This is a genomic window from Saccharopolyspora sp. NPDC003752 (genome assembly GCF_053605825.1).
The window spans coordinates 1-54,797 of the sequence record NZ_JBSGJZ010000042.1; the positions used below are offsets into that span (position 1 = coordinate 1).

The window sequence follows — 54,797 nt, forward strand, 5'->3', positions numbered from 1 at the left end:
CTGTGTGGGCCCCCGGGTTTATTGTTTTACTTTGGTTCCCTTCTCCTCTTGGGCGGGGGGGGGGTGGCGATTTCGCGCGAAATCGCCGCCCGCCAGGCGTGCCAGGCGCTGATTTCGCGCGAAATCGCCCACCGGCCTCGGATCCGCACGGCGATGCGGTTCTGGTCACCAGATGTCGAAGATGCCCCGGTGGGCCAGCCACTGGTTGATGTCCCGGTGGCGGGTCACCTCGTCGAGCGTGCGGTGCACCGTGCGCAGCGCGTAGTCGGCTTCGCTGAGCCGGATCAGGCCGTTGCCGACAGCGGCGGCGAACTCGGCCGCGCGCGTGATCCGCGGCCGACCGTGCTCTTCGACCTCCAGGCCCAGCAGCAGGTCGGTGGTGGTCCACGAGCGGGTTTCGCGCTCGATGTGGACCGCGGTGAGCAGGCTCGGCCCGCGGCGGGAGTGCCTGCGGCGCGGGCGGTAGCGGGTCAGCCGCAGCCCGAGGTCGGGCAGCAGCCAGGTGATCTCGGCGGCGTGGTCCGCCGCGTCCGGTGTCGGGCATTCCACCGAGAGTCCCCAGCGCTCGACGTGGCAGACCTCCAGCGGCGCGACGACACCGGACGACTGCCTACGCTGCGAGCTGAAGACGTCGATAACTTCAACCAGTTGGGGTGAAATCGCAGCGCTCACGGCGTCAGACAGTAACGGGAAAACAGCGTTGAAAGATCGACAGCACCAGTTTTTAACGTAACTTTTCAGAGCTCGTCGAATATCGATTCGGTGCGTGGTGGGATCATCACCGGGATGGCGGTAGCGTCCGCTGGTCCGGTACGGGATCTTGGACGGGTTGCCCACGCCACGACAGCTCGATTCCGTTGTCGCGCAACCACTTCGGCAGGTCGTACCCGTGCCTCGCGAGGCCGTCGACGGCGGCGCAGGCGCGTTGCATCGCGCGTTCCGCGGTTTCCGGATCGAGCAGTTCCGCGCGCACCGCGATCACGAATTCATCGATGTCCAGCAGTTCCGCCGCGCGCCCGTCCCGCACCACGATGTCCAGGTAGTGGTCGACGGTCCGCCACTGCCGTTCGCCCGGCTCGACGTCCGCCACGTCGATGTAGAAGTCCACGTCGTCTTCGTGGCCGGGATGCCAGTACCAGCGGGTCACGCGCAGCCCCAGCGAGGGCAGCAGCCAGGATTCGAGGGCGGCGATGCGGGGATGCCCGGGCATCGGACGGGCCAGGTAGAGGCCGAAGGGCTCGCGCGCGTAGTGCGTCACGGGGCGCACGTGGCCCTTGGGGTCGGTGTTGGTGTTCGCCACGAGGTCGAAGACCTCGACCTTCGGCGGGTGAACGGGCAGGCCGAGCTGTTCGGCGATCTCGCGCTGCGTGGTCACCCTGCCACTGTATGCGGGCGGGCGCGGCGTCCGAAGGTCGTCGCGCCCGCTATTCCTTCACCACTTGTGTTCCGTCACCTCCGATCGGTCGGGGTCAGGTCGTCGCGCGGGTGGCGTAGGCCGGAGCCATCGTGCCCAAACCCGCGAGGATCAGGACCGCTCCGCCGATCACGTTGCACAGCACGCTGCTGGTCGTGATGGCGGTGCCGCTCATGATGAATACGGCCACGATCGTCCACACACCCAGCACCGGAACAGTCCAGGCGATGCCGTGCGTGCGGTGGTAGGCGGCCGCGAACGAGAGCCCTAGAACGGTCGCGGTCAGACCGGTGACCAGGTTGTTCAGCGTCAACGACGGCGTCATTGCGTGAAAGCCGGTGATCCACGGCGACAATGCGACGAACAGGCCACCGAGCACGGTGAAGCCGTCCGCCACCTGAGCGGTCGGAGTTTCCGCCGCCCGCTCGTAGCGCAGGCGCATCTCGGTGAGATCCGGATGCCCAGCGATCGGTGCGCTGCTCGACATCACACCACCTCCTGCACTGGGGTGACGCAATCCATTATCTGCCCTGGTGGCCGTTTGAGCACCCCGTGACGCGACACGATGTCGGGGTGGGCTCGTACATTGGTTGTCGTGGCATTCGCGACTGAGTACCCCGTACTGGCCCGCTCCGAGTTCCGGCCGGTCAGCGACATCCCGCGGGCCGACGGCCGGTTCCGCATGGTCAGCGACTACCAGCCCGCCGGTGACCAGCCGCAGGCGATCGCGGACCTGGAGCGCCGGATCAACTCCGGCGAGAAGGACGTCGTGCTGCTCGGGGCCACCGGTACGGGCAAGTCGGCGACCACGGCCTGGCTGATCGAGCGCATCCAGCGGCCCACCCTGGTGCTGGAGCCGAACAAGACGCTGGCCGCCCAGATGGCCAACGAGCTGCGCGGCTTCTTCCCGGACAACGCCGTCGAGTACTTCGTCAGCTACTACGACTACTACCAGCCCGAGGCCTACGTCCCGCAGACCGACACCTACATCGAGAAGGACTCGTCGATCAACGAGGACGTCGAGCGGCTGCGCCACTCCGCCACGTCGAACCTGCTCAGCCGCCGCGACTGCGTGGTGGTCTCGTCGGTGTCCTGCATCTACGGCCTGGGCACCCCGCAGTCGTACCTGGACCGGGCCATCCCGCTGGAGGTCGGCGGCGAGATCGACCGCGACGTGTTCCTGCGCGCGCTGGTGGACGTCCAGTACACCCGCAACGACATCGCGTTCGCCCGCGGCACGTTCCGGGTGCGCGGTGACACCGTGGAGATCATCCCGGCCTACGAGGAGCTCGCGGTGCGCGTGGAGTTCTTCGGCGACGAGATCGACCGGCTGCACTACCTGCACCCGCTGACCGGCGAGGTCGTGCGCGAGGTGCGCGACCTGCGGATCTTCCCGGCGACGCACTACGTGGCCGGCCCGGACCGGATGGACAAGGCCATTCGCGGCATCGAGGCCGAGCTGGAGGAGCAGCTGGGTCTGCTGGAGAAGCAGAACAAGCTGCTGGAGGCCCAGCGGTTGCGGATGCGCACCCAGTACGACATCGAGATGATGCGCCAGGTCGGGTTCTGCTCCGGCATCGAGAACTACTCCCGGCACATCGACGACCGCCCCGCCGGGTCGGCGCCGGCGACGCTGATCGACTACTTCCCGGATGACTTCCTGCTGGTCATCGACGAGTCGCACTACACGGTGCCGCAGATCGGTGGCATGTACGAGGGCGACGCGTCCCGCAAGCGGACCCTGGTCGAGCACGGCTTCCGGCTGCCCAGCGCGCTGGACAACCGGCCGCTGACCTTCGAGGAGTTCTCCGACCGGATCGGCCAGACGATGTACCTGTCGGCGACGCCGGGCCCGTACGAGATGGCGCAGGCGGGCGGCGAGTTCGTGGAGCAGGTGATCCGCCCGACCGGGCTGATCGACCCCGAGGTGATCGTCAAGTCCACCGAGGGCCAGATCGACGACCTGGTGCACGAGATCCGGGAGCGCGCCGAGCGCGACGAGCGGGTGCTGGTCACCACGCTGACCAAGAAGATGGCCGAGGACCTCACCGACTACCTGCTCGAACTGGGCATCCGGGTGCGGTACCTGCACTCCGAGGTGGACACGCTTCGACGGGTCGAGCTGCTGCGGCAGCTGCGCCTGGGCGAGTACGACGTGCTGATCGGCATCAACCTGCTGCGCGAGGGCCTGGACCTGCCGGAGGTCTCGCTGGTGTCGATCCTGGATGCCGACAAGGAGGGCTTCCTGCGCTCCGGCACCAGCCTGGTGCAGACGATCGGTCGCGCGGCCCGGAACGTGTCGGGCCAGGTGCACATGTACGCGGACCGGATCACCGACTCGATGCGGCACGCCATCGACGAGACCAACCGTCGCCGCGCCAAGCAGATGGCCTACAACGAAGAGCACGGCATCGACCCGCAGCCGCTGCGCAAGAAGATCGCCGACATCCTGGACCGGGTGTACTCCGAGTCCGAGGACACCGAGGAGTCGGTGGCCGTCGGCGGTTCCGGCCGCAACGTCTCGCGCGGCAAGAAGCCGACCGGGGAGTCGGTGGCCAGCGCCGGGTTGCTGGAGGACCGCGACATCAAGTCGATGCCGCGCGCGGAGCTGGCGGACCTGGTGCAGCAGCTCAACGACCAGATGATGAACGCGGCCCGCGAGCTGCAGTTCGAGCTTGCGGCGCGGCTGCGCGACGAGATCCACGACCTGAAGAAGGAGATCCGCGGCATGGACGCCGCCGGCATCGAGTGACGGCGCGTCCGGCGGTCGCGGCGACCGTCCCGATCTCGGTGGCGGACGTGCTTGCCGGGGCTCTCGGCCGATCCGCCGGCCCGACGGCGGTCCTGCGAGCCGGACTACGGTGATCGCAAGCGAGCAATCGTCGGGCCGGCAGCTGGGGAGTCGCCATGCACGTGGTCGTCGTCGGGAGCGGGATCGCGGGCACGTCGGCCGCGCTGGCGCTGGCCAAGGCCGGGTTCGGCGTGAGCGTGCACGAGGCGCATCCGGACAGCGGCGCGGACATCGGGGCGTTCCTGACGGTGGCGGCCAACGGGTTGCTGGCGCTGCGCCAGATCGGCGTCGTGCCGGCGGCGGGTTTCCCGCTGACCTCGCTGCGGCTCACCGGCAGCGACGGCACCGAGGCCGCAGTGTCCACATTGGATGGTGAGTTCCGCTGCCTGCGCCGTGCCGACCTGTGCGAGGCGTTGCGGGCGGAGGCCCGCCGCCGAGGTCTGCCCATCGAGCACGGCGCGCGGTTCGTCGGCGCTGAGCAGGACGGCGACCGAGTGGTGGCGCGCTTCGCCGACGGCCGGGAGGTCGCGGGGGATCTGCTCCTCGGCGCCGACGGGCTGAACTCGGCGGTGCGCCCGTTGGTCGACCCCGTGCCGAAGCGGTACGTGGGCCAGCAGGTTTTCTACGGCTACGCAGACCGCGCCGCGCCGCCGCACGAGCCCGCGCGCATCGAGATGATCCGGGGCAGTCGCAGCGCCTTCGGTTACGCGGTCTCGCCGGAAGGGCGGACGTACTGGTTCAGCCGGCTGCCGGCACCGCCGCTGGACGGCGCGGAAAGCGCCGAGGCCATGCGGGACCGGCTGCTCGCAGCACTGCGCCCGGACGCGACTCCGGCGGCGGACATCGTCGCGGCCACCGGCACCGTGCTCGCCACCAACGCCCACGACCTCGTGCCGACGCCGCGCTGGCGCAACGGCCGTGTGCTGCTCATCGGCGACGCGGCGCATGCGGCATCCCCGGCCACCGGCCAGGGTGCGTCGATGGCGGTCGAGGACGCCGTGGTCCTGGCCAAGGCCCTGCGCGACCACGGGAGCCTGGAGGGCTACGAACGGCTCCGAAGGCCGAGGGTCGAGCGCAACACCGCCCGCAGCGCGCAGCTGAGCGCAGCATTCGCCCCCGAGCATGCGGAACGCCCCGAAGAGGTCGAACGGCTGAGCCGGCGCCACGCCGACGTCCCGCCCGACGGAGACCCTGCGGACTGGCTGGACTGGAACACTGAGCTCCCGTGAATGGTGTAAAGGTGCCGTAGTTGGTACCATGGTGTCATGGCGCTCAACATCAAGGATGGGCGGACCGAGGAGCTGGCCGCCAAGGTTGCCGAGCTGGCGGGCGAGACGAAGACGGGTGCGATTCGGCAATCGCTGGAGGAACGCCTCGAACGGCTCCTGCAGCAGGCTCGCCGGGCCGACCGCGAAGCCCGGCTGAAGAGGTTCCTGGAGCACGAGGCCTGGCCGCAGGTGCCGCATTCCGAGCTGGGGCGGCCGGTCACCCGGGCGGAACGCGAGGCGATTCTCGGCTACGGGCCGGAGGGCGTGTGATCCTCGACAGTTCGGCGATCGTGGCCGTCCTCCTCAAGGAGGACGGCCATGAGCACCTGCTCAAGTCGCTCGCGCAGGCGGACGAGGTGGGCGTCGGCGGGCCGACCGCCGCCGAAACCGGGATCGTCCTCGCCGCTCGGCTCGGCGTGGTCGGACGGACCTTGCTCGCGCGCTTCTTCGAGGAGGTGGGCGTCGAGGTCGTCGACTGCGGGGCGCAGCACTGGAAGGTCGCGGTCGAGGCCTACGAGCGATTCGGGAAGGGGCGGCACCCGGCGGGGCTGAACTTCGGCGATTGCCTGACCTACGCGGTCGCTTGCGTGACCGGGCGGCCGCTGCTCTGCGTCGGAGATGATTTCCCGCAGACCGACGTCGTCCTGGCGGCCGTCTGATCTGTCGGTGCCCGACGCTACGGTCCGCGTCGGAGGTGGTCGTGATGGGCCTGGCGTTTCAGGTGACCTTCGATGCCCGCGATCCGGCGCGGCTGGCGGCGTTCTGGGCTGTTGCGCTGGAGTACGAGCTCCAGCCGCCGCCACCGGGATTCGAGTCGTGGGCGCAGTTCGGGCGGCAGATCGGGCTGCCGGAGGAGAAGTGGGACGCCTTCGCCGCGGTGATGGATCCGGCGGGCGACGGGCCGCGGATCTTCTTCCAGCGCGTGCCCGAGGGCAAGACGGCGAAGAACCGGGTGCACCTCGACGTCAACGTCAGCCAACGCGGCTTGGCGCTCGACAAGACCGCCGAGCGCCGCCGGATCATCGCCGAGCACGTCGAGCGCCTCAAGGCAGCGGGGGCCACCTACCTGCGCGAGGTGGGCGAACCCAACGGCTACTGCATCGTCCTGCGTGATCCCGAGGGCAACGAGTTCTGCGTGCAGTGACACAGCTCCGTAGACGATCTTCCCGCCGGATCAAGGGCGATTAGTCGTTCGGCGGCGTCCCAAAGTTCCTGTTCACGCTGCGGGTGGTAGGACTCTTCCGCGGAGCGGGTCGCCTTGTCGCGGTCGATGTAGGAACCGGTCGGGGCTTGCGTGCTGCCCAGGACGACCTCGGCGAGGTAGCGGCCTGCATCGTCGCGGTGGGTGCCGAACGGTGTGAAAGCCAGCAGTGGCAGGACTCTGCGCATCAGGAAGCGGTCGATGGGACCAGCGTTGCGGGCGAGACCGGTGCCGGGGACGAAGCCAGGGTTGTAGGAGATGACGTCGATCCCGGCGGGCAGACGGCGCGCGTACTCGTGTACCAGGTAGATCGCGGCCAGTTTGCTGGTCGAATACGCGGTACGCCCTGCGGCTGCGGTCTCGGGCTTGGGGAATGCACGCGTCCGGGCGAGGACATCGGGTGAGTCCCATGCCGGGCCGGGCACCATGCCCATGTTGTGTTTGAGATCGCCGAAATGCGTGTCGCTGACAGTGACCACGATCCGGCCGCTGCCGGCGAAGCGGTCTTCGAGCGTGCGGACGAACACGTGGTTGGCGAGCACGTTCACCATGAACGTCGACTCGATCCGCTCGGGGCCCTCGGTGAGGTTGTTGGTGTACTGGATGCCTGCGTTGCCCACGAAGTGGCGCAGCGGCGGCAGGTCACCGCGGTCGAGCCGGTCCCGGATCTCGGCAGCGGCCGATCGGACGCTCTTCAGCGAGTTCAGGTCCGCCACGACGTACGAGACGTTGCCGCCGAACTGCGTGCCGGTGGATTCGCGGGCGACGACAACGAGATGGGTGTCCGGCGACTGGCGCAGGATGTGCTCGGCGGCGATCCGGCCGATACCGCGGCTCGCGCCGGTCATCACGATGGTGTGCTGCATGGAAGGCTCCCGTGCTGGTTGGTGCACACCGAATTTCCTCGCACGCGCCGCCGCCGGCCAGTGGCTTGGATGTCCCTAGGACTCGCAGTACCCAGGCTCAACGATCGCTGCGCCGCCAGAATGGACTCATGTCTGCATTCGGCGAGCTCCTCCACGGCTGGCGCGACCGGCTTTCACCCGTCGACGCCGGCTTCACCGCGACGAGCGGCAGGCGTGCGCTCGGACTGCGGCGTGAGGAGCTCGCCCAGCTGGCCGGACTCTCGGTCGACTACGTCCTGCGTCTGGAGCAGGGCCGCGCGAAGAACCCCTCCGCCCAGGTCGTCGGCGCCCTCGCCCGAGCCCTGCAGCTCTCCCGGACCGAACGCGACCAGCTCTACCGCAGCGCCGGACTCCTGCCGCCGCAGGACGGCACGATCAGCGCCCACATTCCCGCGAGCGTCCAGCGGCTCGCCGTGCGCCTCGGCGACGTCCCGATCGGCGTGTTCACGGCGGACTGGACGCTGGTGTGGTGGAACGCCATGTGGTGCGCCCTCAACGGCGATCCCTCCGCGCTCCCGGTCGAGCAACGCAACCTCGCCCGAGCCTTGTTCGGCAATGGCCCCGCCCTGCCGCCCGTTGAGACCGAACGCGGACTCGACGTCTTCGAAGCGTCGATCGTCGCCGACCTCAAAGACGCCGTCTCCCGCTATCCCGCCGACGCCCGGCTCAACCGCCTCGTCCGAGACCTCCGTGCGGAATCGGAAGCCTTCGCGCACCACTGGGTCACGGAGTCCGCTGCCCAGCACAGGAGCGAGCAGAAGACGATCCACCACCCGAACGTCGGCGAGATCCGGCTTGACTGCGACGTTCTCCTGGTCCCGGGCGCAGACCTCCGCATGGTCACCTACACCGCAGCAACCGGCACCACCGACGCCGGAAAACTCGACCTCCTTCGCGTCACCTGCGGCCAGATCGCCTGGTCTGCGCCGGAGGGCAACGAGTTCTGCGTGCAGTGATGGGGTATTTTGCGCGACCCGGTTGAGCGGGTCCACTGCGGTCTCGCGGCGGGCCCGGTTCGGTTCGCGCCGGCGCGGCGCCCCGGCCGATCAGTCGGTCGCGGTGCCGATCGGGGTCAGCATTCGGTGGGGGTTCTGCAGGGCTCGGGCTACGCGGTCGCTGCGGTGCATCGCGTTCGTTCCGGGGCCGAGGCGGACGACGAGGTCGTCGGGGGCCGGGTGCCGGCCGCACGCGGGGCATCGTCCGGACTCGTCGATGTCGGCGTCGCATGCCGCGTGGCTGAAGATCCGGGCGGGGTGCGGCCCGCTGGTGTACCGCTCGCCCCACTTGGCCAGGGCGAAGATCGCCGGCCACAGCGCCCGGCCGGCCTCGGTGAGCAGGTACTCCGGGTGTCCGCCCGCATCTTCCCGGGTCAGCACGCCCGCCTCGACCAGGGTGTCGAGCCGGTCGGTGAGCACGGCTCGGGAGATGTCGAGGTGCTCGCGCAGGTCCGTGAAGCGCCGCACACCGTAGAAGCAGTCGCGCAGGATCAGGAGGGTCCAGCGCTCGCCGACCACTTCCAGTGCGCGGGCTAGGAAGCAACCCTGCTGGTCGTATCCGGTTCCGAGTGCCACGACGCGATTGTACCGCGATGCGGTCTGTTCACCAGACCATCGCCGTGCAACTATGGTCTGGTGAACAGACTAAGTCTTCGCGATGCCACGAACCGGCGCACCGGCGGTGCGAGCGGGTCCTTCGCGGCGGCGCTCGTCCTGACGTCGCTGAGCACGTTCGGGGCGATGCTGGCCTACTCGGGTCCGCTGGGGAATGCGGCGACGCTCACCGGCGCGCTGGCCGCCGGACCGGGAGCCACCACGTGGATCCTGAGCTCGATGAGCACCGGCCTCGCGGTGAGCCTGCTGACCGCGGGCGCGCTGGCCGACCAGTCCGGCCGCCGCCGGGTCTTCGAACTCGGCGCGTACGTGTTCGCGGTCGGCTCCGCGGTGTGCGCCACCTCGGCCACGGTGACGCAATTCGTCATCGGGCGGCTCGTCGAAGGCGTTGGCGCGGCCGGTGTCATCGCTACCGGGTTGGGGCTCGTCGCAGCGGTGAACAGCGACGCCCGGGCCCGCTCGGCGGCGGCCAGCTGGTGGGGCGCGAGCATGGGCCTCGGCATCGCGCTCGGCCCGCTGATGACCGGCCTGTTCGATCTCGCGGGCCTGTGGAGCGAACCGTACTGGCTGCTGGCCGCGGTCGGCGTGGGCATCGCCATCGCCTCGCGGTGGTGCTTCCCCGAGACGGCGGTGATCCCGGGCCGGCGCCTGGACCTGCTCGGCGCCGCGCTGATGACCGGCGGGCTGGGGCTGCTGCTGGTCGCGCTGGTCGAAGTGCGCCAAGGCGGACTCGTGCCGGCGCTGGCCTGCGCCGGCGGTGCGGCGGTCGCGTTGACGGCTTTCGCCATCAGCCAGCTGCGGAGCCGGTCGCCGATGGTGGAGTTCGCGCTGTTCCGCCGAGGTGACTTCGCGGCGGCCACGATGGCGGCCGCGGTCACCGGCGCCGGTGTGATCGCACTGATGTCGTTCGCCTGCACCTTCCTCGTCACCAGCATGGGGATGAGCACCCTGGAGGCCGGTGCCCTGCTCGGGCTGTGGTCCGGCACCAGCGCTGTTTCGGCCGTGCTCAGCCGCCGGCTCGTCGCACGGCTGACCGGTACGGCGCAGTTGGCGATCGGGCTCGCGGTCACGGGCATCGGCCTGCTGATGCTCACCGGGCTCGGCGCGGATTCGACCGCAGGCCAGCTGATCCCCGGCCTTCTCGTGGCAGGCGTCGCCACCGGCGTGCTCAACGCCGGTCTGGGACGGCAGGCCACGGCGACCGTCCCGCCCGACCGGGCCGCGGTGGGGGTCGGGATGAACAACACCACCCGCTACGTCGGCGCCTCGATCGGCGTCACCGTCGTCGGTGTTCTCGCCGCCGCCCCGAACGACGACATCGCCGCCCGGCTGTCCGGCTGGAACCACGTCGCCGTCCTCACCGGCGTCGTCTCCCTCGTCGGTGCCGCCGCCGTGCTGGCGCTGGTCCGGCTCGGGGCGCGAACGAGGATGAGCGCATTCGGCCGGACATAGGAAGTAGGCACCCGTGAGTGCTTTGGGGCGCTATGGCACCCCAAAGCGCTCACGGGACCGGAGCCGCTCAGGCGACGGCGATCAGGCGAAGGCGCTGAGGCCGGTGATGGACTTGCCGACGATCAGGGTGTTCATCTCGCGGGAGCCCTCGAAGGAGTAGACCGCTTCCGCGTCGGAGAAGAACTTCGCGACCTCGTAGTCGAGCACGATTCCGTTGCCGCCGAACAGCTCTCGCGCCCAAGCCACCACCTCGCGCATCTTCGTGGTGGTGAACGCCTTGGCCAGTGCCGCCTGCTCCGCGCCGCCGCGGCCCTGCGCGACCAGCTCGTTGAGGCGCACCACGATGCCGAACATCGCGGTGACGTTGCCGAGCATCTTCACCAGCAGGTCCTGGATCATCTGGAACCCGCCGATCGGCTTGCCGAACTGCACCCGCTGCACCGCGTACTCGCGGGCCAGCTCGTAGGCGCGGACCGCCACGCCCAGCGCCTGCCACGCCACGCCGCCGCGGGTCTTGGCCAGCACCTTGGCGGTGTCCCGGAAGCTGTTGATGTTCTGCAGCCGGTTGGCCTCCGGGATGCGGACGTCTTCGAGCACGATGTCGGCGTTCTGCACGGTGCGCAGCGCGATCTTGCCTTCGATCTTGGTGGCGGTGAAGCCGGGCGTGCCCTTCTCGACGACGAATCCCTTGACCTGGTCATCGGCTTCGTCACGCGCCCACACCACGACGAGGTCGGCGAACGTGCCGTTGCCGATCCAGCGCTTCGCGCCGTTGAGCACCCATTCCCCGTCCTCGCGTCGTGCGGTGGTGCGCATGCCGCCGGCGACGTCGGAGCCGCCCTCCGGCTCGGTCAGCGCGAACGCGCCGATCTTGGTCATGTCGGCCATGTCCGGGATCCAGCGGTCCCGCTGCTCCTGGTCGCCGCCGTTGTAGATGCTGCCCATCGCCAGTCCGGTGTGGACACCCGAGAACACCGCCAGGGACGGGTCGATCCGGTTCAGCTCCAGGCTGAGGAATCCGGTGAACAGCGGGCTGCGCTGCTTCCCGTCGCCGTACTCGGGGTACTGGTAGCCGGCCAGCTGGAGCTTGGCGAACTTCTCGACGACCTCGAACGGGAACTCGGCCTTGTCCCACGCGGCGTTGGCCAGCGGCTTGATCTCGCGCTCCAGGTACGCGCGGATCTCGGCGAGCTCGGCGCGCTCGGACTCGCTCAGCAGGTCGTAGAAGCCGAAGAAGTCAGGATTTGCATTGGCGGGCTTGGGCATTGCGATGATCCTCAAATCAGTTGTGCTCGATGTCGTGCAGTGCGGTGTTGAGCGCGTTCTGCTTGCGGTCGCGCAGTTCGGAGCGCCCCCGGTACGCCTCGGGGCCTGCGCCGTAGGCCGCTTCGGTCTGGTCGGCGATGGCGGCGATCGTCTGCGACGTCAGCTCCGGGTGGCCGAGGTCCTTCCAGCGTTCCGCCATGCCCACGCCGAGGTGGGCCATCATGTGCCGGATCCCGCCGGGGCCCCCGCCGAGGTGGAAGCTCTCGAACGGGCCGACCGCCGCGTAGCGGCCGCCGAGCGACGCCTTCATCACCTCGTCGAGCTCGTCGGCGCGGACGACTCCGTCCTGCACCAGGAAGATCGACTCCTGCATGATCGCGCTCTGCAGCCGGTTGGCGACGAAGCCGGGGATCTCCTTGTGCAGCCGCACCGGGGTCTTGCCCAGCGCTCGGTAGAACTCGATCGCGGCCGCCACGACCGGCTCCGCCGTGCGCTCGCCGGGCACGATCTCGACCAGCGGCACCACCTGCGGCGGGTTGAAGGGGTGGGCGATGAGCAGCCGGGCGGCCACCTCGTCGGGCAGTTCGGCGGCGATCGCCGAGGCGATGATGCCGGAACTGGAGGACGCGAGCGTCGCGTTCTCCGGCGCGAGGCGGGCGATGTCGGCGAACAGCCGTTGCTTGAACTCCAGCCGCTCCGGGCCGTTCTCCTGCACCAGCTCGGCATCCGCGACGGCCTCGGCGAGGTCGCCGGTGAGCCGGATGCGGCCGAGCAGGTCTTCGGCGTCGGCGCCGGGAATGCTCGCGGCCAGCATCGGCATCGCGTCGCGCACCACGTCGGCGAGGTCATCGCGCGGATCGCTGATGCGCACCTCGATGCCGCGCGAGGCGAACAGCGCGGCCCAGGACAGTCCGATGGTCCCGGCCCCGACGACCGCCACCTTCGTCCATTGTGGATTCATGATGTCCTCCCGGTCAGGCCAGGTAGTCGTGGACGGGCTCGATGCCGCCCAGGGTGAGGTCGGTGAGGATGTGGCTCGCCGAGACGATCTCGCGCACCGGCAGGTCCGCCACCGGCGCGAGCACGTGCTCGAACAGCTGCAGCCGGGCCGGGCCGGTGTAGGCCTGCTTCACCACGACGTCGGTGATCTGGCTGCGCACCAGCTCGCACACGCGCGGCCGGTGGTCGTAGCCGGGCACGATCTTGAGCATGTAGCTGGGCGTCGTGATCTGCGCCCTGGCCGCGTCGAGGTCCAGCGGGTGGTGCTTGTAGCCCATCGTCGCGGTCGCGACCCGCAGCGTGCCGCAGTCCAGGGTGCCCACCAGCGCGGCGTTATCGGCGTACAGCGCCGGGCTGCCCATCACCTTCGGGAAGGCGCTGGCCTCGCGACCGGCCGCGGTGGCCGGGAAGTTGTCGAGGTACATGGCGTGCAGGTATTCGCCGTGCTCGTCGCCGAGGCGCACCGGGATCGCCTGCCCGGCCTCGACGTACGGGCCGAACGAGGTGACGTCGCCCATCTTCATGACCTCGAAGCGCACCAGCGGTTCGTCGAACTCCAGCGGCTCCGGGACCACCGCCCGCAGCGCCTCGGGATCGGTGCGGTAGACGATGTTGAGGTACTCGCGGTCGGTGTACCTCGCCACGGCCGGCGCGTAGGCCGGGCTGGTCAGCGGCGTGTTGAGGCTGCGCAGGATCTGTTCGCGGTTCATCGCCCCGTCCACTTCGGAGTTCGCTTCTCGGTGAACGCCCGGACTCCTTCGGCGAAGTCCGCGGACTCCCGGAGGGCGCGGGTTTCGTTGCGCTGCAACGTGAACGCCTCGGCGTCGGAGATGCCGTCGGCGAGCCGGACGACGTTCTTGACCGCGGCCAGCGCCAGCGGCGCGTTCGCGGCGACCTCGGCGGCGAGCTCCAGCGCGGCCGGGACGGTCTCGCCGTCGGCCACCAGCCGGTTGACCAGGCCGAGGTCGCGGGCCCGCGCCGCGTCGATGGCGCGGCCGGTGAGCAGCAGTTCCATCGCCAGGTGGTGCGGGATCCGCTTCGGCAGCCGGATCACGCCGCCGCCACCGGCGATCAGCCCGCGCTTGACCTCGGGCAGCGCGAACCGCGCACCCTCGGCGGCGACCACCAGGTCGCAGGCCAGCGCCAGCTCGAACCCGCCGCCCATGGCGTAGCCCTCGACCGCGGCGATCAGCGGCTTGCCGGTCTCGGCCTCGGTGAGGCCGCCGAAGCCCTTGCCCGGCGCGGTGGGCGACTCGCCGCGCGCGGCGGCCTTGAGGTCCATGCCCGCGCTGAAGGTGCCTGCCGCGCCGGTCAGCACGCCGACGCGCAGGTCGGGGTTGGCGTCGAGCTCGTCGATGGCGGCCGCGATGCCGTGGGCCGCGGCGGCGTCGATGGCGTTGCGCGCCGCCGGGCGGTTGATGGTGATCACGAGCGCGGAGCCGACGGTTTCGGTCTGCACCGCGGTGTTCGGGGCGGTCATGCGAGCCTCCGCGCGTCGAGTTCGGCGAGGACCTCTTCGGTGTCCTGGCCGGGCAGCGGGGCGTGCCTGCGGACCGAGGCCGGCGTCGCGGAGAAGTTCATCGGCACCCCGACGACGCGGTAGCTGCCCTCGCTGGGGTGCTCGGCGACGTCCAGCAGGTGCCCTTCGCGGACGTACGGGTCGTCGGCCGCCTCGTCGAGCCGGAGCACCGGGCCGACCGGGATGCTGTGCTTGGTGCACACCTCGATCCACTCCTCGGTGGTCAGGCTCGGGGTGACCGATTCGACCAGTTCGGAGATCGCCTCGCCGTCGCGGCGGGCGTCGACGAACTCGCCGTTGACCCGCGGGTCCTCGGCCAGGTCCGGCCGGCCGGCGGCGCAGAAGAGGTCGCGGTAGTTCTGCGGGGAGTAGGGGATGATCATGGCCAGGCCGTCCTTGGTGGGGCGCGCACGGTGGCCCTTGTTCATCGACAGCGCGAACCCGGTCGGGCCCATCGGCGGCTCGAAGGTGCGGCCCTGCAGGTGCTCGACGAGGTTGAACGCCAGCAGCGTGTCGGCCATCGGCACCTCGACCAGCTGGCCCCGCCCGGTGGCCCGCTGGTGCACCAGCGCCGCGAGCGCCGAGTAGGCGATGGTCAGCGCCGCGACCTTGTCGGCGAAGATGCTCGGCAGCACCACCGGTTCGCCGATGTCTCCGGCGCGCTGCGCCACGTCCAGCAGCCCGGAGGCCGCCTGCACCGTCTCGTCGTAGGCGGCGAGGTCGGCGCGGTCGGAGTCGGGGCGGAAGCCCTGCGCGTGCGCGTAGATCAGCTGCGGGTTGGCGGCGGCGAGGCTCTCGTAGTCCATGCCCAGGCGGCGCAGGGCGCCGATCCGCATGTTGGTGATCAGGATGTCGGCGCTGCCGATCAGCTCCAGCGCGCGTTCCCGGCCGGCGTCGTCCTTGAGGTTGAGCTTGACGCTGCGCTTGTTGCGGTTGACGTTGAGGGCCAGCGGCGTCATGCCGGGCGTGCGGTGCAGGGTGCCGAAGCGCGCGGTGTCCTTCGGTGACTCGATCTTGATCACGTCGGCGCCGAGGTCGCCGAGGATCTGCGCGGCGTAGGGGCCCATCACCACGGTGGCCATGTCGATCACGCGGACGCCGGCCAGCGGGCCGGACCTGCCTTCGGTGCTCGGTGCGGAATTCATCATCATCGCCGCTCCAGGTGGGAAAGGGGAGCTGTCCCGGCTTTTGTTTGCTTCGCTAACTACATTAGGCCGGGATGGGGCGGCGATTCAATTGATCAGCGGCACCGATGCGCGAACAACGGCATGACCGCAGCGGTCACGCCAAATCGAGTGGTCGTCCCGTGCGGGAGGAGTGCGATTAATTCGATGTGCATCCGGGCGATGGTCAATTAATTTGCGCACCCGGCGGGTGATCAGCGGAGGGCGAGCTTGGCCTCGTCGATCAGCCGTCGGAGATCGGGCTGGCTCTCGGCGCGGTCGCGACGCCAGATCATGCCCGTCGCCAGGCTCGGATCGAAATCCTCGAACGGCAGCACGACCGTGTTCTCGCTGCGGTGCTTGTGCATCCCGCTTTCCGGATCCAGCATCGAGATGGAGAATGCCGATCCGTTCGCCACCAATTCGCTGGTGCTGCCGTAATCGCCGGTGTCGAGCGTGATCCGCCGGTGGATTCCCGCCGCCTCCAACCGAACCAGCAGTTCCCCGTAGTAGGTCGGCAGCATCCGCGGCGCCGGGCTGACGTAGGTGTAGTCGACCAGCTCGGCGAGCGAGACCGAGCTGCGGGAGCCGAACTCGGCCGCCGGCAGCACCGCCCCGAGCGGCTCGCGCATCAGCTCGAACACCTCGATGCCCTCGGCGTGCACCGGCAGGTGCACCAGCGCCACCGCGAGCTCGCCGCGCTGCACCCCGGCGAGCAGGTCGTCGCTGCCGCTGGGCCAGCGCTTGACGTCGCATTCGGCGGCGCACCGGTCCTCGAACGCCCTGAGTCGCTGCCGCATCGACGAGTGCAAGCCAGGCGGGATGCCGATGTAGACGACGGCGCGCTGCGGGCTGATCGCCTCGCGCAGCCGCCACGGGATGTCGTCGAAGCGGCCGAGCACGTCCTTGGCGATCGGCAGCAGCGCCGCACCGGCGTCGGTCAGCTGCACGTGGTGCGAGTCCCGCTCGAACAGCACGGAGCCGAGGTCGCGTTCGAGGTCCCGCACCCGCTGGCTCAGCGGCGAGGTCGCCATGTGCAGCTGCCGGGCGGCCTTGGAGAAGGACAGGTTCTCCGCGACCGCCACGAAGTAGCGCAGGTGGAACATCTCCATCAAGCAGTAGGTTACTCCGCTGCTCGGGCGCGCGAACGCGTCCGCCGGATGGGCAGAGGATGGGAGTGATGATCGTCTCGTTGATGATCACCCCGGGCCGGTCGAGGCGATGCCGCAATCCCGCGAAGAAAAGGGATTATCGCTCTATGTAACAAAGTTCGAGCAGGATGCCGGTTTGGTCACCTTAAAGGTGGTACCCGTAAGAAGTAAGGCGAGCTAGTTTAATCTCACTGTTCGTAGTTGAACAGGTGCAGTGAGCCAAGTCGGATCGGAGATGCGCATGGACGTCGTCCTGCCGCTTCGCGTTCTCGCTCCTGTTGGGAGCAGGCACGCTTCTCCGCCGTCCCGAACGGCACCGCTGCCGGCGGTCGGTGCGCGCGGCGGGCCGACCCCGGTTTCCCCACTCGCCGGCCGGGCCTCGCGGCCCCCGTCGTGCCGCGTCGACCGGCAGCCGGCGTTCGCAGGCCGAGCGGCCAACGGCCGTGGAGCCGCCTTTACGCCGTAAGACGCTTCGCAACTCACCTGCGCGGAACCACGTCCTGCAGGGGATTTTTCGCGCCCTGACGACCCGCACCCGGCACGCCCACACCCCGGAACCGGCCGGATTTCCCGTCATGGCGTCGCAACGATCATTGCTGAGCGGTCCTCATAGGAGGGATGTATGGACTCGACCGGTAGAGGCGCGCCGCACCCGGACGCCGTATCGGGGTTGCTGGACTTCCTGCGCGAGTACGGCAGGGAACGGCTCGACTCGCGGAGGATGGACGAGCGCCGTTCGTTGCCGCTGTCGCTGGTGCCGGACCTGGGCGCCGCCGGCCTGTTCGGCCTGCGAATCCCCCGGGAGCACCAGGGGCTCGGGCTCTCGCATTCGGACATGGCCCGGGTGATGACGCAGCTCGGCGCGATCGACGCGAACGTGTTCGTCCTGGTCGGGGTGCACAACACCCTGGGCGTCCCACCCGTGCAGCACTTCGCTCCGGAGGCCGTGAAGAGTGCCGTCCTGCCGGGACTGGCGCGGGGCAGGCAGCTGATCACGAGCGCGATCAGCGAACCCGGGCAGGGGTCGTACGTGCACGCCATCGCCACGCGCGCGGCCAAGCAGCCGGACGGGTCCTATGTGCTCAACGGGAACAAGCAGTGGATCAGCCTGGGCGCCGATGCCAAGTACGTCAACGTGTTCGCGCGGCTGACCGATGAACTCGGCCAGGACGCGGGGATCACCGGTTTCCTTGTCGATTCCGCGATTCCCGGGTTCCAGCACGGGCCGGAGGTCTTCACCCTCGGGATGAAGGCCGTGCCGCAGAACAGCCTGACCTTCGACGAACTGCGCGTGCCCGCCCAAGCCCTGCTGGGCTCCGAAGGTCAGGGACTGCGCGTGGCGAAGACCGCATTCGCGTTCGGCCGGCTGACCATCGCCGCCGGGTCCCTGGGGGCGATGATGCGTTCGCTGGAGCTCGCGCACCGCTTCGCGCGCCGGCGCGAGGTCGCCACCGGGAACCTGGCGGAGAACGGCCGGACCCAGCAGATCCTCGCCGAATGCACGGCCGCGACGCAGGCCGTCGAAACGCTCGTGGACAACATCGCCGCGCGGCTCGACGGCGACGAACGAGTGCCGGAGCCGCTGTACTTCACCGCGAAGGTCCTCGGGGCCGAACTCATGTGGCACGTCGTGGACCGGTGCGTGCAGCTGCTCGGTGCGCGCGGCTACCTCGACACCAACGTCGTCGGCCAGTTCTTCCGCGACTACCGGCTGTTCCGGATCTTCGAAGGCTCGACCGACACCCTCACGGTCTACCTGGGCACCGCGTTCCTCGCCGAGCCGCGGGAACTCGTCGCCCTCCTCGACGAGTTCGACGCGGCGCCGCAGGTGCAGGAACTCGCCGCCGCAGTCGCCAAGCTGACCACCAGGGCCACTGCCATCGCCCCGCAACGGCACATGCTCGCGAACGCCGTGGGCGAGCTGTCGTGCTGGGCGGTGCTGGCGGCGCTGACCAGCGAGGTCCGGCACCGATCCGACATGCACTCGTACACGGCTTCCTGGTGCGAGCAGCGCCTGCGCGAGCGGTTGCGCGCCATCGAGCACGACCTGCCGTTCGACGAACTGCCCACGGTGAACGCCATCGCCAGGCACATCGAGGCATACGGAGGCAAGATCGGCGATGTCGAACAGCGCCGCCCGGGCGAGGAGCACGCCCTCGACGTGCTGCTGCGGCGGGGCTGAGGAACCAGAGCGGGCCCGCAGCGGGCCCGCTCACCGCGGTTTCAGCGCCGCCGCGGGCTCACCGCCCCAGCCTCTCCCGCTCGTGCTGGTGGATCAGCTCCACCCCTTCGCCGGCGAGCGTCTTGATGGCCTGCAGGCCGTCGCGCCCCCACGGGCGCGGTTCGGTGTCGATGACGCAGACCGTCCCGAGCGCCATGCCGGTGCGGTCGATCAGCGGTGCGCCCAAGTAGGAGCGGACGTTCATCCGGTCCACGATGTCGTTGCCGGCGAACCTCGGGTAGTCGCAGACGTCTTCCAGCACCAGCGCGATGCCGCGGGCGATGACGTGCGGGCAGTAGCCGGTGTCCATCGGACCCTTGCGGGGATCGAAATCCGCGGGGACTCCGGCGGGCTCCGGGGGCATCACCGCCGAGTAGAAACCGCCCAGGTACTGGTGCCTGTCGGTGATGAAGTTGACCATGGCGTTGGGGACGCCGAGCGTTTTCGCGACGTGCTGGGCGAACGCGTCGAACGCCGGCTCTGCTCGCTCACCGAGCCCGAGTTGCCGAAGGCGCGCCGCGCGCTGCGGCGCGTTGTTGTCAACGGGCGTGAAGTGGCGGTGTCCGGTCGCGTCGAAGGTGGTCAAGAGGGGCTCCGTTTCCGCAGTGCGGGTTTCGGCTACAGAGGACGGTTGGTGAGGACGTGCTCGGTGAGGCGCGCGAGGACCGCCCCCGCGGAGCGCCGGTCCCGGGCATCGCACAGGACGATCGGCACGTGGGGCTTGATGTCCAGCGCTTCCCGGACCTCATCGGGTTCGTAGCGGAAGCCGTCGGGGAACTGGTTGACCGCGACGACGAAGTCGACGCCGCGCTGTTCGAAGAACTCGACCGCGGCGAAGCAGTCCTGCAGCCGCCGGGTGTCGGCGAGCACGACGGCGCCCAGCGCGCCGTGCACCAGGTCGTCCCACATGAACCAGAACCGTTCCTGCCCCGGGGTGCCGAACAGGAACAGCACGATGTTCTGCGGCGCGAACGTGATGCGCCCGAAGTCCATGGCGACGGTGGTGGTGCTCTTGTCGCCGACCCCGGCCAGGTCGTCGGTGCCGATGCTGGCGACGGTCAGCGTTTCCTCGGTGGTCAGCGGTTCGATTTCGCTGACCGACCGGACGAACGTGGTCTTCCCGACGCCGAACCCGCCCGCGATGAGGAACTTGAACGCGGTCGGGAAGAGGTCAGAGTTGTTGGAGACCATGGAGCAACGCCTCCAGTTGTCCTCGGTCGGGCAGGTCGTCGGGCAGGCGGGTGGTGACGGCACCCCAGTCGATGAGGTCCGAGAGCAGGACCTTGGTGACCACGGCGGGCTGGTGCAGGTGCGCGGAGACCTCGGCGACCGACGTGGCGAACCGGCACAGCTCCAGCATCTTGGCGTGCACGGGCTCGATGCGTTCGGGCGCCATCCTGCCGGTGGACCGGACCATCGACTGCAGCGTCAGGGTGGCGGTCGGCTTGGTCCGGCCGTTGGTGAGCGAGTACGGGCGCAGCAGCGGCCCCGCTTCGCTGTCGAGCCAGGGTTTGTCCGGCGGAACCGACATGATCAGCCGCCCACCTCGCCCGCGCGCGCGGCGGCGGTGGGCTGGCGCATGGCCGTGGCCAGGTGCGCCGGGACGCGCTTGACGAGCTGGGCGATCTCGTAGCCGAGCACGCTGGCGTCGGCGTCCGGGTAGGCGATCACGACGAGGACCGCGCCGACGCCGGCGGCGGAGACGAAGAACAGCAGGTCGTCGAACTCCACCACGACCTGGCGGACCCCGTCGCCCGCGCCGAAGCGGGCCCCGCCGTTGCGGGCGAGGGAGCACTGCGCGGCGGCCCACGCCGCGAGGGCGTCGGCCTCGTCGGCGTCGAGACCGTGGTAGTGCCGCTTGAGCCCATCCGTGGAAGCCAGCAGCGCGCAGCGGGTGTGCGGGACCCGGCGGAGCAGGTCGGCGAGCAGCCAACCGAGGTCCGACGCCTGGCCAGCGGGCAGGTCATTGGCCATGGGTAACGTCTCCTTGAGTTCAATGCGGTGCGGACGAGGCGAGGTCAGGCGCCGTGGTCACCCGGACCGTCGTTGTCGCGGGCGCTGCCTTCGACGCCGTGTCGGTATGCGGCCCACAGGCCGGGATTCGGGCCACCGCGCGGAGCCTCGGCGGGCTTGGGGCCGCCGGCGAGCTGGGGCGCCACGTACGACTTGGTGCGGTCGCGCTTGGGCAGCGGCGGGCGCTCGGGGTTGCCCGGCGGGGTGGTGATCACGTCTTCGGCGACGGCGTCGGGCACGATTCCCGTGTGCCGCCCGTACCGCTGCGTGGTGCCGGTCCCGTTCGACGCGGCGGGCACCGCGGCGTCGAACTGCCGGACCGGTTCCCACTCGATGTGGGCCCGGTGCGCGCCGCTGCGCTCGACGGCCGGTGTGGCGGGCAGCGCGGGAGCCGGGGCGGTGGCCGGCTGCGACTCGGGAGCGGCGACGCTGTCGACGACCGCGGGCGCCTGCTGCGGCTCTTCGTCGTCGCCCAGCAGGCTGCGGGGAACCACGACGTGGGCGTCGGTTCCGCCGTACATGTTGGTCTCGAGCTCGACGGCGACGTGGTGCCGCTGGCCCAGCTGCGCGACTACGTAGAGGCCGATCCGCCCGTCCTTGAGCTGCTCGTCGCGGTCGACGCCGCTGGGATCGGCGAGCAGCGCGTTCAGCTTGGTCCGGTCGGCCGGGCTGATGCCCAGCCCGCGGTCCCGGATGTCGATGGCCAGTCCGGCGGTGACCCGCTGGGTGCTGACCGTCACCTGGGTGTCGGGCTCCGAGCAGGCGGTGGCGTTCTCGACGAGTTCGGCGATCAGGTGGATCACGTCGGCGACGGCGTGGCCGTGGACCGTGCCTTCGACCGGCGGCAGCACCTTGACGCGGGCGTAGTGCTCGACCTCGGCGACCGCGGAGCGCAGCACGGTGTACATGGGGACCGGCCGGCTCCACTGCCGCCGCGGCATCGAACCGCCGAGCACGGCGAGGCTTTCCGCCTGCCGGCGCATGCCGGTCACGAGGTGGTCGACGGCGAACAGGCCCTTGAGCAGATCCGGGTCCTCCACCATCTGCTCCAGCTCGTCGAGCCGCTGGATCGCCCGGTGCGCGAGGGACTGCACCCGCCTCGCGATGTTGGCGAACACCGCGACGCTGGGCTCGGCGGTGCCGGTGGGACCGGGGGCCTGCTGCAGGCGGGCCACGGCGAACTCGGCGGCGGCCTGCGCCTGCCGGATCTCGTGGGAGAGCAGCGCGAAGGGATGGCTGCCCGGGGCGGGGTCGTCGGTGGGCCACCGCGGCGCGGGCGGCTCGCCCGCGCGCACCTGCTCCACGAGCCGGGGGAACTCGTTCTTGCCCTGTTCGACGGTGGCGCGCAGGGATTCGATCCACCGCTGCGTGTGCTGCGCGGACTCCTCGACCCACTTCTCGGAGCGCTGGGAGGATTCGGCGATCTGCTTCTCGACGGCGGCCGCCGTGGCGTTGACCCGGTTGAAGGCGATGAGCGCGATGGCCGCGCAGCCGACCAGGCCGCCGCCGAGCACCGTGTAGCGGAGCACGTCGGAAGGATTGGTGGCGAGCACGGCAGCGGCGGCGATCCCCAACACGGCCATGGCGGCCAAATGCACCATGACCAGCCGCGACAATCGACTCCGCAGGTCGTCGTCCGTGCTGCGCCGCGATCCGGGCGAGTGCTCGGATCCCGCGGCCGATGGGGGGAACTCTGACATCAGCGTCCTTGGTACGGGGAATGTTCGGCGACGGGCACGAGTGCCTGAGGTCGGGGCGTCACCGCTGGGACTACTGGTGCTCACTAGTTGATCAACTTTATCACCGAGGGTGATCCTAGCGACACTAAAGGGAGCTGAATAGGCAGGGGGTCGACCTATTGGAAGAATGCGGATTACCTGACGCTACGTGGCGAAACTTCCCGCCCCTATGCGGAATCCGCGACTCCGCTCGCCTGGGTGCGGCGCCCGCCGGGAGTGGCTCCGCGCGTTGTCCGGGCACCCGGTCGAGCGGCTGCTGAGCTGCAGAGACCCTTGGCCTGGGCGGGCCGCGGCGGCGGATGTCCTCGCAGGTGGCGACGCTTCGATACTCCATTCGGGTATATATGATCCGGCGTTCGGCTCATCTTCGCGCGGCGGGTGTCGGCGAAACCGATCCGTCGCCAATTCTTGATCTTTTTCGAAGCTTCCGGCGGAGTCGATCCGGTTCGAGCCAGTTCCCCAATTCATCGGTCCACAGTGGATCGATGTGGTCCAGTGGTGGCGAAATGGAACGCCGGAACGCGTGGCGGGCCCGGGCGTTCGACGGCCGAGCCCGCCGAACCGGTCAGCTCTGCGCGGCGCCGCTCGCGATCCGCTCCAGCCGGTTCCGGTAGTCCGCCCACCACTCCTGATCGCCGGGGGCCATCATCGGGATGTCCTCGTGCAGGCCGACGGCGCCGTCGATCAGCTCCCGGACGACGTCCGCGTGCCCGGCGTGCCGGTTCGTCTCCGCGATCATGTGCACCAGGATCCCGTGCAGCGTCGTCTCCCGGTCCGGCTCGGCGAACCACTCCACGCAGCCGGCCGAATCCAGCGGCAGCGCCGCGATCGTGCCGTCCGAGTGCTCGCACGCCCGCCGGTACAACCCGACGATGTACTCCCGGGATTCGTCGGCGGTGGCCCACAGGTCCGCATTGGGCTCGGCATCCGGCCTGAACCAGGCCACCGGCTCGTCGAAGGGCTCGCCGAAGACGTGGCTCAGGTACAGCAGCTCGACGGTGATCAGGTGCTTGACCAACCCCAGCAGGTTGGTGCCGGTCGGCGTCAGCGGTCGGCGGATGTCGCGCTCGGGAAGCCCGTCGAGCTTCCACAGCAGCGCCGCGCGCGCCTCCCGCAGGTACCGGTGGAGATCGGTTTTCAGGTCTGCCTCGGCCATTGTGGATCGTCTCCTGCGCAAGCGGTCGATGTCAGGTCGACACAGGGACTCCAGCGATGCGGCAGAATCGTCGACCGTGAGCGAAGTTTTTTCCGCGCGGACTTCGGATCCGGTGGCGGAGGACGACCTGGCGCGGGCGCGCGACGGTGACGATGCGGCGTTCACCCGGCTCGTGAAGCCGCTGCGCCGCGAGCTGCACGCGCACTGCTATCGCATGCTCGGCTCCACCTACGATGCCGACGACGCCTTGCAGGACGCGCTCCTGCGGGCGTGGCGCGGCCTCGCACGCTTCGAAGGTCGCAGCTCGCTGCGCTCATGGCTCTACACCGTGGCCACCCGCACCTGCCTGGACGCGATCGAAGCGCGCGGCAAGCGGGCGCTGCCCGTCGACCTCGGCCCGGCCAGCGACCGCGCCGTGACCGGCGATGTTCCGGTGACCGAAGTCGCCTGGCTGGGGCCCTACCCGGACGCGGGCCTCGGCGACGGCCCGGCCGGCCCGGCTTCGCGCTACGAACAGCGCGAAGCCGTCGAGCTCGCCTTCGTCGCGGCGCTGCAACACCTGCCGGGCAACCAGCGGGCGGCGCTGCTGCTCTTCGAGGTGCTCGGCTTCTCCGCCGCCGAGATCGCCGCCACCATGAAGACCACGACCACGTCGGTGAACTCGGCCCTGGCACGCGCCCGCAAGATCGTCGCGGAGCGCGTCCCGGCCCGCACCCAGCAGCAGGCGCTGCGGGAGATCGACGACGCGCGCCTGCACGAGATCGTCGGCGGGTTCGCCGCCGCGCTGGAACACGGCGACGCCGACGCCCTGGTCGCGCTGCTGACCGAGGACGTCACCTGGTCGATGCCGCCGATGCGGCACTGGTACCGGGGCATCGAGGCCGTCACCGACTTCGTCGTGCACGTCCCGCTGGTCTGCGGTGCCTGGCGGCACCTCCGGACCAGCGCCAACGGCCAGCCCGCGGTGGGCTGCTACCTCTGGGACGACGCGGCGGGCGCCCACCTGGCCTGGTCGGTGAACGTGCTGACGCTGCGCGACGACCGCATCGCCGAGGTCACGTCGTTCATCGGCCGCGACCACTTCCCGCCCTTCGGCCTGCCCACCGAGCTGCCCTGACGGGGATCGTGAGCACTTCCGGCGCTACCCGCACGGCCACGCGAAACGAGCCTGAGAACAGCTTTCGTCAGCTGGTGATGTCCTTGCGGTTGAAGCGCCAGATCGCCAGGGCGGCGAAGACCGCCGCGTAGGCCAGGCCGGAGAACGCCCCGTGCGCCATCGCCGTCCAGTCGACGTCGTGGCCCAGCAGGTCCGAGTAGGCCGTCGAGTAGTGCGTCGGCAGGTAGTTCCGCAGGTCTCCCAGCGCGGTGATCTGGTCCAGGATCTCCGACAGGATCGACACCACCACCGCGCCGCCGACCGCGCCCAGCGGCGCGTCCGTGCTGACGCTTAGGAACAGGGCCAGCCCGGCGATCCAGGCCAGGTGCACCGCCAAGTAGACCGTGGCCGCCGCGAGGCTGATCACCCCGGTCGGGAACGGCACCGCCTCGCCGGTGATGCTCACCAGGTCGCCGCCGCCGTACCACACCAGGCCCACACCGAGCGCGACCGCCGACAGCAGGAGCAGCCCGAAACCCGACAGCAGCGCCGAAACGACCGCCTTCTGCCGGAGCAGCCGGGTGCGGGGGATGGGCGCGGCGAGCAGGTACCGCAGGCTCGACCAGGACGCCTCGCTGGCCACGGTGTCGCCGAAGAACAACGCCACCACCACGACCAGCAGGAAGTTGGTCGAGGCGAACAGCGTGAACACCGCGAAGTTCAGGCCGCTGGCGGTGGCGATGTCGGCCAGCGTGCGGCCGCGCCGCCCGCCGTCGTCGCCGAGTTCGAAGGCCAGCAGCAGCAGGAACGGCAGCACGGCGAGGAAGCCCAGCGCCAGCCGGGTGCGGCGGCGCCGGAGCTGCCGCGCCAGCTCCACCCGAACCGGCAGGGTCCGCTTCGCGCGGTAGCCCTCGACGCTGCCGTCGGCCTGGTTCGGCTGGCGGCGGCCGGACCGGACCACCGCGGTCTCGGCCGTGTCCAGCTGCCCGACCTTGGGTCCTTCGGCGTCCTCGGTCACCGGTGATCCTCCCCGACCAGCTGCAAGAAAGCGTCCTCCAACCGCCGCCGCGGCCCCACCTGGTGCACTCCGATCCCGGAGGCGACCAGCACGTTCACCGCCACCGCGGTCGAGTGCCCGGCGAGGTCGGCGTGCACCAGGTCGCCGTCGGTCTCCACGGGGCCGAGCCCTTCGATGGTGCACAGCGCCTCGGCGGCCTGCTCCGGCTGGTCGACCCGGAAGGTCGCCTCGCCGTTGACCGACACGATGTCGCCCACGCTGCCCGCCGTCACCAGCCGGCCGTTCTGCATGACCACCACGTGCGTGCAGGTCTGCTCGACCTCGGCGAGCAGGTGGCTGGACACCAGCACCGTGCGGCCGGTGGACGCGTAGCGGCGCAGGATCTCGCGCATCTGGTGGATCTGCGGCGGGTCCAGCCCGTTGGTCGGCTCGTCGAGCACCAGCAGCTCCGGCAGCCCCAGCATCGCCTGCGCGATCGCCAGCCGCTGCTTCATGCCCTGGCTGTAGGTGCGGACGGGGCGGCGGGCCGCCGTGCCGAGGCCGGCGATCTGCAGCACCTCGTCGAAGCGGGCCTGCAGCATCGGCCGCCCGGTCGCCGCCCAGTAGTACCGCAGGTTGTCCAGCCCGGACAGGTGCGGCAGGAAGCCCGGCGTCTCCACCAGCGAACCCACCCGGGACAGCACCGGAGCCCCGCCGGCCACCCGGTGGCCGAACACCCGGATCTGCCCGGCACTCGGCTTGAGCAGCCCCAGCAGCATCCGCAGCGTGGTCGTCTTGCCCGCCCCGTTGGGGCCGAGCAGCCCGACGATCTGACCGCGCTCGACGCGGATCGACAGGTCCTGGACCGCGGCCGGCTTCTCCGGGTACGACTTGGTCAGCCCGGCGATCAGCAGCGGCGTGTCGGCCAGCAGCGGGTCGACGTCATCGGTGCTCTTGCGCCGGATCAGCGAGAGCACCCACGCCGCCAGCGCCGCCGCGATGATGATGCCGATGCCGACCAGCGGCGCCACCGGCACCGAGTTGCCGGTCGTGGTCTCGCCGCGCACCGACGGGATCGACACCGAGCCGTCGCCGGCCAGGCCGATGCGGTGCACCGCCGGTTCCCGCGGCACCGCGTAGGCCTGGTCGGTGGTGGCCACCGCCAGTTCCAGCCGGTGACCGGTCTCCAGCGGGTGCACGACGCCCGGCAGCGCCACGTCCACCTCGACCGGCGTGCCGTCCGCCGGCAGGCCGGTCACGTGCAGCGGCGACACGGCGTTGCCGATCAGGCTGCGCTGCTGGTCCGGGCCGACGTCGTAGAGCTTGGTGAACAGCACCGCGTCCCCGGTCGCGGGCTGGCCGGGCACCGACGCCACCGAAATCCGGGTCTGCGCCGTGCCGGAGATCAGCAGCTGGCTGTCCAGCGGATCGGTGCGGAACACCGCCGCCTGGCCGGGCAGGTCGCGCGCCAGCGAGCGGCCGAGGCTGCCCGCGGCGTCGAGGACCTCGCCGGCGCCGGGCAGCGAGCTGGTCGCGGCCGGGCTGCCGCCCGGCGGGTTGACCACCTGCGTGACCGCGCCGTGCAGCTGCAACGCGAAGCGCGGCGTGCGCTCGGCGTGCACGCCCGGGTAGGCGGGTGCCGACACGGTGCGCACCGGGATCTCGCCGTTGCGCTGCGGCCGTCCCGCGATGTCGTACTCGAAGGCCGTGCCGGGATCGGGTACCGGCGGCACCCCGCCGAGGTGGAAGGCGAACCAGTCCGCGATGCGTCCCCGCAGCGCCGCGTCCGGCGAGGCGCCGTCGTGACCGCCGGCGAACCAGATGGTCTTGACCTTGCCCCCGGCGGCGGAGATCTGCCGGGCGTTGGCGTCGGCCTGGTCGAGGCCGAACAGGGTGTCCCGTTCGCCCTGCACCAGCAGCGTCGGCACCGTGATGCGGGAGGTGACGGTCTTGGGGGAGACGCGGTCGAGCAGGTCCAGCGTCGACTGCCCGGCGCGGCCGGTCTGCGCCACCTCGGTGTAGGCAGCGCACACCTGCTCGGTGAAGCTCCCGCAGGTCAGCGGCTGCCCGGTCGGCATGGCCGCGGCGCCGTCGGACGTCGGCGGGGCCTGCGGCGGGTCCTCGGCGCGGTGCTCCGGCGAGCTCCCCGCCGAGAACAGCAGCCCCGCCCACGCCTGCTTGAACACGCCCTGGGCGGACGCGGCGCCACGGGCCGGGGTGCCGCCGTCGATCTGGTCCCGCGAGGCGGCATTGGGCAGCAATGCCTGGCCGAGGTCGTTGTAGGTCATCACCGGCGCGATCGCGTCGACCCGCCGGTCGGTGCCGGCCAGCAGCAGGCTCAGCGCGCCGCCGTAGGAGCCGCCGGTGACGCCGACCTTCGGATCGCCCTCGCCGTCGCGCAGCACCTCGGGCTGGCGGGCCAGCCAGTCCAGCAGCTGGCGGGCGTCGGTCACCTCGTAGTCGGGGTCGTTCAGCGCGATCTTCCCGGTGCTGCGGCCGAAACCGCGGGAGGAATAGGTGAGCACGGTGAACCCGCGCTGCGCCAGCTCCTGCGCCTGCGCCGCGGTGTCGTCCTTGCTGCCGCCGAAGCCGTGCGCGAGCAGGATCGACGGCGCCGGGGTGTCCGCCGGGGCGAACAGCGTGACGTCGATCTGCACCCGCTCGTTCGCGCCGGGGCCGTCGAGCACGTCCAGCAGCGCTTCCCGGGGCGCTGCCGGCGTGGCGGCCGGTTTCTCGTCACCGGACCACAGGAAAGCACCGAACACCACGAGAGCAACGCAGGTAAGGGCTATCAGCGCGAGGCCCTTGCGGCGACGGGGGGAGGCGGACACGCATTCGACAGTAGGTGAAGACGACGGCACCGGATTCGTTCCAGACGGGGGCGAAGGCAAGACGCTATGAACCAGAGACCAAACAGCAACCGGACACGTCGTCGTGCCGACCGCCGAGGCCGCTTCCGCATCCCCGCGTGCGGTCCCGGTGCGACCGGGCGGTGGTGATCATAGCGATGATCGGGTGAGACGCAATGATCTCGTGGCGGCCGTCGGTGTGATGCCCCGATGGCTCCCGTTGCCGCCCTGAGCGGTCCCCCGTACGGTTCGCGACGTGATGTTCGTTGCTTGTGCGACCCCGGGGTGGTGTGCGGACCCACGCATAAGTGACAATCTTGGCAGTGGAGGGGAGTATTCCTTCGCGGCGGTGTCGTCATCACGGAACTTGCTCGGACAAGCCCGGTGCCGTCGACCGGCCGAAGGCCGGTGGAAGAGACCTCCGGTCCCTGGCGCATGCCCTGAACCGGAGGTGATGAATTGGGTGCCGTGACGTTGCTGGCCCAACAGGCGCAGCCCGCAGTCGATCGACTGGACGTTCCCTGGTGGATCTGGGCGGCCACGCTCGGCGGCCTGGCCCTGCTGCTCCTGCTCGACCTCGTGATAGTGGACCGCAAGCCGCACGAGGTGACCACCGCCGAAGCAGCCAAGTGGGTCGTGTTCTACGTCGGTTGCGCGATCCTGTTCGGGATCGGCGTCTGGGTGTTCGGGGACTCGCACTTCGCGATCGAATACTTCACCGGTTACATCACCGAGTACTCGCTGAGCGTGGACAACCTGTTCATCTTCATGGTGATCATGTCCAGCTTCGCGGTGCCGTCCATCCACCAGCACCGGGTGCTGCTGATCGGCATCCTGCTGGCGCTGGTGATGCGCGGCATCTTCATCGCGGTCGGCGCCGCGCTGATCGCCCAGTTCGTCTGGGTCTTCTTCATCTTCGGCGCGTTCCTGATCTGGACCGCGGTCAGCATGGTCCGCAAGAAGGACGAGGACGAGGAGTACCAGGAGAACGCGGTCGTCCGCTGGGTCCGCAAGGTGTTCCCGGTGACCGACGACTACCACGGCGCCAAGTCGACCGTGAAGATCGACGGCAAGCGCTTCCTGACCCCGATGTTCGTGGTGATCGTCGCGATCGGCAGCGCCGACCTGCTGTTCGCGGTGGACTCGATCCCGGCGATCTTCGGCATCACCCAGGACCCGTTCCTGGTCTTCGCCGCCAACGCCTTCGCCCTGATGGGCCTGCGGCAGCTGTACTTCCTGCTCGGCGGCCTGGTGGACAAGCTGATCTACCTGTCGGTCGGCCTGGCGGTGATCCTCGGGTTCATCGGCATCAAGCTGATCCTGCACGCGTTCCACGAGTACCACCTCGTGCCGGAGTGGCTGGAGATCACCAACTGGATGTCGCTGGCCTTCATCATCGTGGTCCTGGGCATCACCACCTGGGCCAGCCTGGCGAAGTCGAAGAAGGACACCGAGTCGCAGCAACAGGAACCGGCCGAGAACGCCTGACCTGACACGCGAGTGCCCGGAGTTCCACATGAGAACTCCGGGCACTTTTGTTGTGGACGTTGGCATTCATGATGTCGGGGATCCCACAGCGAGAAGGCCCCTGAGGTTCCGCTACCCGCACCGCTGAGCAAGACGAGCCTGGAAGCAGGAACTTCAGTCGAGCAGGGTGTAGCTGAGTTCTTTGCAGACCCGTCCCAATGGGACGTCCAGTCCCGGGTGGCTCAGGGGCAACAGGACGTCCGGGGAATCCGGGAGCGCCGTTGCCGCCGGCGGGTCCCACAGGCACAGCGACGGGTTGCCCGCGTCCATCGAGGACCGGTACCAGAGGCCGTCGAGTTCCGGGTAGGCCGCGCGGATGCCGCGGGCCCACGCCTGGGTGCGGAGCTTGGGGCCGCTGCTGATCGCCTGCGAGGCGCCGGCCCGGGTGGGCCACAGGCCCGTCAGGTCCAGCAGCCGGAGCGTCCGACGTGGACGGAACAGCACCAGGTGCGGGCTGCGCGTCCGGCGGTCCACTGTGGAGGTCGCCTGGTAGACCTCGGCGATGCAGGTCTGCACCGACAGCGAGAAGTACAGCACGCCGTGTTCCCGGGTGACCGTTGGGCCGCCCTGGGAGTTGGGCAGGTGCGGGTCGAACCGGGCGTGCGGCAGCGGGCCGGCGTAGCGGAAGCTGTTCCACTGCTGCGGGTGGTTGCCCCCGGAGGTGAACACGCGCACGAGGCGAGTGCCAGCGGGCACCGCGATGACGTCTTCGGTGCGCCGGAGCATCGCCTGCAGCGCAGCGGGCGCTGGCGGCTGTGGTAGCCGTGCCATGGAGGTCCTGGGTTGGTGTCTCGAAGGTTGGGGAGTGCGCTCAGGCCGGGGTGCCGATGGTGGCGGCGAGCTCGGCGACCCGCTGTGGATCGCCGCCGGCCAGCAGCCACTCGCGCGGGCTCGCCGGCCGGTCCCCGATTTCGAGGTCCTCCTGCGGCGTGGTCATGAAGTTGGCCAGCACGAGCGCCGGCTGGTCGGCGGGCATCAGCGCGAGCACGGCGTCCAGGCCGGGCAGCACGTCGGTGTCGCTGAACTGCCACGCTGGCAGTCGCCATCCGCCGCGGTCCTTCCAACCGATCAGCCGTCGTTCGCTGATGCGGTGACGGATCCGGCTGCTGTCCACTCCCACGCGGTCCGCGGCCTGGTTGACCGAGAGCGCGGTGTCGCGCAGCACCGCCTGTTCGGCGACGGTCCGCGCCCGAGCGTCGACTTCGGAGTCGCTCAGCGGCGTCAGGTCCAGGCCTGCTTCGGTGAGCGCCCGTCGCTCCGCCTCGGTGAAGTGCGCGGCTGGGTCCACCTGCGGCGAGGTGAGCTTCTTCGCAGCGTCCTCGACCAGGGTCAGGAATTCGTTGGCGGTGACCTTTAAACCGGCTCGTGCCAACACGGTCTCCAGCGCGGCTGACATGACTCCAGGGTAGCGCGGGATTCGGGAAATGTGTGCGCGAACGTGCGCCCCAGTGCGAAATATCACTTGTCGTAGCATGTGGATTGCGCAACGTGACTGCCGGCCGACTCCGGTCGGGGTGTTCTTTGGCGTGATCGTGGATCTGAAGACCCCGACCGGAGTCGGATGTGGCTACGGCAGGCTGTCCAAATGGGTCCGAACCGGATCCGAGAAGGCATTGCCGCTGCTGACGTCCCAGTTGATCGACCAGGTCATCACGCCGCCGATCTCGGGGCGCGGCTGGTCCGGGGTGTACTGACCGCAGTCGGTGCCCGCCGCCAGGCAGCTCAGCGCGTTGTTGACGATCGATGGATCGACGTACCCGCTACCGGCCGCCGATGCGGTCGCGGGCAGGCCCAGCGAAACCTGGTCCGGGCGCAGCGCCTGCAGCAGGGTGCACGCCTGTGCGGTGATGAAGTCGACCGAGCCCTGGCTGTAGACCTGGCCGTCGCAGCCGTTCATCGAACCCGAGTTGTAGTACTGGGTGTGCACGACGGTGAGGATGTCCTTGACGTTCTCGATGAGTTGCAGGTAGGAGCCGCCGGGCTGCACGTCGAGGGTCTGCGGCGCCATGGTGAGCACGAATCCGTCGCCGACGCGTTCGCGCAGCTGGCGGATCGCGCTGGTCGTGTTGGCGACGTTGAGCCCGTGCTCCAAGTCAATATCTAACCCATCGATGCCGTAATCGGTTAAAATTTTTCCAACCGAGTCGACGAAATTTGCGACGTTCGCTTCGCCGCCCAGATCGACGTTTCCCTTTTCGCCGCCGATGGACAGCACGAACGACTTGCCCTCGGCCTTCTTCGCGGCGATGTCCGCTTTGAGTTGTTCGTCCGTGTAGCCGCCGAGTGCGGTGGACAGCTCCGGGTCGACGTTGAAGGTGACCGCGCCCGGTTTGGCTGGATCGGCGTTGCCGAAGGCCAGTGCGATGACGTCGTAGTTCGCCGGGACGTCGCTGATCTTCAGCGGCTTGGCGCCGTTGACGAAGTTCTGCCAGTACCCGGTGAGGTGGTGGTTGGGCACGGCCTCCGGAGTGGCGGCGGAGCCGGCTGTCGCGAACGCGAGTGCGGTGGCGAGGACGGCCGCGGCGAGCGCGGCCAGTCTTCCGGTCATGCGGGCCTCCGTGGGGTGAGAGCCGGATGATGTCCTCGAAAAATGGACTGGACCAGTTGGCCGGTCAAGGTTTTGGCGAGGTTGCGACGCCGGAGTTGCGCCGCTTGGAGCACGGCATGCCGCCGAGGGTTGACGAGACGGGGCACGGGCCGTTGACTGGACGTACCGACTGGTCGGTCTCAACGTGGAGGTGACGTGTTGGGCAGCGCGTACGACGAACGGCCTTGGCTGGCGCTCTACGACGGCGACGTGCCCGTGGCGATCGAGCCGCGGTTCGGCACCATGCTCGAACTGTTCGCCGCGGCCCGCCGGGACCATCCGGATCGCGTGGCCATCACCTACTTCGACGGCCGGCTCAGCTACCGGGAGCTCGACGAGCTCAGCGACGGCCTGGCCTGCCACCTCGTCGAACACGGTGTCGGCCGGGGCGACCGGGTGGCGCTGTACCTGCAGAACGTGCCGCAGTTCGCGATCGCGCTGCTGGCCGGGTGGAAGGCCGGCGCGATCGTGGTGCCGCTCAACCCGATGTACCGGACCCGCGAGCTGACCAAGATCCTCGCCGACGCGCAGCCGGCCGCGGTCGTCTCCTCCGAGCAGGGCTGGCACGACGTCCTCGGCGAGCTCGCCGGCCCCGCCGGGGTGCGGGTCGCGATCACCACCAGCGAGCTCGACCTGCAGACCCGGCACGACCCGCGGCTGTTCGCCGAGCTCGAACGCCGCCCGGCTGCTGGCTGCGCGGACCTGCTGGCGGTCGCGCGGGCGCACGCCGGCCGGCGGCCGCCGGAGGTCGAGCTGTCGAGCTCGGACGTCGCGCTGCTGGTCTACACCTCGGGGACCAGCGGCGTGCCCAAGGGCGCCACCAACACGCACGGCAACGTCGTGTTCAACGCCGAAGGCATGCGGACCCGCGTCGAGAAGCTCGGCGGCAACGGGATCTTCGGGCTCGCACCGCTGTTCCACATCACCGGCCTGGTCTGCGAGCTCGGCGCCGCGCTGGCCCTGGGCAGGCAGCTCGACCTGGTGTACCGCTTCGAGCCGGGCGTGGTGCTCGACGCGCTGGCCGAGCACCGGCCCTGCTACATGGTCGGCCCGTCCACCGCGTACATGGCCCTGATGAACCACCCGGACGTGACCGCCGGCCACTTCTCCTCGCTGGAGCTGGTGTACTCCGGCGGCGCGCCGCTGCCGTCGGCGGTCGTCGAGGCCTTCCGCGCGCGGTACGGCCACTACATCCGCAACGGCTACGGCCTGACCGAGACGACCGCGACGGCGACGTCGGTGCCCGCGCACCTGGAGGCTCCGGTCGACGAGGAGTCGGGCACGCTCAGCGTCGGCTTGCCCACCTACAACACCGTGTTGCGCATCGTCGACGACACCGGGCAGGACCTGCCGGTCGGCGAGGTCGGTGAGATCGTCGTCGACGGGCCGATGGTGGTGCCGTCCTACTGGAACAAGCCGGAGGAGACCGCGGCGGGCATCCGCGGCGGCCGGTTGCACACCGGCGACGTCGGGTTCATGGACGCGCAGGGCTGGTTCTACGTCGTGGACCGCAAGAAGGACATGATCAACGCCTCCGGCTTCAAGGTCTGGCCGCGCGAGGTGGAGGACGTCCTCTACGGACACCCCGCGGTGCGGGAGGTCGCCGTCGTCGGCGTGCCGGACTCCTACCGGGGCGAGACGGTCAAGGCCTACGTCAGCCTGAGCGCGGGCGCGTCGGCCACCGCCGAGGAGCTCGTGGCCCACTGCAAGCGGCAGCTCGCCGCGTACAAGTACCCGCGCAGCATCGAGATCCTCGACGAGCTGCCCAAGACCGCGACCGGCAAGATCCTGCGCCGCGAACTGCGGGACACCGCCCGGGCCGCTGCGCGGTGACGGGCCGTTCGGCATCGGAAGTGCCTGGAGAGGAAGGAAATTCATGAGCAAGCGTTTCGACGGCAAGGTGGCGATCGTGACCGGCGCCAGCCGCGGCATCGGCCTGGCCATCGCCGAGCGCCTGGTGTCCGAGGGCGCGAAGGTCACCCTGACCGCGCGCAAGCCCGAGCCGCTGGCGGAGGCGGTGCAGGGCCTCGGCGGGGCGGAGAACGCGCTCGGCATCGCGGGCAAGGCCGACGACGCGGAGCACCAGGCGGAAGCGGTCGCCAAGACCGTGGAGACGTTCGGCCGGGTGGACATGCTGGTCAACAACACCGGCATCAACCCCGCCTACGGGCCGTTGATCGAGCTGGAGCACGGCATCGCGCGCAAGACCTTCGAGGTCAACGTGCTCGCGGCGCTGGCGTGGACCCAGCAGGTGCACCAGGCGTGGATGAAGGAGCACGGCGGCTCGGTGCTCAACGTGTCCTCGGTGGCCGGTCTGCGGCCCGCGCCGGGCATCGGCTTCTACGGCGCCACCAAGGCGATGCTGGCGTACATCACCAAGGACCTCGCGGTGGAACTCGGCCCGAAGGTCCGGGTCAACGGCGTCGCCCCGGCCGTGGTGAAGACGAAGTTCGCCACCGCGCTGTACGAGGACAAGGAGGACGAGGTCGCCGCGGGTTATCCGTTGAAGCGACTGGGAATTCCGGCCGACATCAGCGGCGCGGCGGCGTTCCTGCTCTCCGACGAGGCCTCGTGGATCACGGGACAGGTCCTCGTGCTCGACGGCGGCGTGACCCTGAAGGGCGGTGTGTGAGCTCTTGGTGATTTCGCGCGAAGTCATCATCCGGCACGCGTGGGAATCGGCGATTTCGCGCGAAATCGCCGCTGGTGCAAGCGGAACCAGACTCGGGAAGGGCGGTGTGCGAGTTGCAGCTCGCTGATGCGGTCGTGGTGATCACCGGTGCCGGCAACGGGATCGGCGCGGCGATGGCCCGGAAGTTCGCGGCATCCGGGGCGAAGGTCGTGCTCGGCGACGTGGAAGCCGACGCGGTGCGGAAGGTGGCCGCCGAGACCGGCGGCACGGCGGTGCCCGGCGATGCGGCGGGCGAGGACGGCGTGCGCGCGCTGGTCGACACGGCGCTCGGCGAGCACGGGCGGATCGACCTGTTCTGCGCCAACGCCGGGATCTCCCGCGGCGGCGGGCCGGAGGCCGACGAGGCCGCCTGGGCGCAGTCCTGGGAGGTCAACGTCATGGCGCACGTCCGCGCCGCCCGCGCGGTGCTGCCGCACTGGCTGGAGCGGGGCCAGGGGCACTTCCTGGCCACTGTGTCGGCCGCCGGGCTGCTGACGATGCTGAAGGCGGCGCCGTACTCGGTGACCAAGCACGCCGCGCTCGGCTTCGCCGAATGGCTGGCGATCAGCTACGCCGACCAGGGCATCACGGTGCAGGCGCTGTGCCCGCAGGGTGTGCGCACCAACATGCTCGGCACCAGCAGCAACGCCGGCGAGGTGATCCTCGCGAAGGGCGCGCTCGAACCGGAGGAGGTCGCCGACGTGGTCGCCGACTCGCTGGGCAGCGGTGAGTTCCTGATCCTGCCGCACCCGGAGGTCGCCGACTACTACGCGCTGCGGGCCGCCGAGCCGCAGCGCTGGCAAGCCGGGATGCGAAAGCTCCAGCGCAAGGTGCAGTAGGAGAAGGTGTCGCCGCCGGTTCGCGCCGGCGGGTCGATACGCTGGGTGTAGATCGACAGGGGAGGTTGACATGGCGCGATCGGCGAACGGTCGCACTACTGCCGGACCGGCGGTGGGCGCCGAACCGGTTCCGCAGCGGTTGCTGGCCATGGCCACGCGGTTGTTCGCCGAGCAGGGCTTCGAGATGACCTCGGTGCAGCAGATCGTCGACGCGGCCGGGGTCACCAAGGGGGCGATGTACCACTACTTCGGCTCCAAGGACGACCTGCTCTACGAGATCTACGCGCGGGTCCTGCGGGTCCAGCAGGCGCGGATGGAGAGCGCGGCGGAAAGCGAGGCTCCGGTGCAGGAGCGGCTGCACGCGGTCGCCGCGGACGTCGTCGCCACGACGGCGGCGAACCTCGACGACACGGTGATCTTCTTCCGCTCGATGCACCTGCTGCACCCGGACAAGCAGGCCGAGGTCCGGGCGCAGCGGCGGCGCTACCACGAGCGGGTGCGGGCGCTGATCGAGGAGGGCCAGCGCTCCGGGGTGTTCCGCGAGGACAAGGCCGCCGACCTGGTGGTCGACTTCTTCTTCGGCGCGGTGCACCACCTCGGCACCTGGTTCCGCAAGGACGGCAAGCTCACCGGCGAGGAGGTCGGCGAGCAGTTCGCAGACCTCCTCATCTCGTCCCTGCGCCCGTAGTCGCTACCGGCACTCCTGCAATTCCCGGTCACTGCCGGGGAATTCGCCGTGCAGCGCTTTCTCGATGCGGTCGACGTCCCCGCGCTCGCAGGGCGGCAGTGGTGCGCCGGCGGATTCCCGCAGGTGCGCCGCTGCCCCGAGCAGGCCCTTCGCCCGCCCGGGCTGGCCTGCGAGCAACCGGGCGCCGGCGAGGCCCTCCAGCGCCAGTGCGACCGCTCGCGGGTCGCCGGTGCGCCGGGCCGCGGCGAGGCCCTGTCCGTGCAGGTCGAACGCGGTGTCCGCGTCCCCGCGCTGTTCGGCGGCGAAGCCCAGTTCGGCGAGGATCAGCGCCGCGCCGTTGTCCGCCTCGAACCGCCGGTTCCACTCCAGCCACGGCCGCAGCAGGGTTTCGGCCTCGGCGAACCGGCCGCGGCGGCGCGCGGAAAGCGCGAGCCCCACCTCGGCGAACTCCTGGCCCGCCGAGTCGCCGTGCTCGACGGCCAGCGCCCGTCCCCGCTCGTGCAGTTCGTCGGCGCGGTCGTGGTCGCCTTCCAGGAGCGCGATGCGGCCCAGCTCGGACCAGCGCATGGCGGCGTCCGGCCACAGCGCGAGTTCCTCGGCGAGCTCGACCCCTTCGCGTTGCCAGGCGGCCGCCGCGGGGTAGTCGCCCGCGATCTCGGCGAGCCTGCCGAGCACGGCGCAGGCCTGGACCCGGCCCCAGCGGTCGCAGGTCTCGCGGAACAGCGCGAGGCTCCGTTCGGCGTCCACAGTGGATTGTTCCAGTTCGCCCCGGACGTGGCGCTGCACGGCGCGCACGCTGAGGGCGGCCGCCACGCCCCAGCTGTCGTCGAGGTCCTCGAACTCGGCCAGCGCCGCGCGGATGAGCTCCTCGCCGACCGGCATGTCGCCGAACCGCGTCGCGGCGTAACCGAGGAACCAGCCCGCCATCGCGCGTTCGCAGGGATCGTTGATGGCGTCGCGCAGGCGCAGCGCGGTGCGGCTGTCGACGGGTTCGCCGGTGAGCAGCCGAAAACCGGTGTGCCAGGCGGCGACCACCGCGGATCCCGCGGCTTCGGTGGCCCGCCGCGCCTCGGTGAGCCGTCCGCGCAGGAACCAGTACCACGCCATCGCGCGTGCCAGGCGGGACGCGAACCCGCCGTCGCCGAGGGCGCGGCGCAGGTTGCCGGTCTCGGTGTCGAGGCGGCTCAGCCAGCGCTGCTGTTCCGGGCCGTGCAGGTGCTCGGCCGCTTCCTCGGCGAGCGAGGTGTAGTACGCGGCGTGCGCGTGCCGCAACCGGGCGAGCTCCTGCGGCTCCAGCTGCCGCTCGCCGTACGCGGACACCGATTCCAGCAGGCCGTAGCGCGGGCCGTCGGCGGAATGCGCGACGACGACCAGCGAGCGGTCGACCAGTCGCGCCAGCAGGTCGAGCACCTCCGAGTGCCGCACGCCGTCGCCGGAGCACAGGGCCTCCGCAGCGGCGAGCGTGCAGCCGTCGGCGAAGACCGCGAGCCTGCGCAGCACCGTCCGCTCGGCCGCGGTCAGCAGCTCCCAACTCCAGTCGAGCACCGCGCGCAGCGTGCGCTGGCGCGGCGGCGCATCGCGAGGCCCGCCGGTGAGCACGGCGAACCGGTCGTTGAGGCGTTCGGCCAGTTCTGCCGTGCCGAGCGCGCGGACGCGGGCCGACGCCAGCTCGATGGCGAGCGGGATGCCGTCGACGCGGCGGCAGATCGTGGCGATGGTTTCGGCGTTCTCGGCGGACAGCGCGAATCCGGGCGAGGCTGCCGCTGCTCGCACGGCGAACAGCCGCACAGCCCCGGCGCGCTGCACGTCGGCCGACGATGCGCCCGGTGCCGGGACGTCCAACGGCGGCACCTCCCACAGGTGCTCGATCGAGACGCTGAGCGGTTCCCGGCTCGTCGCCAGGACCCGCACGTCCGACGCTGGAAGCACCAGCGGCACGAGCGAGCCGACCGGCTCGACGACGTGCTCGCAGTTGTCCAGCATGAGAAGCAGTCGCCTGCCGCGCAGCGCGTCGGCGAGGCGCTTGACCGATGACTGCGGCCCGGCGCCGTCGCGGATGCCGAGCGCGGCGGCGACCACGTCGGCCAGACCGTCCACTGTGGTCTCCCGTGGCAGGCTGGCGAGTTCGACGAGGCACACCTCGTCCTCGGCGCGGGCCACTTCGAGCGCGAGCCTGGTCTTGCCCACCCCACCCGGTCCCGTCAGCGTCACCAGGCGATGGGTGCAGAGCAGCGCGCGGACGTCGGCGACGGCGTCGTCGCGGCCGACGAGTTCGGTTTGCGGTGCGGGCAACGGCGTCTGCGGCGGCGGGGTCTGTCGTCGCACCGGTGCGGGCGGCTCGGCGCGCAGCATTTCCTGTTGCAGTGCGGTGAGTTCCGCACCCGGTTCGAGTCCGAGCTCGTCGCGGAGAAGCCGGCGCAGCTTGCGGTAGCTGTCGAGCGCCTCGGTGGTCCGGCCCGCGCCGTGCAACGCGCGCAGGTGCGCGGCGCGGAGGCGTTCGCGCAGCGGATGCCGTTCGATCAGCTCGCCCAGTTCGCCGGCCAGCACCGCGTGGTCACCCAGCTGCAACCGCGCCCCGGCGTAGTCCTCCCAGGCCACCAGGCGCTGCTCCTCCAAGGCGGCGGCCGCAGTGCTGGCGAAGCGCTCGTCGGTGAACCCGGCGAACGCCTCGCCGCGCCACAGACCGAGCGCCTCGGCGAGCAGCGCCGCCAGAGCGCCCGGGTCGGTCGTGCGCCGCGCGCGCCCGGTGAGTTCGGCGAACCGCCCGCTGTCCACGGCGTCCGGCGGCACGTCCAGCAGGTAGCCCGGCGGGCGATGCACGACGAGGCCGGCGCCGATGGCGCGGCGCAGGCGCGACACGAGGGTCTGCAGAGCGCCCGACGGGTTGGCGGGGAGCGCGTCGCCCCACAGGTCGTCGACCAGCCGGTCGGCGGACACGACACGCCCCGGGGCGACGAGCAGGGACGCCAGCAGCGCGCGAACGCGAGCCTCGCGCACGGTGACCGGATCGCCACTCGGCGTCCACACCGTGAGCGGCCCCAGCACCCCGAAACGCATGCGATCACGATAACCGCAAGCGGATCGACAGCAGACCGAGAGCGCCGCCGGGCACCTTCGTCTTGTCAACGACGGAACGGAGTTAGCGATGAAGAAGGCGGTTGTCACCGGCGGCACCCACGGCATGGGCCTGGCGATCGTGCGCGAGCTGCTCGCCCTCGGTGCCGAGGTGGTGCTCACCGGCCGCAACGAGCGGAACATCGAGGAAGCGCGCACCGCGCTCAAGGGCGAGAAGGCGCACGTCGTGCGCTCCGACGCGGCCAGCATGGCCGACATCGCCGCGCTCGGCGACTTCGTGGGCGAGCACCTCGGCAGCGTCGACTACCTCTTCGTCAACCACGGCATCGCGCAGTTCGCCGAGCTCGCCGAGGTGACCGAGGAGGCGTGGGACCGGCACTTCGCGGTCAACACCAAGGGCGCGTTCTTCACCGTGCAGCGGCTCGCCCCGCTGCTCAACGAGGGCGGTGCGGTGGTGTTCACCACGGTCGCCAACGACGTCGTGTTCCCCGGGCTGAGCGCCTATTCGGCGTCGAAGGAAGCGATGCGCGCGTTCGCCCACGTGCTCTCGGTGGAGCTGCTGCCGAAGAAGATCCGCGTGAACAGCGTGGCTCCGGGGTACATCAAGACGTCGACGATGGGCGTGGCGGACCTGTCCGACGAGGAGCGCCGGGAGTTCGAGCGGCAGGGTGACGAGTCGACCCCGCTGCGCCGCAACGGCACCGTCGAGGAAGTCGCCGCGGCGGCGCTCTTCCTGGCCGAGGGCGCGACGTTCACCACGAACGTCGAGCTGGCGGTCGACGGCGGTTTCGCGCAGGGACTGGGAGGTCACTGAGGTGGCCGAGGCGCTGGAAAGTCCCGACCCGTCGGTCGCCGAGCACGTGCGCCGGTACCTCGCGACCAACGACGAGAGCGGTTTCCGCGAGGGCGGGGCGGCGAACCTGGTGCTCACCTATCGCGGTCGCAAGACCGGGAAGCTGTACCGGACGGGCCTGTTCTTCGGCGAGGACGGCGGCCGGTACGTGCTCGTCGCGTCGGGTTCGGCGATCACGCACACGCATCCGAAGTGGTACCTGAACCTGGCCGCGAATCCCGAGGCCGAGGTCCAGATCCGCGGCGAGCGCTTCGCCGTGCGAGCCCGCACCGCGGAGGGTGCGGAGCGCGAGCGGCTCTGGCAGCTGATGGTCGACGTGGCGCCGGTGTACCGGACGTACGAGGCGCGCACGCGGCGCGTCATCCCCGTGGTGGTGCTGGAGCGCATCGCGCCCCAGTAGCGGCCGGGGGTCGTGAGTGCTTCCGGTCGCTGCAGCAGCCGAAAGCACTCACGACCGGTCGCCGGTTTCGGTCGTGTTGCGCGGATCGATCAATCCGCCGCCGGGGGTTGCGCCGGGCGGTCCCGGCAGGTTCGCTGCTGCTTGCGCTTTTCCCTCCGGCCGCAGGAGCCAGCATGAGCAGTGAAACCCGGGCCGCCCGGCCACCGAGGCTCGACCGCGTGCTGAACCTGGTGGAACGGGTCGGCAACAAGCTCCCCGAACCGTTCATCCTCTTCGGCCTGCTGTTCCTCGTCGTGGCGGTGGTGTCCACGGTGGTCGCCGCCTTCGGCGTCACCGTGCAGATCCCCGGCGCCGACGAGGTGACGCGGATCCGCGGCGCGTTCAGCGGCGAGGGCCTGGAGTTCCTGTTCACCAAGATGGCGGAGAACTTCATCGGCTTCCCGCCGCTGGAAACCGTGGTCACGATCATGCTGGCGGTGGGGCTCGCGGAGCGGACCGGGCTGCTCACCGCGATGATCCGGGCCGCCTTCGGCGGGGCGCCGCGCTGGGTGCTGCCGTACGCGGTGGGGCTGGTCGGGATCTCGTCCAGCGTGATGGCGGATTCGTCGATGATCATCATCCCGCCGCTGGCCGCGCTGGTGTTCAAGGCGGCGGGCAGGCACCCGGTCGCCGGGCTGCTCGGCGGCTTCGCCGCCACCGGCGCCGGGTACTCCACCGCGCCGGTGGTCACCAGCCTGGACGCGCTGTTCGCCGGGATCAGCAACAAGGTCGCCGAAACACTGCCGCACGCCGGCACCGCGGTCACGCCGGTGTCGAACTACTACTTCAACGTGGTGTCCTCGATCCTGCTCGGACTGCTGGCCGGGGTGCTGATCGACAAGGTCATCGAGCCGCGGCTGGCGCGCACCGGCGTGCCCCGCGAGGAGTCCGAAGTGGCCGACCAGCCGGTGCCCGCGGTGGCGCTGGAGCCCGCCGAGCGGCGGGGGCTGATCTGGGCGGGCGTGGCGTTCCTGATCGCGTTCGGGCTGGTGCTGCTGCTGGTGCTGTGGCCGGATTCGCCGCTGCGCAACGAAACCGGCGGATTCCTGCCGAAGTCGCCGTTGCTGGACTCGGTGACGACGCTGATCTTCTTCGGCTTCGCGGTGCCCGCCATCGTCTACGGCGCGATCGTCGGGGCGATCGGCCGCGCGGCCGACGTGCCGAAGCTGATGGCCGCCGCGCTGCGGGACCTCACCGGATTCCTGGTGCTGGCGTTCATGCTGGGCCAGTTCATCGCGCTGTTCAACTGGACGAACCTCGGCGCGTGGGTGGCGGTTTCGGGCGCGGACCTGCTGCGGGCGCTCGGCCTGGACGGCTACCCGGCGTTCCTCGGGTTCATGGTGCTGGCGTCGACGCTGAACCTGTTCATCATCTCGGGTTCGAGCCTGTGGACGCTGATGGCGGCGGTGTTCGTGCCGATGTTCGTGCTGCTCGGCTTCGAGCCGGGCTTCGCCCAGGCGGCGTTCCGGGTCGGCGACTCGGCGACGCAGATCATGACGCCGCTGAACCCGTACATGATCATCATCCTGGGCTACCTGCGCCGCTACGAACCGAACGCGGGGATGGGCACCCTGGTCGCCAGGATGGTTCCGTTCGTGGTCCCGTTCTGGCTGGTGTGGGCCCTGATCCTGACGGTCTTCTACTTCGCCGACCTGCCCCTGGGCCCCGGCATGGGCATCCACATCGCACCCTGACCCGGACGGGGTACCGGGGTCCGCAATTTCAATGGAAATCAGAGGTTCGGTTTCCATTGAAATTGCGGGAAGAAAGCCCGAAGGGGTGGCACCGGCTGGCCGGCGACACCCCTTCGGGCCGGAGGATCGGTCAGAAGATCACCCGGGTGAGGCCCTCCGCCACGCAGGCCGGTTTCGCGCCGCCCTCGATCTCGATGGTGGACTTGACCGTCAGCTGGAGGCCGCCGGCCACCTCGGTCACGTCCGCGAGCTCCGTGGTGGAGCGGACCCGCGAGCCGACCAGGACCGGGCTGGGGAAGCGGACCTTGTTCAGGCCGTAGTTGATCCCCATCTTGGCGCCCTCGAACTTGTAGGTCTCGGAGTTCAGCTTCGGCAGCAGGCTCAGGGTGAGGAACCCGTGCGCGATCGGGCCGCCGAACGGACCCTGCTCGGCGCGCTCGACGTCGATGTGGATCCACTGGTGGTCCAGGGTGGCGTCGGCGAACAAGTTCACCTGCTCCTGGGTGACGGTGAGCCATTCGCTGGTGCCGAGCTTCTCGCCCTTGGCCGCGACGATCTCTTCCTTGCTGCTGAATACCCGCAACGCAAACCTCCTTGAGCGACAACGAAAAGCTGTGCGCCAGACCGTTGATCCCGGTTGTCTGTCTGTTGTTGTGAAGCGCCGCAGGCGCTTAGCCCGCCCTCGCAACTCGCACCGCTGCGGGTCCTCAGAGGTCGCCTAGCGCGGACAGCCCCGATGCTGGTCATACACGAGTCGAGGCGGCCTCCGAGGTTCCGCTACCGGCACCGCCATGCAAGACGAGTCCGGAGACGGTCCCTACGGCGTGGGCAGGTCGGCGAGTTCGCCGATGCGCTGCCGGTGCGCCTCGGCGATGCCGAAGGTGAGCTGGGAGCTCTTGGCCCGGCCCAGGTAGAGGTGCGCCGAGTGCTCCCAGGTCATCCCGATGCCGCCGTGCAGCTGCAGGTGCTCCTCCGCGGCCTGCACGACCAGTTCGGAGCAGTAGGCCTGGGCGATGGCGACCTCGAGTTCCGCCGACTCGTCGCCGCGCGCCAGGGCGTCGGCGGCGTTGCGGGCCACGGCCCGCCCCGAGCTCACCGCCGCCCACAGGTCGGCCAGCCGGTGCTTGACCGCCTGGAACGAGCCGATCTGGCGGCCGAACTGGTAGCGGGTCTTGGCGTACTCCAGGGTGGCGTCCAGGCATTGCTGGGCCAGCCCGACCTGCTCGGCGCCCAGCAGCCCGGCCGCGGTCACCAGCGCTTGCCGGAGGATCCGCTCGGCGTCGGCGCCGGCCGCGATCCGCTCGCCGACCGCCCCGTCCAGGGCGAGCGTGCCGATCCGCCTGGTGAGGTCCAGCGACGTCGTGGGCGTCCGCGACACCCCGGACACCGAGGTGTCCACCAGGTACAGCGCCGCGCCGTCCGCGTCGGCGGCGGGCACGACCACGTAGTCGGCGACCTCCAGGTCCACCACCGCCGACACCGAGCCGGTCAGCGCGGCGCCGTCGGCCTTCACCGACTGCGGGAACGCGCCGTAGGGCACGGTGGTCAGCCCGACGGCGACGGTGCCGAGCTGCGAGCCGTCGATGAACTGCGGCAGGATCTCCCGCACCCGCGGCTCGTCCGCGCAGGCCACCAGGGTGGCGGTGGTCAGCAGGTTGCTCAGGAACGGCACCGGCGCGACGGACCGGCCGATCTCCTCGGCCACCACCGACAGCTCCCGGGCACTGGCCCCGGCGCCGCCGAGGTCCTCGGGCACCAGCAGCGCGGCGAGCCCGAGCTCGCCGGCGAGGGTCCGCCACAGCGCGAGGTCGTAGGGCTCGTCGGTCTCGCAGCGGGCCAGCACCGCGGTCCAGTCGCACCGGTCCCGCAGCAGCCGGCGGACGTTCGAGCGCAGGTCCTCTTCGACTTCGCTGTAGAGCAGGTCCGGGGCGCTCATCGCGGCAGCTCCTTCCACGGCCGGTCCTTGTCGGTGCGGATCTCCGGCGGCAGGCCCAGCACCCGTTCGGCGATGATGTTGCGCAGGATCTCGGTGGTGCCGCCCTCGATCGAGTTGCCCTTCGCCCGCAGGTACCGGAAACCGGGGCCGCGCTTGACGAAGTCGGTGTACTCGGGCTGGCGGAACGTCCAGTCGTCGTAGGCCAGGCCCGGTTCGCCGAGGAACTCCAGCTCGAACCCGGTGATCGCCTGGTTCTGCTCGGAGTAGGCGACCTTGACCGCGGAGCCCTCGGGGCCGGGTTCGCCGATGGCGAGCTGCTGGCGCAGCCGGATGCTGGTCAGCCGGGTCGCCTCGGCCTCGACCCACAGCCGCAGCAGCCGGTCGTGCAGGCCGTGCGTCCGCTTCTCGGGGTGCTCGCGCCAGGCCTGCGCGGCGAGGCCGATCATGCCGCCTTCCCGCGCGGGCGCGCGCCCGCCGATGGCGACCCGCTCGTTCATCAGGGTGCCCAGCGCGACCTGCCAGCCCTGGCCGACCTCGCCGAGGCGCTGGGAGTCCGGGATCCGCACCCCGGTCAGGAACACCTCGTTGAACTCGGCTTCGCCGGTGATCTGCCGCAGCGGGCGGACTTCCACGCCCGGCGCGGTCATGTCGCAGATGAAGTAGCTCAGGCCCTTGTGCTTGGGCTGGTCCGGGTCGGAGCGGGCGACCAGGATCGCCCAGCGGGCCTGGTGCGCCAGCGACGTCCAGACCTTCTGCCCGTCCACCACCCAACCGTCACCATCGCGCACCGCCCGGGTGGACAGCGCGGCGAGGTCCGAGCCGGCGCCCGGCTCGCTGAACAGCTGGCACCAGATCTCCTCCCCGGTCCACAGGGGACGGAGGTAGCGGCGGCGCTGCTCGTCGTTGCCGAAGCGCAGGATCGTCGGGGCGGCCATGCCCAGCCCGATGACGTTCAGCTGCGGCTTGTTGTCCGGGGCGCCGGCCTCGGCGAAGGCGGCGTCCACCACCGGCTGCAGCTCCCGTGCGGCACCCAGGCCGCCGAGGCCGGCGGGGAAGTGCACCCACGCCAGCCCGGCGTCGAAGCGGGCCCGCAGGAACTCCAGCCGGTCCATCTGCGCTGGATCGTTCGCGGCGAGGAATTCCCCTACCTTGCCGCGGAGTTCGTCGGCGTCCACGGTCATCACGCCTTCGGTCCGCCGGCCACGTAGATCACCTGGCCGGAGACGAACCCGGAGCGCTCGTCGGCGAAGAACGACACCGTGTTGGCGATGTCCTCCGGCTGGCCGACGCGGGCCACCGGGATCTGGCTCGCCGCGGCCTTGGTGAAGTCCTCGAAGTCCATCCCGACCCGCTCGGCGGTCGCCTTGGTCATGTCGGTGGCGATGAAGCCGGGCGCGATGGCGTTGGCGGTGACGCCGAACTTGCCGAGCTCGATGGCCAGCGTCTTGGTCAGGCCTTGCAGCCCGGCCTTGGCGGTGGAGTAGTTGGCCTGGCCGCGGTTGCCCAGCGCGGAGGTGCTGGAGAGGTTCACGATCCGGCCCCACTTGGCCTCGACCATGTGCTTCTGCACGGCGCGGCTCATCAGGAACGCGCCGCGCAGGTGCACGTTCATCACCGTGTCCCAGTCGTCCTCGGACATCTTGAACAGCATGTTGTCCCGGATGACGCCGGCGTTGTTGACCAGCACCGTCGGCCCGCCGAGCTCGGCGGCGATGCGGTCGACCGCGGCCTGCACCTGCCCGGCGTCGCTGACGTCGCAGCCGACCGCCAGCGCGTTGCCGCCGCTGGATTCGATGGCCGACACCGTGTCGGCGCACTGCTTCTCGTCGAGGTCGATGACCGCCACGGCGAAGCCGTCCTCGGCCAGGCGCTTCGCAGTGGCCGCCCCGATTCCGCGCGCGGCACCGGTGACGATCGCGACACGATTGTCTGCCATTTGATCTCCTCGCAGGTTTGGTTGTGGTTGGGGTCGTGAGTGGTAGTGGCCGTTCCAACGACCACTACCACTCACGAGCGATCAGCGGTACTTCTTCAGCTCCCGGCGGGCCAGCGAGCGGCGGTGCACCTCGTCGGGACCGTCGACGATGTGCAGGGTGCGGGCGTGCGCGTACAGGTTGGCCAGCGGGAACTCCTGGCTGACGCCACCGCCGCCGTGCGCCTGGATGGCGCGGTCGATCACCCAGGTGACCATCGCCGGCACCCCGACCTTGATCGCCTGGATCTCGGTGTGCGCGCCCTGGTTGCCGACGGTGTCCATCAGCCACGCGGTCTTGAGCACCAGCAGCCGCGCCTGCTCGATCTTCACCCGCGACTCGGCGATCCAGTGCTGCACCACGCCCTGCTCGGCCAGCGGCTTGCCGAAGGCGACGCGCTCGTTGGCGCGGCGGCACATCAGCTCCAGCGCCCGCTCGGCCATCCCGATGGCGCGCATGCAGTGGTGGATGCGGCCCGGCCCGAGCCGGGCCTGGGCGATCGCGAAGCCCTCGCCCTCGCCGGAGATGATGTTCTCCGCCGGCACCCGGACGTTGTCGAACACGATCTCGGCGTGCCCGCCGTGGTCGGCGTCGTCGTAGCCGAACACGTTCATGCTGCGGATGACCTGCACGCCGGGCGTGTCCTTGGGCACCAGGATCTGGCTCTGCTGGCGGTGCCGCTCGGCGTCCGGGTCGGTCTTGCCCATCACGATCAGGATCTTGCAGCGCGGGCTCATCGCGCCGGAGGAGAACCACTTGCGGCCGTTGATCACGTAGTGGTCGCCGTCGCGCTCGATGCGGGTGCCGATGTTGGTGGCGTCGGAGGAGGCGACGTCGGGTTCGGTCATGCAGAACGCGGAGCGGATCTCGCCGTCCAGCAGCGGCTGCAGCCACTGCTTCTTCTGCTGCTCGGTGCCGAACAGCGACAGCACCTCCATGTTGCCGGTGTCCGGCGCGGCGCAGTTGGTGGCCTCCGGGGCCAGCCGCCCGGCCCGCCCCATGATCTCGGCCAGCGGCGCGTACTGGAGGTTGGTCAGCCCGGCGCCGTGCTCACCGGGCAGGAACAGGTTCCACAGGCCGCGCTTGCGGGCCTCGGCCTTGAGGTCCTCCATGACCTGCGGGTGCGCCGACCACCGGTCGTCGGCCGCGGCCAGCTGTTCGAGGAACACCGGTTCGGCGGGGTAGACGTGGGAGTCCATGAAGTCCAGCAGCTGCTTGCGCAGCTCCTCGGTGCGTTCGTCGTAGCCGAAATCCATCTCATTCCTCCTTGAGGGTGGCGAGACCCTGGGCGACCAGTGGGGCCACCAGAGCGCCGACGTGCTGGAAGCCCTCGCCGACGGTCTGGTTGTGGATGAAGCGGTAGTGGATCCCTTCCAGGATCACGGCGATCTTGAAGAACCCGAACGCCAGGTACCAGTCCATTTCGGACAGATCGGTGCCGCTGCGTTCGGCGTAGCGGTCCAGCAGCTGCCGGGCGGTGGGGAAGCCGTACTCGGGGCCGACGCCCTTCGCGATGGGGTTGTGCTCAACGCCGTTGAAGCCCTCCCAGTACACGGCGAGCAGCCCGAGGTCGGTGAGCGGATCGCCGAGGGTGGCCATCTCCCAGTCCAGCACGGCCCGGATGCGCTGGTCGTCGCCGACGATCACGTTGTCCAGCCGGTAGTCGCCGTGCACGATGCCGGCGCGCGGCGTGCCGGGGACAGACCGGGCCAGCCGGGCGGAGAGCTCGTCGATGCCGTCGATGTCGCGGCTGTGCGAGGCGGCCAGCTGCTTGCTCCAGCGGCGCACCTGCCGTTCCAGGAATCCCTCGGGCCGGCCGAATTCGCCCAGCCCGACGGCCCCCGGGTCGATCGAGTGCAGGTCGGCGAGCACGTCCATCAGCTGCCAGGCCAGGTCGACGCGCTGCTGCGGGGCGAGCTGATCGGTCAGCTTCGGCGTGCGGTAGACGGTGCCCGGCACGTACTCCATCACGTAGAACGGGGCCCCGATGACGTCCTCGTCCTGGCACAGCAGGTGGGTCCCGGGCACCGGCACGGGCGTGCCCGCCAGCGCGGACATCACCCGGAACTCGCGGCTCATGTCGTGCGCGGTGGCCAGCACGTGGCCCAGCGGCGGGCGGCGCACCACCCAGCGGTTCGCGCCGTCACCGACGAGGTAGGTCAGGTTCGACCGGCCGCCTTGGACGAGTTCGCCGGTCAGCGGGCCGCCGACCAGGCCGGGCAGCTCGGCGTCGAGGTGCGCGCGCAGCCGGTCCAGGTCGAGGCCGGGCAGCTCGCCGGGCGACGGTTGGGCGTTCATGAACTCTCCTTGCCTTGCGGGACGCTCCGGCGCAGGGCCGGGACGAGCTCGGTGAGCCGGGTGAGGGTCGCGGCGACGTCGGTGTGCAGCACCGCGTGCAGGCCGAGGTGCTCGGCGGCTTCGATGTTCGGGGCGCCGTCGTCGACGAACACCGCTTCGCCCGCGGTGAGGCCGAGCCGGTCCAGGGTCAGTTCGTAGATGCGGGGATCGGGCTTGCGGAGTCCTACCTCGCCGGAGATCACCGTGCACTCGAAGAGCCCGTCGAGCAATTCCCAGGGGTAGTTGTTGCCCCAGCTGTTGGACAGCAGCGCGGTCCGCACGCCGCAGTCGCGCAGCCGGCGCACCAGGTCGAGCATGGCGGGCTCGCTGCGCATCCGCGCGAACATCCGGCCCATCAGCCCGTCGGGCGCGACCGGTCCGCCGTCGACGGTGCGCAGCCGCTCCGCCAGGGTGCGGTCGAACTCGTCGGCGGTGATCTCGCCGGTCTCCAGCTTGTGGATCGGGGTGCCCGCGGGGGCGTTGCGGGACAGCCAGTCCTTGATCGCGGCGGAGAAGGTCTCCGGGCGGATCCGCTCGTGCTCGGTCCAGGCCCGGATGGCGGTGCGGCCGGGAGTGGTCAGCACGCCGCCGTAGTCGAAGATCGCCGCCCGGATCTCCGGGGTCGCGCCACTGGAACCCATGCCCAGGACCGTACCGACTAGACGGTATGTGCGCTAGACCCCGCTGCCCACCTCGGGTGGTGTTCCGCGAAATCCGGGCGGTCGCCGCAGGTCGGACCTGGACGACGCCGAGGGGCTGGGCGCTCGTACGGGCGGTGACCACCGGGCGCGGTCCCCGCACCCGGTGGTCCCGGCATTCCTAGTGGCCGGGCATCGGCGGGCCGGCCGTCCAGCCGCCGTCGACGGCGAGCTCCGCGCCCGTCGTGTAGCTCGCGCTGTCGCTGAGCAGGTAGGTGATCGCTCCGACGAGTTCGTCCGGACGGCCGACCCGTCCGGCCGGAGCGCTGGGGAATCCGCCTTCGTCGATGCTGATCCCGGTCGGGGCGGTCATGGGGGTGAGCACCATGCCCGGGTGCACCGAGTTCACCCGGATGCGTTCCGGTGCGAGTTCGACGGCGCTGAGCTTCGTCATGCCGCGCACCCCCCACTTGGCCGCGCCGTACGCGCCGGTCAGCTCCATGCCCACCAGGCCGGCGGCCGACGAGATGTTGACGATCGACCCGCCGCCGGCCCGCCGCATCGCCGGAACCACGGCCTGGATTCCGATGTGGACACCGACGAGATTCGTCTGGATGATGCGCTGGAAGGTGTCGAGCGGCTCGTCGACGAGCCGGACCCCGGATGCGACCGCCCCGGCGTTGTTCACCAGCCCGGTCGCCGGGCCGAATGCTTCCTCGGTCGCCGCGACGATCGCCTGCCAGGACTCGGGATCGGTGACGTCGAGGTGCATCGACCGGGCGGCATCGCCCAGATCGGCGGCCACGGCCGCAGCCTCGGCTTCGAGGATGTCGCCGATCATCACCTCGCCGCCCGCCGCCACGATCCCGCGCGCGAAGGCTTCACCGAGCCCGCGGGCACCACCGGTGACGATGACGACCTTGTCCGACAAATCCATGATTTCCTACTTCGTTGCAATCCGTGCGGCGCCGGGTGGCGTCGCGGTCTGGGGTTCGGCGAGCGGGCCGAACATCACGGCGGCTGCGGCGCGGGCCGCGACCGCCAGCGGGGTTCCGTCCCGGATCGAGTGCTCAAGGGCCACGATGGTCAGCAGTGCCGCCTGCCCGCACACCACGGTGGTGCGCAAGTCGCCCTCCGGCGTGCCGAGCAATGCGGCCACGCTCGGCCTGAGCAGTTCGGTGATCTCGTAGGTGGCCTGCAGCCAAACCCTTCGCAGGACGTCATCGGTGAAGACCACCGCCATGAGCGCGCGTGCCTCTTCATCGGTGCTGGTCGAGAAGGCCAGGTCGAAGGCATGGAGGATCGCATCGGCCAGGCCGGTGCCCGGCGGTTGCGCGGCGAGCGCGTCGGCGAACGCCCGGCTGCCCTCGTCGAAGACCGGCCGCAGGCAGTCCTCCTTGGTGGGGAAGTACCGGTAGAAGCTCCGCTGGGACATCCCGGCCGTCTCCGCGAGCCGCGCCACGGTGGGCGACGAATCGCCGGCCTCGGCGAAGACCGCCGCGCAGCGACGAGAGATCGCTAGCAGTTCGTCCCGATCAAGAGCCTGCCTGGCCATGCGCCCATCGTAGCCCTTAGTGGCAGAAACTGCCATTAAGGCGACCGCCGTCACGTGGCTTTCGGCCACCGGGCACATCGGTACTGCTCGTCTAGGCTCGCGGCATGGACTGGCGGGCGGAAGTGCTGGATCAGCTCGACTTCTACTGGATGATGTGGCGCCCCGGCCTCGACGGCCTGACCGACGAGGAGTACTTCTGGGAGCCGGTCGCCGGGTGCTGGTCGCTGCGGCAGGTGGACGACGGCTGGGCGATGGACTTCAGCTACCCGGAGCCGGTGCCGCCGCCGTTCACCACGATCGCCTGGCGGCTCAGCCACATCTCCGGGCACGTCTTCGCGATGCGCGCCGACAACCACTTCGGCGACGCGTCGTACCGGATGGACAACCACGACTACCCGGGCACCGCCGCAGCCGCGCTGGCCTACTTGGACGAGCAGAAGGCGTTGTGGCGCAACGGGATCGGCGCACTCGACGTCGAGGGCTGGGAGAAGCCGGTCGGTCCGGCGGAGGGGCCGTTCGCCGACCGCAGCTACGTGGCGCTGGCGCTGCACCTCAACCGCGAGCTGTTCCACCACGGCGCCGAGGTGAGCCTGCTGCGCGACCTCTACCGCGCCTCGGCCGGCCGGAGCTTCGCCTGAACCCGGCCGACTCCAGGCAAGATCCGGTCCGGTTCGTCAGGTGGTGGTTTCGAAGGCGTTGCGGATCCTGGCCGCGAGGTCCAGGAGTTCGGCCGGGGTCGAGGTGGTGAACTGCAGGTCCACGAACGCGTCGTCGATACCAAGCTCCGCCACCTCGTGCAGGTAGTCGACGAGCCGCTCGACCGGGTCGGCCCCCGGCCTCTCCGCCGCCGCGGCGTTGATGCGCAGGGCGGTGGCGATCGGTCCGCGCCCGGCGTCCCGCGCCTGGTCGCCGATGCTCGCGAGCGCGCCCCGCAGCGCCTCCGCCGGCAGCGCCACGCCGAGCCAGCCGTCCGCGCGGCGACCGACGCGCCGGAACGCGGCGGGGGAGAGCCCGCCCAGGTAGATCGGCAGGTGCTGCTGCACCGGCTTGGGCCGGAAGTCGCCGGGGCTGATGGTCCAGAACCTGCCGTCGTGCCGCACGGGGTCGGCCGCCCAGAGGCTTTCCAGCACGTCCAGCGTTTCGTCCAGCCGGGCGCCGCGCTCCCGCCACGGCACCGCGACGGCGTCGTACTCGTCGCGCGACCAGCCGAGCCCGAGCCCGGCGATGACCCGGCCGCCGCTGAGCCGGTCGAGCCCGGCGAGGCTGCGAGCCAGGTGGATCGGCGGGTGCAGCGGGGCGTTGAGCGTGCTGGTGCCCAGCCGCGGGCGCGTGGTGGCGTTCGCCGCCAGGGTCAGCACGAGCATCGGGTCGAGGCCGCTGCGGAACTGCTCGGGCATGGTGCCGCCCGGGTACGGCGTGCTCGGGGTGGTGGCGGCGTGCACGCGTTCGCCGGTCCAGAGGCTTTCGAAGCCGAGCGCTTCGGCCTCGGCCGCGATCGCCGGCACCAGGGTCGGGTCGGCGAAGGGGCCGAACTGGGGGAGGGCGAGTCCGAGACGCATGGGAAATCCTCCTGTCGATCCGGGATGGCGCTGGTCGGAACGGGTGCACCTGGTCGGCGTTCGGGCGAGCGCGCGCCGCGGGCCGCGGCCTTGCCCCGGGTGAGCGTGTAACTACCACCAATGGAGCTCCGCGATCACACCAGGTCGCGAATCGAGCCGATCGAGCTTCGCCGGAACACGGATGTCGCAACGCGATCCAGCCCATCGGCGGTTGCGCGCGGAGCCGGGGACAGCGGGCCGTGGTGCTCGGTGCGGGCTGTGAATTCTGTGAAAAGCCTTCGCGTTGACGCCGAGTTTACTCGTCAGTAAGTATTTCGGTCGCCGCGCGGCTCGCCCCTTTCGTTCACCGATTCTGCGAGGTGAGGCCAATGAAGTCCCTTCTTCGTGGTAGACGTGCTGCCATCACCGCGGCGGTCGCCGCGGCCACGGCGCTCGCGTTGACCCCCCAAGCCATGGCCGCCGCATTCGACATCAACTTCGACTGCGCCGGTGACTCCCCGGTGGGGGAGCAGAAGTTCGCCCTGCAGCAGGCCGCCGACGTCACCGCGCCGGCCTCGGTCGCTCCCGGCGGGGCGCTCGACATCGTGATCGACCCGGGTCCGAACACCGTGCCCGCCGAGGTCAACGGGTACACCGTGAAGCGGATCGAGGGCATGGACCTGAAGATCCCGATCCCGGCGAACACCACGTTCGTCTCCGCGGATCTGACGGGCGGCTCCGGTCTTGGGCCGAACCCGCCGACGTTCACGGTGGACGGCAACGTCGCCACGATCCACCTGGACGGTCCGATCGCCGGCGGCTCGGAGTTCGAGCTGCCCACCGTGACCGCGCACCTCACGGCCGGTGATTCCGGCACGATCGAGACCAAGCTGTACGGCACCAGCCACGACGACCCGGGCCTGACCTTCACGGCCGTGGTCGGGTCGATCATCGGCGACCAGAACGTGCCGTCGCGGTGCTTCCCGAACCCCAACCCGGTCCTGACCACCACGACGATCGGCTGATCCTGCGATGAGACGGCCTGCCCGCCTCGGCGACGGAGGCGGGCAGGCCGTTCCGCATCATCCTCTCCTGGTGATCAGGTGGGTGGCGAGGCCGGCGAGCAGGCCCCAGAACACCGAGGCGATGCCGAAGGCGGTCACGCCCGAGGCCGTCACCAGGAACGCGATCAGCGCGGCGGTGCGGCTGCCCGGGTCCTCGGTGGCCTTGGCCAGCGAGCCGCCGATGGTGTCCAGCAGGCCGATCCCGGCGAGCGCGGTGACCAGCGCGATCGGGAAGGCGGCGATGAGGCTGCCGAGCATCGCCCCGAAGACCCCCAAGAGCAGGTAGCAGACGCCCGAGGCGATGCTGGCCTTGTAGCGCTGCGCCGGGTCCTCGTGCGCGTCGCGGCCCATGCACAGCGCGGCGGTGATCGCCGCGAGGTTGATGCCGAAGCAGCCCAGCGGCGCCAGCACCACGTTCACCGCCCCGGTCCAGGACAGGATCGGCGAGACCGGCGTCGAGTAGCCGTGGGCGCGCAGCGTCACCATGCCCGGCAGGTTCTGCGAGGTCATTGTGATGACGAACAGCGGCACGGCCAGGCTGATCGTCGCGTGCAGCGACCAGCTCGGCCAGGT

Annotated in this window: 53 protein-coding genes (1 of these 53 running past the window's edge); 19 read left to right on the plus strand and 34 right to left on the minus strand. The window is 70.4% G+C overall.

Features of this window, described 5'->3' with window-relative positions:
* Positions 1 to 165 precede the first annotated feature (165 nt).
* The 3 genes from ACWEV3_RS35665 to ACWEV3_RS35675 all read right to left on the minus strand — a co-directional run bounded on the left by ACWEV3_RS35665 (position 166) and on the right by ACWEV3_RS35675 (position 1,901).
* Positions 166 to 672, minus strand: a complete 507-nt coding sequence (locus ACWEV3_RS35665) for a hypothetical protein (protein ID WP_452618125.1) — start codon at positions 670 to 672, stop codon at positions 166 to 168.
* 106 nt (positions 673 to 778) lie between these two features.
* The gene (locus ACWEV3_RS35670; RefSeq protein WP_452618126.1) at positions 779 to 1,375 is read right to left on the minus strand and encodes a DUF402 domain-containing protein; all 597 of its coding nucleotides are present in this window, start codon (positions 1,373 to 1,375) and stop codon (positions 779 to 781) included.
* Positions 1,376 to 1,469: 94 nt separating this feature from the next.
* Positions 1,470 to 1,901 (minus strand): SPW repeat protein, encoded by a 432-nt coding sequence (locus tag ACWEV3_RS35675; protein WP_452618127.1) that lies wholly within the window; start codon positions 1,899 to 1,901, stop codon positions 1,470 to 1,472.
* Between the two features lie 108 nt (positions 1,902 to 2,009).
* On the opposite strand from ACWEV3_RS35675, the gene uvrB reads away from it, so the two are divergent.
* The 5 genes from uvrB (at position 2,010) to ACWEV3_RS35700 (ending at position 6,617) form a co-directional block, all read left to right on the plus strand.
* The gene (gene uvrB, locus ACWEV3_RS35680) at positions 2,010 to 4,166 is read left to right on the plus strand and encodes an excinuclease ABC subunit UvrB (protein ID WP_452618128.1); all 2,157 of its coding nucleotides are present in this window, start codon (positions 2,010 to 2,012) and stop codon (positions 4,164 to 4,166) included.
* 155 nt (positions 4,167 to 4,321) lie between these two features.
* Positions 4,322 to 5,434, plus strand: a complete 1,113-nt coding sequence (locus tag ACWEV3_RS35685; protein WP_452618129.1) for an FAD-dependent oxidoreductase — start codon at positions 4,322 to 4,324, stop codon at positions 5,432 to 5,434.
* A gap of 36 nt (positions 5,435 to 5,470) precedes the next feature.
* The gene (locus ACWEV3_RS35690; protein WP_452618130.1) at positions 5,471 to 5,743 is read left to right on the plus strand and encodes a type II toxin-antitoxin system VapB family antitoxin; all 273 of its coding nucleotides are present in this window, start codon (positions 5,471 to 5,473) and stop codon (positions 5,741 to 5,743) included.
* Positions 5,740 to 6,132 carry a type II toxin-antitoxin system VapC family toxin gene (locus ACWEV3_RS35695; protein ID WP_452618131.1) on the plus strand — a complete coding sequence of 131 codons (393 nt, stop codon included), beginning with the start codon at positions 5,740 to 5,742 and terminating at the stop codon, positions 6,130 to 6,132. Before ACWEV3_RS35690 ends, ACWEV3_RS35695 begins: the two co-directional genes overlap by 4 nt.
* A gap of 44 nt (positions 6,133 to 6,176) precedes the next feature.
* The gene (locus tag ACWEV3_RS35700; RefSeq protein WP_452618132.1) at positions 6,177 to 6,617 is read left to right on the plus strand and encodes a VOC family protein; all 441 of its coding nucleotides are present in this window, start codon (positions 6,177 to 6,179) and stop codon (positions 6,615 to 6,617) included.
* Here ACWEV3_RS35700 and ACWEV3_RS35705 read toward each other — a convergent pair.
* Entirely contained in the window at positions 6,566 to 7,540 is a 975-nt protein-coding gene (locus ACWEV3_RS35705) for an SDR family NAD(P)-dependent oxidoreductase (RefSeq protein WP_452618134.1), read from the minus strand. The two genes, ACWEV3_RS35700 and ACWEV3_RS35705, sit on opposite strands and share 52 nt — an antisense overlap.
* 128 nt (positions 7,541 to 7,668) lie before the next feature.
* On the opposite strand from ACWEV3_RS35705, the gene ACWEV3_RS35710 reads away from it, so the two are divergent.
* On the plus strand, positions 7,669 to 8,535 hold the full coding sequence (locus tag ACWEV3_RS35710; protein ID WP_452618135.1) for a helix-turn-helix transcriptional regulator: 867 nt from the start codon (positions 7,669 to 7,671) through the stop codon (positions 8,533 to 8,535).
* A gap of 90 nt (positions 8,536 to 8,625) precedes the next feature.
* Here the strand turns inward: ACWEV3_RS35710 and ACWEV3_RS35715 are convergent, their stop codons facing one another.
* Complete coding sequence (locus tag ACWEV3_RS35715) at positions 8,626 to 9,150, minus strand: winged helix-turn-helix transcriptional regulator (RefSeq protein ID WP_452618137.1); 525 nt, start codon at positions 9,148 to 9,150, stop codon at positions 8,626 to 8,628.
* A 60-nt stretch (positions 9,151 to 9,210) separates the two neighbouring features.
* Between ACWEV3_RS35715 and ACWEV3_RS35720 the strand changes: the two genes are divergently transcribed.
* Positions 9,211 to 10,641 (plus strand): MFS transporter, encoded by a 1,431-nt coding sequence (locus ACWEV3_RS35720; protein WP_452618138.1) that lies wholly within the window; start codon positions 9,211 to 9,213, stop codon positions 10,639 to 10,641.
* Between the two features lie 81 nt (positions 10,642 to 10,722).
* On the opposite strand, the gene ACWEV3_RS35725 is transcribed toward ACWEV3_RS35720, so the two are convergent.
* The 6 genes from ACWEV3_RS35725 to ACWEV3_RS35750 all read right to left on the minus strand — a co-directional run bounded on the left by ACWEV3_RS35725 (position 10,723) and on the right by ACWEV3_RS35750 (position 16,700).
* On the minus strand, positions 10,723 to 11,907 hold the full coding sequence (locus ACWEV3_RS35725) for an acyl-CoA dehydrogenase family protein (protein ID WP_452618139.1): 1,185 nt from the start codon (positions 11,905 to 11,907) through the stop codon (positions 10,723 to 10,725).
* Between the two features lie 16 nt (positions 11,908 to 11,923).
* Positions 11,924 to 12,868: a 3-hydroxyacyl-CoA dehydrogenase NAD-binding domain-containing protein gene (locus ACWEV3_RS35730; RefSeq protein ID WP_452618140.1), complete on the minus strand. Its 945-nt coding sequence runs from the start codon at positions 12,866 to 12,868 to the stop codon at positions 11,924 to 11,926.
* 13 nt (positions 12,869 to 12,881) lie between these two features.
* Complete coding sequence (locus ACWEV3_RS35735) at positions 12,882 to 13,616, minus strand: acetoacetate decarboxylase (RefSeq protein WP_452618141.1); 735 nt, start codon at positions 13,614 to 13,616, stop codon at positions 12,882 to 12,884.
* Positions 13,613 to 14,386 carry a crotonase/enoyl-CoA hydratase family protein gene (locus ACWEV3_RS35740; RefSeq protein ID WP_452618142.1) on the minus strand — a complete coding sequence of 258 codons (774 nt, stop codon included), beginning with the start codon at positions 14,384 to 14,386 and terminating at the stop codon, positions 13,613 to 13,615. The genes ACWEV3_RS35735 and ACWEV3_RS35740 overlap by 4 nt, the downstream gene beginning before the upstream one ends.
* On the minus strand, positions 14,383 to 15,576 hold the full coding sequence (locus ACWEV3_RS35745; RefSeq protein ID WP_452618143.1) for a CaiB/BaiF CoA transferase family protein: 1,194 nt from the start codon (positions 15,574 to 15,576) through the stop codon (positions 14,383 to 14,385). Before ACWEV3_RS35745 ends, ACWEV3_RS35740 begins: the two co-directional genes overlap by 4 nt.
* 227 nt (positions 15,577 to 15,803) lie before the next feature.
* Positions 15,804 to 16,700, minus strand: coding sequence for a LysR family transcriptional regulator (locus tag ACWEV3_RS35750; protein ID WP_452618144.1), 897 nt, complete (start codon positions 16,698 to 16,700; stop codon positions 15,804 to 15,806).
* 661 nt (positions 16,701 to 17,361) lie between these two features.
* Between ACWEV3_RS35750 and ACWEV3_RS35755 the strand changes: the two genes are divergently transcribed.
* Positions 17,362 to 18,921, plus strand: a complete 1,560-nt coding sequence (locus ACWEV3_RS35755) for an acyl-CoA dehydrogenase family protein (RefSeq protein ID WP_452618145.1) — start codon at positions 17,362 to 17,364, stop codon at positions 18,919 to 18,921.
* Positions 18,922 to 18,979: 58 nt separating this feature from the next.
* On the opposite strand, the gene ACWEV3_RS35760 is transcribed toward ACWEV3_RS35755, so the two are convergent.
* From ACWEV3_RS35760 to ACWEV3_RS35785, 6 genes are all read right to left on the minus strand, one after another.
* Positions 18,980 to 19,546, minus strand: coding sequence for a GAF domain-containing protein (locus ACWEV3_RS35760; protein ID WP_452618146.1), 567 nt, complete (start codon positions 19,544 to 19,546; stop codon positions 18,980 to 18,982).
* Positions 19,547 to 19,578: 32 nt separating this feature from the next.
* Positions 19,579 to 20,151 carry a GTP-binding protein gene (locus ACWEV3_RS35765; protein ID WP_452618147.1) on the minus strand — a complete coding sequence of 191 codons (573 nt, stop codon included), beginning with the start codon at positions 20,149 to 20,151 and terminating at the stop codon, positions 19,579 to 19,581.
* Positions 20,132 to 20,491, minus strand: a complete 360-nt coding sequence (locus ACWEV3_RS35770; protein ID WP_358572567.1) for a DUF742 domain-containing protein — start codon at positions 20,489 to 20,491, stop codon at positions 20,132 to 20,134. The genes ACWEV3_RS35765 and ACWEV3_RS35770 overlap by 20 nt, the downstream gene beginning before the upstream one ends.
* Before the next feature lie 2 nt (positions 20,492 to 20,493).
* Positions 20,494 to 20,934 (minus strand): roadblock/LC7 domain-containing protein, encoded by a 441-nt coding sequence (locus tag ACWEV3_RS35775; RefSeq protein WP_452618148.1) that lies wholly within the window; start codon positions 20,932 to 20,934, stop codon positions 20,494 to 20,496.
* 44 nt (positions 20,935 to 20,978) lie between these two features.
* Complete coding sequence (locus ACWEV3_RS35780; protein WP_452618149.1) at positions 20,979 to 22,673, minus strand: sensor histidine kinase; 1,695 nt, start codon at positions 22,671 to 22,673, stop codon at positions 20,979 to 20,981.
* 604 nt (positions 22,674 to 23,277) lie between these two features.
* The gene (locus ACWEV3_RS35785; RefSeq protein WP_452618150.1) at positions 23,278 to 23,868 is read right to left on the minus strand and encodes a DinB family protein; all 591 of its coding nucleotides are present in this window, start codon (positions 23,866 to 23,868) and stop codon (positions 23,278 to 23,280) included.
* Positions 23,869 to 23,944: 76 nt separating this feature from the next.
* On the opposite strand from ACWEV3_RS35785, the gene ACWEV3_RS35790 reads away from it, so the two are divergent.
* On the plus strand, positions 23,945 to 24,985 hold the full coding sequence (locus ACWEV3_RS35790) for a sigma-70 family RNA polymerase sigma factor (RefSeq protein ID WP_452618151.1): 1,041 nt from the start codon (positions 23,945 to 23,947) through the stop codon (positions 24,983 to 24,985).
* Positions 24,986 to 25,052: 67 nt separating this feature from the next.
* On the opposite strand, the gene ACWEV3_RS35795 is transcribed toward ACWEV3_RS35790, so the two are convergent.
* Both ACWEV3_RS35795 and ACWEV3_RS35800 read right to left on the minus strand, forming a co-directional pair.
* Positions 25,053 to 25,946, minus strand: a complete 894-nt coding sequence (locus ACWEV3_RS35795; protein ID WP_452618184.1) for an ABC transporter permease — start codon at positions 25,944 to 25,946, stop codon at positions 25,053 to 25,055.
* 32 nt (positions 25,947 to 25,978) lie between these two features.
* Complete coding sequence (locus ACWEV3_RS35800) at positions 25,979 to 28,792, minus strand: alpha/beta fold hydrolase (RefSeq protein ID WP_452618152.1); 2,814 nt, start codon at positions 28,790 to 28,792, stop codon at positions 25,979 to 25,981.
* Positions 28,793 to 29,320: 528 nt separating this feature from the next.
* On the opposite strand from ACWEV3_RS35800, the gene ACWEV3_RS35805 reads away from it, so the two are divergent.
* Entirely contained in the window at positions 29,321 to 30,298 is a 978-nt protein-coding gene (locus tag ACWEV3_RS35805) for a TerC family protein (RefSeq protein WP_452618185.1), read from the plus strand.
* 153 nt (positions 30,299 to 30,451) lie between these two features.
* Here ACWEV3_RS35805 and ACWEV3_RS35810 read toward each other — a convergent pair whose 3' ends face one another.
* From ACWEV3_RS35810 to ACWEV3_RS35820, 3 genes are all read right to left on the minus strand, one after another.
* Positions 30,452 to 31,108, minus strand: coding sequence for an RES family NAD+ phosphorylase (locus ACWEV3_RS35810; RefSeq protein ID WP_207954457.1), 657 nt, complete (start codon positions 31,106 to 31,108; stop codon positions 30,452 to 30,454).
* A gap of 40 nt (positions 31,109 to 31,148) precedes the next feature.
* Positions 31,149 to 31,733 carry a DNA-binding protein gene (locus ACWEV3_RS35815; RefSeq protein ID WP_132487565.1) on the minus strand — a complete coding sequence of 195 codons (585 nt, stop codon included), beginning with the start codon at positions 31,731 to 31,733 and terminating at the stop codon, positions 31,149 to 31,151.
* Positions 31,734 to 31,904: 171 nt separating this feature from the next.
* Complete coding sequence (locus ACWEV3_RS35820; RefSeq protein WP_452618153.1) at positions 31,905 to 32,885, minus strand: chitinase; 981 nt, start codon at positions 32,883 to 32,885, stop codon at positions 31,905 to 31,907.
* 198 nt (positions 32,886 to 33,083) lie between these two features.
* On the opposite strand from ACWEV3_RS35820, the gene ACWEV3_RS35825 reads away from it, so the two are divergent.
* The 4 genes from ACWEV3_RS35825 to ACWEV3_RS35840 all read left to right on the plus strand — a co-directional run bounded on the left by ACWEV3_RS35825 (position 33,084) and on the right by ACWEV3_RS35840 (position 37,122).
* The gene (locus tag ACWEV3_RS35825; protein WP_452618186.1) at positions 33,084 to 34,757 is read left to right on the plus strand and encodes a class I adenylate-forming enzyme family protein; all 1,674 of its coding nucleotides are present in this window, start codon (positions 33,084 to 33,086) and stop codon (positions 34,755 to 34,757) included.
* A gap of 43 nt (positions 34,758 to 34,800) precedes the next feature.
* Complete coding sequence (locus tag ACWEV3_RS35830) at positions 34,801 to 35,556, plus strand: SDR family oxidoreductase (RefSeq protein WP_132487561.1); 756 nt, start codon at positions 34,801 to 34,803, stop codon at positions 35,554 to 35,556.
* Between the two features lie 104 nt (positions 35,557 to 35,660).
* Positions 35,661 to 36,434, plus strand: a complete 774-nt coding sequence (locus ACWEV3_RS35835; protein ID WP_452618154.1) for an SDR family oxidoreductase — start codon at positions 35,661 to 35,663, stop codon at positions 36,432 to 36,434.
* A 70-nt stretch (positions 36,435 to 36,504) separates the two neighbouring features.
* Complete coding sequence (locus ACWEV3_RS35840) at positions 36,505 to 37,122, plus strand: TetR/AcrR family transcriptional regulator (protein ID WP_452618155.1); 618 nt, start codon at positions 36,505 to 36,507, stop codon at positions 37,120 to 37,122.
* A 3-nt stretch (positions 37,123 to 37,125) separates the two neighbouring features.
* Here ACWEV3_RS35840 and ACWEV3_RS35845 read toward each other — a convergent pair whose 3' ends face one another.
* On the minus strand, positions 37,126 to 40,179 hold the full coding sequence (locus ACWEV3_RS35845) for a BTAD domain-containing putative transcriptional regulator (protein ID WP_452618156.1): 3,054 nt from the start codon (positions 40,177 to 40,179) through the stop codon (positions 37,126 to 37,128).
* An 88-nt stretch (positions 40,180 to 40,267) separates the two neighbouring features.
* On the opposite strand from ACWEV3_RS35845, the gene ACWEV3_RS35850 reads away from it, so the two are divergent.
* From ACWEV3_RS35850 to ACWEV3_RS35860, 3 genes are all read left to right on the plus strand, one after another.
* Positions 40,268 to 41,011: an SDR family oxidoreductase gene (locus ACWEV3_RS35850; protein WP_452618157.1), complete on the plus strand. Its 744-nt coding sequence runs from the start codon at positions 40,268 to 40,270 to the stop codon at positions 41,009 to 41,011.
* A 1-nt stretch (position 41,012) separates the two neighbouring features.
* A complete protein-coding gene (locus ACWEV3_RS35855; RefSeq protein WP_452618158.1) occupies positions 41,013 to 41,450 on the plus strand; it encodes a nitroreductase family deazaflavin-dependent oxidoreductase in 438 nt (145 codons plus the stop codon).
* A 173-nt stretch (positions 41,451 to 41,623) separates the two neighbouring features.
* Complete coding sequence (locus ACWEV3_RS35860; RefSeq protein WP_452618159.1) at positions 41,624 to 43,183, plus strand: AbgT family transporter; 1,560 nt, start codon at positions 41,624 to 41,626, stop codon at positions 43,181 to 43,183.
* A gap of 130 nt (positions 43,184 to 43,313) precedes the next feature.
* Here ACWEV3_RS35860 and ACWEV3_RS35865 read toward each other — a convergent pair whose 3' ends face one another.
* The 9 genes from ACWEV3_RS35865 to ACWEV3_RS35905 form a co-directional block, all read right to left on the minus strand.
* Complete coding sequence (locus ACWEV3_RS35865; RefSeq protein WP_452618160.1) at positions 43,314 to 43,766, minus strand: MaoC family dehydratase; 453 nt, start codon at positions 43,764 to 43,766, stop codon at positions 43,314 to 43,316.
* 234 nt (positions 43,767 to 44,000) lie between these two features.
* The gene (locus tag ACWEV3_RS35870; RefSeq protein WP_452618161.1) at positions 44,001 to 45,119 is read right to left on the minus strand and encodes an acyl-CoA dehydrogenase family protein; all 1,119 of its coding nucleotides are present in this window, start codon (positions 45,117 to 45,119) and stop codon (positions 44,001 to 44,003) included.
* On the minus strand, positions 45,116 to 46,300 hold the full coding sequence (locus ACWEV3_RS35875) for an acyl-CoA dehydrogenase family protein (protein WP_452618162.1): 1,185 nt from the start codon (positions 46,298 to 46,300) through the stop codon (positions 45,116 to 45,118). The genes ACWEV3_RS35870 and ACWEV3_RS35875 overlap by 4 nt, the downstream gene beginning before the upstream one ends.
* Complete coding sequence (fabG, locus tag ACWEV3_RS35880) at positions 46,300 to 47,055, minus strand: 3-oxoacyl-ACP reductase FabG (protein ID WP_452618163.1); 756 nt, start codon at positions 47,053 to 47,055, stop codon at positions 46,300 to 46,302. Before fabG ends, ACWEV3_RS35875 begins: the two co-directional genes overlap by 1 nt.
* Before the next feature lie 81 nt (positions 47,056 to 47,136).
* Complete coding sequence (locus ACWEV3_RS35885) at positions 47,137 to 48,348, minus strand: acyl-CoA dehydrogenase family protein (protein WP_452618164.1); 1,212 nt, start codon at positions 48,346 to 48,348, stop codon at positions 47,137 to 47,139.
* 1 nt (position 48,349) lies between these two features.
* A complete protein-coding gene (locus tag ACWEV3_RS35890) occupies positions 48,350 to 49,390 on the minus strand; it encodes a phosphotransferase family protein (protein WP_452618165.1) in 1,041 nt (346 codons plus the stop codon).
* The gene (locus tag ACWEV3_RS35895) at positions 49,387 to 50,070 is read right to left on the minus strand and encodes an HAD family hydrolase (protein WP_452618166.1); all 684 of its coding nucleotides are present in this window, start codon (positions 50,068 to 50,070) and stop codon (positions 49,387 to 49,389) included. The genes ACWEV3_RS35890 and ACWEV3_RS35895 overlap by 4 nt, the downstream gene beginning before the upstream one ends.
* Before the next feature lie 178 nt (positions 50,071 to 50,248).
* Complete coding sequence (locus ACWEV3_RS35900) at positions 50,249 to 51,004, minus strand: glucose 1-dehydrogenase (protein WP_452618167.1); 756 nt, start codon at positions 51,002 to 51,004, stop codon at positions 50,249 to 50,251.
* Positions 51,005 to 51,010: 6 nt separating this feature from the next.
* Entirely contained in the window at positions 51,011 to 51,622 is a 612-nt protein-coding gene (locus ACWEV3_RS35905) for a TetR/AcrR family transcriptional regulator (RefSeq protein WP_452618168.1), read from the minus strand.
* Positions 51,623 to 51,726: 104 nt separating this feature from the next.
* Here ACWEV3_RS35905 and ACWEV3_RS35910 point away from each other — a divergent pair, with 104 nt between their 5' ends.
* Positions 51,727 to 52,260 (plus strand): DinB family protein, encoded by a 534-nt coding sequence (locus tag ACWEV3_RS35910; protein WP_452618169.1) that lies wholly within the window; start codon positions 51,727 to 51,729, stop codon positions 52,258 to 52,260.
* A 36-nt stretch (positions 52,261 to 52,296) separates the two neighbouring features.
* On the opposite strand, the gene ACWEV3_RS35915 is transcribed toward ACWEV3_RS35910, so the two are convergent.
* On the minus strand, positions 52,297 to 53,181 hold the full coding sequence (locus ACWEV3_RS35915; protein WP_452618170.1) for a TIGR03619 family F420-dependent LLM class oxidoreductase: 885 nt from the start codon (positions 53,179 to 53,181) through the stop codon (positions 52,297 to 52,299).
* A gap of 368 nt (positions 53,182 to 53,549) precedes the next feature.
* On the opposite strand from ACWEV3_RS35915, the gene ACWEV3_RS35920 reads away from it, so the two are divergent.
* Complete coding sequence (locus tag ACWEV3_RS35920) at positions 53,550 to 54,185, plus strand: cyclase (protein WP_452618171.1); 636 nt, start codon at positions 53,550 to 53,552, stop codon at positions 54,183 to 54,185.
* A 57-nt stretch (positions 54,186 to 54,242) separates the two neighbouring features.
* On the opposite strand, the gene ACWEV3_RS35925 is transcribed toward ACWEV3_RS35920, so the two are convergent.
* Positions 54,243 to 54,797, minus strand: partial view of a benzoate/H(+) symporter BenE family transporter gene (locus tag ACWEV3_RS35925; protein ID WP_452618172.1) — the 3' end only. 618 nt of this gene lie beyond the right edge of the window; 555 of the gene's 1,173 nt are visible here — the last part of the coding sequence; its start codon lies beyond the right edge, outside the window — the gene reads right to left on this strand; it ends in the stop codon at positions 54,243 to 54,245.

What these genes read in the sequence shown, in the direction of transcription:
- ACWEV3_RS35905 (WP_452618168.1), bottom strand. Translation starts at nt 51,622, where the DNA reads ATGGCCAGGCAGGCTCTTGATCGGGACGAACTGCTAGCGATCTCTCGT.
- ACWEV3_RS35785 (WP_452618150.1), bottom strand. Translation starts at nt 23,868, where the DNA reads ATGGCCGAGGCAGACCTGAAAACCGATCTCCACCGGTACCTGCGGGAG.
- ACWEV3_RS35730 (WP_452618140.1), bottom strand. Translation starts at nt 12,868, where the DNA reads ATGAATCCACAATGGACGAAGGTGGCGGTCGTCGGGGCCGGGACCATC.
- ACWEV3_RS35815 (WP_132487565.1), bottom strand. Translation starts at nt 31,733, where the DNA reads ATGTCAGCCGCGCTGGAGACCGTGTTGGCACGAGCCGGTTTAAAGGTC.
- ACWEV3_RS35735 (WP_452618141.1), bottom strand. Translation starts at nt 13,616, where the DNA reads ATGAACCGCGAACAGATCCTGCGCAGCCTCAACACGCCGCTGACCAGC.
- ACWEV3_RS35910 (WP_452618169.1), top strand. Translation starts at nt 51,727, where the DNA reads ATGGACTGGCGGGCGGAAGTGCTGGATCAGCTCGACTTCTACTGGATG.
- ACWEV3_RS35690 (WP_452618130.1), top strand. Translation starts at nt 5,471, where the DNA reads ATGGCGCTCAACATCAAGGATGGGCGGACCGAGGAGCTGGCCGCCAAG.
- ACWEV3_RS35900 (WP_452618167.1), bottom strand. Translation starts at nt 51,004, where the DNA reads ATGGATTTGTCGGACAAGGTCGTCATCGTCACCGGTGGTGCCCGCGGG.
- ACWEV3_RS35750 (WP_452618144.1), bottom strand. Translation starts at nt 16,700, where the DNA reads ATGGAGATGTTCCACCTGCGCTACTTCGTGGCGGTCGCGGAGAACCTG.
- ACWEV3_RS35870 (WP_452618161.1), bottom strand. Translation starts at nt 45,119, where the DNA reads ATGAGCGCCCCGGACCTGCTCTACAGCGAAGTCGAAGAGGACCTGCGC.
- ACWEV3_RS35830 (WP_132487561.1), top strand. Translation starts at nt 34,801, where the DNA reads ATGAGCAAGCGTTTCGACGGCAAGGTGGCGATCGTGACCGGCGCCAGC.
- ACWEV3_RS35810 (WP_207954457.1), bottom strand. Translation starts at nt 31,108, where the DNA reads ATGGCACGGCTACCACAGCCGCCAGCGCCCGCTGCGCTGCAGGCGATG.
- ACWEV3_RS35725 (WP_452618139.1), bottom strand. Translation starts at nt 11,907, where the DNA reads ATGCCCAAGCCCGCCAATGCAAATCCTGACTTCTTCGGCTTCTACGAC.
- ACWEV3_RS35770 (WP_358572567.1), bottom strand. Translation starts at nt 20,491, where the DNA reads ATGTCGGTTCCGCCGGACAAACCCTGGCTCGACAGCGAAGCGGGGCCG.
- ACWEV3_RS35915 (WP_452618170.1), bottom strand. Translation starts at nt 53,181, where the DNA reads ATGCGTCTCGGACTCGCCCTCCCCCAGTTCGGCCCCTTCGCCGACCCG.
- ACWEV3_RS35850 (WP_452618157.1), top strand. Translation starts at nt 40,268, where the DNA reads ATGAAGAAGGCGGTTGTCACCGGCGGCACCCACGGCATGGGCCTGGCG.
- ACWEV3_RS35775 (WP_452618148.1), bottom strand. Translation starts at nt 20,934, where the DNA reads ATGGCCAATGACCTGCCCGCTGGCCAGGCGTCGGACCTCGGTTGGCTG.
- ACWEV3_RS35860 (WP_452618159.1), top strand. Translation starts at nt 41,624, where the DNA reads ATGAGCAGTGAAACCCGGGCCGCCCGGCCACCGAGGCTCGACCGCGTG.
- ACWEV3_RS35705 (WP_452618134.1), bottom strand. Translation starts at nt 7,540, where the DNA reads ATGCAGCACACCATCGTGATGACCGGCGCGAGCCGCGGTATCGGCCGG.
- ACWEV3_RS35895 (WP_452618166.1), bottom strand. Translation starts at nt 50,070, where the DNA reads ATGGGTTCCAGTGGCGCGACCCCGGAGATCCGGGCGGCGATCTTCGAC.
- ACWEV3_RS35755 (WP_452618145.1), top strand. Translation starts at nt 17,362, where the DNA reads ATGGACTCGACCGGTAGAGGCGCGCCGCACCCGGACGCCGTATCGGGG.
- ACWEV3_RS35885 (WP_452618164.1), bottom strand. Translation starts at nt 48,348, where the DNA reads ATGGATTTCGGCTACGACGAACGCACCGAGGAGCTGCGCAAGCAGCTG.
- ACWEV3_RS35710 (WP_452618135.1), top strand. Translation starts at nt 7,669, where the DNA reads ATGTCTGCATTCGGCGAGCTCCTCCACGGCTGGCGCGACCGGCTTTCA.
- ACWEV3_RS35765 (WP_452618147.1), bottom strand. Translation starts at nt 20,151, where the DNA reads ATGGTCTCCAACAACTCTGACCTCTTCCCGACCGCGTTCAAGTTCCTC.
- ACWEV3_RS35675 (WP_452618127.1), bottom strand. Translation starts at nt 1,901, where the DNA reads ATGTCGAGCAGCGCACCGATCGCTGGGCATCCGGATCTCACCGAGATG.
- ACWEV3_RS35890 (WP_452618165.1), bottom strand. Translation starts at nt 49,390, where the DNA reads ATGAACGCCCAACCGTCGCCCGGCGAGCTGCCCGGCCTCGACCTGGAC.
- ACWEV3_RS35845 (WP_452618156.1), bottom strand. Translation starts at nt 40,179, where the DNA reads ATGCGTTTCGGGGTGCTGGGGCCGCTCACGGTGTGGACGCCGAGTGGC.
- ACWEV3_RS35700 (WP_452618132.1), top strand. Translation starts at nt 6,177, where the DNA reads ATGGGCCTGGCGTTTCAGGTGACCTTCGATGCCCGCGATCCGGCGCGG.
- ACWEV3_RS35920 (WP_452618171.1), top strand. Translation starts at nt 53,550, where the DNA reads ATGAAGTCCCTTCTTCGTGGTAGACGTGCTGCCATCACCGCGGCGGTC.
- ACWEV3_RS35740 (WP_452618142.1), bottom strand. Translation starts at nt 14,386, where the DNA reads ATGACCGCCCCGAACACCGCGGTGCAGACCGAAACCGTCGGCTCCGCG.
- ACWEV3_RS35780 (WP_452618149.1), bottom strand. Translation starts at nt 22,673, where the DNA reads ATGTCAGAGTTCCCCCCATCGGCCGCGGGATCCGAGCACTCGCCCGGA.
- ACWEV3_RS35875 (WP_452618162.1), bottom strand. Translation starts at nt 46,300, where the DNA reads ATGACCGTGGACGCCGACGAACTCCGCGGCAAGGTAGGGGAATTCCTC.
- ACWEV3_RS35840 (WP_452618155.1), top strand. Translation starts at nt 36,505, where the DNA reads ATGGCGCGATCGGCGAACGGTCGCACTACTGCCGGACCGGCGGTGGGC.
- fabG (WP_452618163.1), bottom strand. Translation starts at nt 47,055, where the DNA reads ATGGCAGACAATCGTGTCGCGATCGTCACCGGTGCCGCGCGCGGAATC.
- ACWEV3_RS35685 (WP_452618129.1), top strand. Translation starts at nt 4,322, where the DNA reads ATGCACGTGGTCGTCGTCGGGAGCGGGATCGCGGGCACGTCGGCCGCG.
- ACWEV3_RS35745 (WP_452618143.1), bottom strand. Translation starts at nt 15,576, where the DNA reads ATGATGATGAATTCCGCACCGAGCACCGAAGGCAGGTCCGGCCCGCTG.
- ACWEV3_RS35820 (WP_452618153.1), bottom strand. Translation starts at nt 32,885, where the DNA reads ATGACCGGAAGACTGGCCGCGCTCGCCGCGGCCGTCCTCGCCACCGCA.